The sequence below is a fragment of the Phycisphaerales bacterium genome (assembly GCA_040217175.1).
GTDB lineage: Bacteria > Planctomycetota > Phycisphaerae > Phycisphaerales > UBA1924 > JAHCJI01.
On record JAVJNT010000001.1, the window covers coordinates 1553590 to 1611260 of the forward strand.

The following is a 57671-nucleotide window of genomic DNA, read 5'->3' on the forward strand; positions in this document are numbered from 1 at the left end:
ACGGGGCACGCCCGGCAGGTCGTTGAATTCGGGCGTCCGGTCATCGTCGAGCTCGGCAGCGACGACGCCACGCTGGCCACGCCCCAGGCCTTCGGCGTGCACACGACGGTCGCGCGGGCCGCGTGGACGCTTTGGCGCACGTCCGGCGACGACGCGCAGCGCCGCGAGATGCTCGATCTCGTCGTGGCGATCGACGGCCGGCTCAAGGCCGCCGACGTCGCCGACGCGTTCTCGCTGACACGGTTCGCCTACGCCAGCGAGTTGTCCGGTCGTCCCGGCGACGCACTCGATGCCTGGCGACGGCTGCTCGCCGGGGCGCCCGAGGGCTCGGCCGGGGCGCTCCGCGCCCGGTACGAGTCGGCCCGGTTGCTGGGCGCCAGCGACGCGCCGCGCGCCATCGATGCGCTGCGCCAGCACCTGCTGCTGTATCCGGGCACGCCCGAGCCCTGGGCCTCGCGCCTCAGCGAACTCCTCGAAGCGCTCGAAGGCGGCCGCGATCTTCCCGGTCCCGCGTTGGAGGATGCGCCATGACCGCGCCTCCCCCGCCGCCACCGAGGCCCCAGCCCACACCGCGCGAGGCGGCCATCGCCGGCATCCTGGGGCTCGACCCCGAGACCGACTCGGCCGGGCTGCTGGGCGTCGACCCCGAGCGCACTGATGACGGTGAGATCGTCGCCGCGCTCAACGAGCGGCTGGCCCGCGTGAATGCGCATCGCTACGGCGGCACGCCCCTGGGCGACGAGGCCCGGCTCGCGCTCCACGCCGCGGCGGCGCAGCTCCTGGGCAACCGGCGTCGCGGCGGTGGGTTCGCCATCGCAGAAGACTCGCGGGCCGATCTGCCCGCACGATGGGATCGACCGAAGCAACTCCCGCCGGCCCACCTCGCCTTGCAGCAGGACGCCGTGCTCGCGCTGGGCGCGCACGGTGGCTGGAACGCCACCACCATGCGCCACCTCTCCATGCTGGCACATGCCCGCGGGCTGACCGGAGACGACCTGGCCGTCGCGCTCTCGCGCCTTGCTCGGCAGAGCGGACCTGCATTCACGAACTCGACCAACGGCGCGAGCGGGGGCGATGACGGCGTCACCGACCCGGGCCGCTTCACGCCCGCCGACGCCGGCCCGTCGCACGCCGAGAGCAACGACCTGGCGCTGCTTGGCGCCATGGCCGTAGCCGTCGTGCTGACGCTGATGGCCGCCGCGGCGGTGCTCATCGCCATCCCCGTCATGCGGACCACGGGCCAGGCGGCGCAGCAGGCCGCCCAGGCCGAGGCCCAGGCGGGCGCGGTAACGGCGGAGGGCGCGTCGCCCGAGGGCCCGACGGCCGAGCAGCGGGCCCGCGCCGTTGCCGAAGCCGAGCGCCAGGCCGAGGCCGAGAGAGCCGAAGCGGCCGCGACGCCCGACACGCGGATCGACACGATCGTGACCGACCTGCGGCTGGCCGCCGAGCGGCGGCGGAAGGGCGAGGCCTCGGCCCAGCCGGTGTTCGAGCGGGCGGTCGTCACGCTGGCCAACAACTGGCCGCGCGTCCGGCCCGACCAGCGGCAGGCCGCGCTCGGGCTGGTCATCGACCACCTGTACGTCGTGCGTGACGACGACTTGGCCACCCGGCGGGTCGTCGCGTTCCTGGCCGGCCCGCTCTCGGAAGAGGGAGCGCCGACGCTGGCCGCCCGCGCCTGGCAGGTCGGCGCCATCGTCCGGCTCAACAAGGAGCAGGACCTGCCCACCGCCGCGGTCGAGGGCCTGCGCGGCTTCCTGCTGACCGAAGCACCCATCGAGGCCCGGGCCGTGGGCGACTTCTCGGCGGGCGTGACGGTGTCGCTGCGGGCCGAGCTCGCGGCGCTGGTCGGCGCCGAGGGCTTCAACGCCGACCCCGACGCGTGGACGGCATGGCTCGAAGCGGTCGAAGGACTCGTCGCCAGCGAGCCGCAGCTCGGCCACCGCCTCCTGCTAGCGGGACTCGAGGCCATCCTGATGCGCGGCCCCGAGCCGACCGACGAGCGCGTGTTCCAGATCGTCCGCCGGTTCGTCGTCGCGCTGCCCTGGCGGCCCGAGGACGAGTCGCGCTCGCGTCTGCTGGCGTGGTTCGACGACCCGGCCGTCACCATCGCCGACCTACACGCCGTGACCAACGTGCTCGCGACGGCCTCCGGCGCGCCGGGCGTCGACCCGACCATGGTGCTGCCCGTGCTGGCAAGCTCGGCCCAGCGCTCGCAGGTTCGCGACCGCTTCGCGGCAGCGTGGAACGTGCAATCCGCCATGGCGCACGGCGAGGTCACCAGCCGCTGGCTGAACGAGGCCCGTCGACACCTAGAGTCGCAGCCCGAGAACACGCAGGTCGCCCACGCCGTCGACGCGGCCGTCTCGGCCAGGCTGAACACCGCGGCCGAGCTGCTCTGGCAGGGCCTGGCCAACGAGGCCGACGTCGTGCTGCTGAACCTGCGCGACGGCCTCAACGCCAAGGCGACGCCAACCACGGCCGGCACGCGCTCGATCTACATGGCAAGCCACAGCGACCCGAGCCCGTGGGCGTTGCGGTACCTCGAGCAACGCCGCCCGGAGTTGCAGGCCGACCTTCTCGACGAGTTGATGCGGAGCGGCCCGCAACATGCCGTCGACGCCGAGATCGTCACGCTCGCCTTCCTCCGCGGTTCGACCGCCACCGTCCGTGAGAAGGCCAGCGCCATCCTGACCGGTCATGCGAGCAAGCCGGTCGTCATCGCCGCCGTGCTCGAGGCCTTCCCGCTGCCGGGCGGAGACGTGCGCCGGCGCCAGCTCGTCGAGATGGTCACCGGCGTGCGCCTGCCGGCGGGCGAATCCTGGGAGCGGGTCGCCCGCCGCACGCTGGTCGAGCGCCTGCTCCAGTTGCTGGCGGCCGAGGGCGAACTGGCCCGGATCGATCGGGCCGCCGACGCCATCGCCCAGGCCTACACGCAGAGCCTCTCCATCGCTTCAACAACGTCGGCGCAGGCCGACAACCCACCCGAGCTCTCCGCCGAGCTGATGTGGAACCGCGCCCGCCAGCGCGCCGACCGCGTCGTCCCGCCGGCGATCTGGCCGCTGAGCCCGGGCGAGGTCGATCGGCGTCTGGCGGGGCGAACGCGGCTGGCCCAGGGGCGCGTGCAGTGGTTCGCGGCGTACCAGTCGGCCCTGGTGGAGATTGCGCTGTACAACGCGGCCGCGGAGCGCCCGTCGTTGGCGATGCGTCTGGCCGACGTACTGGCCAAGCTGCAGGAAGACCGCCGCGATGCGCGCGGCGTGCTCCAGCAGGTCTCGATCGTCGAGCGTGCCCGCCTCGAAGCGTGGCGACTGAAGCTGGCAGATGCTGCGAGCGGAGGGACGCAATGAGACTCACCTGGATCTTGGCAACCATGCTCATCATCGCGTGCGCCGCCCACGCACAGTTCGCGCCGCCCGCCGGCCAGCCCGAGGAGCCGGCCGAGACGCCGACGCCCGAGCCAGAGGGTGAACCAGAAGCGCAGCCCACGCCGATGCGCACCGCCATGCAGCGCGTCCATCGCTTGGAGGAGCGCCTGCGTGCGCTCGACGCCAGCGAGGCCCTCGCGTACCTGGAACTCGCCGAAGAAGTCAGCTCCGAGACTGGCTCACCGGAAGACCGCGACCTGGCGCGCCACCTGTACTCGGTGGCGTACGACCTCGAACGGCGGACCCGCGGCCGGCCCGAGGTCATGGCCGGCGCGTGCCTGGGCCTCGCGTCGCTCGAGGCGTCCGACGAGGGATCGGCCTGGCTCTACGCCGTCGCTGGGCTGGTCGACCCCAGGGCCACGCGCGGCGCGGGCGCCGGCATCACGGGCCTGATGGTCTCGCCCGACGTGGCGCTCGCGGCCGCCAATGCGTTGGGCCTGGCTCGCTCGGGGGAGGGACGCCGGGCCGGGCGGATGTACGAGGACGAGGCCGTGCGAGAGGTCTTCGATCGGTACGGACGGCTGCTCGGCGGTCGCGGCGGGCTCAGCGGCGTGAGCCGGTTCGAGCGTGCCTTACGAGACTGGCCCGACCTCGAGTGCGGCGGGTCGCGCGTCATCACGCGCCGGGGCGAGGACGGCATCGAGACGCTCATCTGCCCGACGTGCCGCGGCAATCCCGGCCCGCCCATGAGCGAGGAGGAGTTCCTCAACCAGCTCCGCTTCGAGAGCCGGCTGCTTCGGGGCATCCACCAGAGCTGGGGCGCCCAGATCGCCGCCGACGGCGGGGCGCCGCTGCTCGACCCGGACCCCGACCGCGTGCCCGAATTGCTCGCCGCGCGATACGGCATCCTGGTCGAGCGGACGCTGTGGCGCGACGGGCAATGGATCGAGCCGCCTTCGGCGACCGCAGCGCCCGCGAGCGACGAACCGGCGGAAGACCCGGCCCCGCAGCCGTAGACTGGCCCCTGCACCAAGGAGCCGCCGCATGTCCGAATCGCCCCAGGCCGCCGAAGCCGCTAAGCCCGACGCCGCCGAGACCGAGTCGCCGTTCAAGCCCGAGATCGTGTTCGAGGACTTCGCCCGCGTCGACCTACGGGTGGCGAAGATCCTGGAAGCCGTCGACCACCCCAAGGCCGACCGGCTGCTGAAGCTCACGCTCGACGACGGCAGCGGGACGCCCCGCCAGATCTGCGCGGGCATCAAGGGCCACTACGACCCGGCCGACCTGGTCGGCAAGAGCATCGTCGTCGTCGCCAACCTCGCGCCGCGCCAGCTTCGCGGCGAGGAGAGCCGCGGCATGCTGCTGGCTGGCAGCGACGCGGCCAAGGGCCAGGAAGAGCGCACGGTGGTGCTGCTCAGCCCGATGGCCGACCTGCCGCCCGGCTCGATCGTGAGCTAGAACGAATCAACGGGTCAGCGTGGGCGGCGACGCTCTCGGCCTGCTTCACGCCGCTCTTGCGGATCGCGCTGGTTCGTGGCGCGGTCGAGCATCGCCTGCACCTCAGCCTCGATGCGCTGCGACCGCTCGGCCTGCTCGCGCTCGAGCTTCTCGCGCGCGCCGCGGAGGCGTTCGCTCGTTCGTTCGAGCCACTTGGCACGGGCCGCGAGCTGGGCGTCGAACTGCGTTGCGACCAACTCGGTCAGGTCGCGGCGGAGGTCGCGGAGCTTCTCTGCCGTCAGCGTGCCGGCCTGGGCTTCGGCCCGCACCTTGCCCAGGACGTCGGCGATGCGCATGCCGTTCCGCAGGCGCACCAGCGCGGGCTCGAATTCCTCGGAGCCCTGCTCGCGCAGCTCGATCAGGCGTTCGACCTCGCGTCGCAATCGCAACACGGCGCGGCGGGCCTCTTCGGAGTCTCCCTCGGCCCGCAGTCGCTCGGCGAGCTCCGGCGCATGACGCTCGAAGAACGCCATGACGCGGTTGCGCACGAGGACGTAGTCCTGCGGATCGGCGTCACCGGCTCGGGGCGGTTCGGCGTCCCGGAGCCTCCGCTGGCCCGGTCGCTCGGGTCCGCGGGTCATCTCGCCAAGTACGCCCATCTCGCCGCGTTCACGGAGGTCGGCGAGGATCGCCATCGCCGACTCGCCGGCCGCGAGCCGCCGCTTGATCTCCTGCAGGCGGGCCTGCTGGCGCTCGGTCTGTTCGAGGCGGCGTTCGACCAGTGCCTCGAGCCGACCCGACTCGGCCTGCGCGCGATCGTCGCCCGACGCGGCCTGCTGTTGCTCTTGCGGTTGCGTTTGTGCAATGGCGCCCGGGCCCGAGATCGCCAGGCAGACGCCCGCCGAGAGCAAGCTCGCCAGCGTCGCAGTTCGCCTTGCCATCAGCCTGCCCCCATCTCGCCGTCCAGCGGCCACGACTCCACGGTCGGCTCCCACGCATCGTCGAGCGACTCGGCGTCTTCGGCCAGCGTCTCGGTCCAGGCCACGTCGGCGAAGAGGTCCGCGTACTCGAGCGCGGCGTCGACGTGCTCGTCGAGGGCGACGGTGCTCACGACGTTCGGCTGATCGGTCGGCGTCGTCGCCGGAGACATCCACGACGCACCCGCCCAGGCGAGCAGGCCGACGGCGGCCGCGGCCGCGATCGGCGCCATCCATCTCACCGGGCCGATCCTGGCCAACACGCCGGTCCGCCGCGAACGACCGTCGCGTAGCGCCTGAACGGAGGCCTGGTAGACCCGATCCTCGAGTCCATCCGGCGCGTCGACGGGGAGTGCGCGTAGCTGATCGGCCACGCCGCGAACGTCCTCGGGCAGGCGCTCGGAATCGTGCTCGTGATGGTGTTGGTTGAAAGACGCCATGGAAACCCCTCCGATTCAATCCGACCAACGCCGCCGACGCCACTTTAATGCACGCTCGGGCGTCCGAAAACGCTCTACGCGGTCGATTCCTCTGCCTCGGCCGCCTCCAACACGGCCCGCAACTTCCGCAGCGCCCGGTGGTGACGGGCCAGGACCGTTCCCAGCGGCTGCCCGAGCATCTCGGCGATCTGCTTGAAGCTCATGTCGGCCCGATGACGCAGCTCGATGACCTCTCGGTCTGCCGGGGGCAGGCCCGCCAGGGCGACCCGAAGGCCATCGGTTTCTTCGTGTTCGGTCGGGGCGCCGGCTTGCAGGCCCTCGGCGGCGTCTCCGAGGTCGTGGGTCGCGTGCCGCTTGCGGGCCCGGGCGTCGTCGCGCAGGCGGTTCATGGCGATGCGGAAGAGCCAAGCCTCGAACCTGCCCTGCTCCTGGTAGCGGCCCTGGCCCAGCACGCGGGCGACCGTCACGAACACGCTCTGGGTGATCTCTTCGGCCCGGGCCGGGTCGCACCCGCGGCTGCGGAGCAGGCCGAAGACGCGGCGGGCGTACTCGGCCACGATCTCGCGCCAGGCGTCTTCATCGCCGTCGGCAGCGCGCAGCACGAGCTCGCGGGCGTGCGCCTCGCGTTCGTCCGGCGCGTCCTGTCGTTCTCGGTCCTCGCTGGGCATGCCCGCTCGATTCCCCGCGTCGGGAGCAACGCCCGCCGCGTCCGCCCGATTGCATCGGCCGCCGGCTAGCCTGAGCATCATGCTGGCCTACACCGTCACCGCGACCACCACCGACCCCGCCGAGGCCGAGCGATTCATCGACTGGCTGGCCGGCGACCCCGACGCCGGCCGCACCGGGCACGCCGCCGACGTCGTCGAGGCCGGCGGCATCAGCGCCCAGATCGTTCGTGTCGAAGGCGGGCCGGGCGAGCCCATCCGCGTCGAGTGCCGGTACGTGTTCGAATCCGCCGAGGAGTTCGCCCGGTACGAGCAGGGCCCGGCCGTGCCGCTGCGGGCCGAGGGCAAGGAACTCTTCCCGCCCGACGGCCCCCTGAAGCTCGGCCGGAGCGTGGGCGAGGTGGTGATCGAGGCTGGCCTCGCCCGATAGGCTGGACTGCGGGACGCCCTGATCCTGCCGAAGGGCGAACGCCGGACGCCCCGGGTCCGTAGTCAGGCGTCAAGCGTGCCCGGCGCCGCATCGATGCGGCCGCCGCTACCTCCGGAGCCCCGACTTGCCAGAACCCGACGAGCGGCTATTCGAGCAGTATCGTGCGGGCGACCTCGACGCGTTCCGGCGGCTCGTCGAGCGTTATCGGAACGATCTCGTCCGGTTCCTTTACCGCCTCACCGGCTCGGCCCACGCCGCCGAGGACGTGTTCCAGGACACGTTTTTGCAGGTTCACACGTCGGCGGCCAGCTTCGATACTTCTCGGAGGTTCAAGCCGTGGTTATTCACGATCGCGGCGAACAAGGGGCGGGACTACCTGCGTAAGAAGGGCCGGCGGCCGGCGAGTGAACTCAACGCGCCGATCGCCAGCGACGGCGAGGGGGCCACCTTCATCGACCTGCTCGAGGTCGAGATTCCCCCTCCCGACGCGGGACTGGAGCGTGCGGAGCTGGAGCGCCTCGTGCAGGACGCGGTGCAGCGGCTCTCGCCCACGCTCAGGGAGATTTTGCTCTTGGCCTACTTCCAGCGGCTCAGCTACGCCCAGATCGCCGACGACCTGGAGATCCCCCTGGGGACGGTCAAGAGCAGGCTGCACGCGGCCGTGGCGTCGTTCGCCAAGCACTGGAAGGCCGTGATGCACGAGAACAACCTGACCGAGCAGGGCCACGACCTCAAGCGGGCCGGCGGCGAAGCGGGGGGCACGGCCCGATGACACGCGAGGACGACGCACCGATCAATCCCGAGCTTGCCGGCGAGGCCCGGTTGGGCGAGGCCGACGTTCGTGCGGTCGATCGCTGGATCGACGGCGAGTCGCCTGCCGACGCCCGCGAGCACCGGCTGGACGCGTTGCTCGCACTCCTGAACGCCGAGAGCGCGATCTCGGCCGACTCGACCCTGACCGACCTGACCATGCTGCGTGTGCTTCGGGCCAGCGGCTCGGGCGTGTCGAGCGATGCGGCCGAGGCCCAGCCCGAGCTGAACCCGATGGACGGCGAGGCCCTCGACGCCTGGATGCTGGCCGGCGGCGCGGTCGATCGCGTGCCGGCCCCACTGCGCGAGCGGGCCGAGCGGTTGCACGGCATGGCGACCCTGGTGAGCCAGGGGTCGCAGCCCGAGGCGTCGAGCGACCTCGTCGACAAGCTCATGACCCGCGTGGCGGCGACGCCTGCGCAGCAGCGGCCCGACCCGCAGCCCGAGATTGCCGGCCGCATCCGCCTGGCCGACCTGATGTCGATCGCGGCGGTGCTGGTAGTGGGCGTGTCGGTCATCTGGCCCATGCTCAGCTCGATGCGCGAGGCCCACTACCGCACCGTGAGCTCGGCCCGCATGGCGGCCGTGGGCAACGGCATGGCCGCGTACGCGGGCAACTACGGCGCGCTGCCGCAGGCCTCGGCCTCGCTGGCGGGCAACCCGTGGTGGGAGGTGGGCGAGAACCCGGCCCACTCGAACTCGGCCAACCTGTTCACGCTGGCCCGCGACCGGTTCGTGGAGCTCGCCCAGCTCGCCAGCCCGACCAACCCGCAGGCGCCCACGAGCGTGACGGGCGAGGACGCCACCGACTGGGGCTCGCTCGACGAGGTGTCGTACAGCTACCTGAACATGTTCGGCCGCGGTGGCCGGGACGGCGGGGCCTCGCTGCTGACGCCCCGCAGCGCGGTGCTGGCGGATCGCTCGCCCATCGTGCCGCCCAGCAAGCGCGGGGAGGCGGCCCGGGCCGACGCCAACTCGACCAACTTCGGCGGCCGGGGCCAGCACGTGCTCTTCGGCGACGGCCGGGTCGTGTGGCTGACCAGCCCCGTGTTGGAGAACGGCGACAACATCTGGCTGCCCGGCACGATCGAGCGCGACCTGGCCCGCGACGGCCGGGCCACCCTGCGCGGCCGGGAGACGGCCGACGGGCCCGAGGATGCGTTCCTGGTGCCGTGAGGGCCGGTTTCGCCCCTCCGGCTGGCTTTTCCACGCACGTGACGGCGCCTAGCATCTCCGCTCTCGCAGGGCCCTGGCTCTGCGGGGCTGGAAAGGGTTGATTGCCATGCCGAAGACCAAGCCCCACAAGGGCACGCTCAAGCGAATCCGGATCTCCAAGACGGGCAAGGTCCGCCACCGCTCGGCGAACCACAAGCACTTGAGCTCGCACAAGTCGGCCAAGCGCCTGCGCCACCTGCGCAAGGACCCGATCATGGCCAACCCGGATGCGAAGCGGCTGGAGAAGCTGCTGTTCCGCCGCCTGCGCGGTCGCAACCAGCCCAGGAGCACCATGAAGCGGAGCCCCAGCCCCGAGCAGCGTCGCGCCGAGCGCGAGGCCGCCGCGAAGGACAGCTGAGCCCGCCCGTTGGAGGGCTTCGGCCCGACTCGTCTTGACAATCGTGTAGGCCCTCGGCCCGGGCCATAAGCCGGCTGGATGCACCAGCCGCCCCTCGCCGAGGCAGGAGATTCTGATCATGCCCCGCGTTCGCATCGGCTCTGCCCGCAACCGCTCCCGCAAGCGCATCCTCAAGCAGGCCCGTGGCTACTACGGCGCCCGCAAGAACCACCGCTACCTGGCCAAGGACGCCATCATCCGCGGTGGTGCGTTCGCCTACGCCCACCGCCGGCTCCGCAAGCGCGACATGCGCAAGCTCTGGATCACGCGCATTACGGCGGCGTGCAAGATGCGCGGCACGCGGTACAGCGTGGTCATCAGCGGCCTGAAGGTCGCCGGCATCTCGCTGAACCGCAAGATGCTCAGCCAGATCGCCATCGAGGATCCCAAGCTCTTCGATTCGCTGGTCGAGACGGCGATCAAGAACACCCGCGCGGGCAACCCGGGCGAGTTCAAGCCGGCCGCAGCCTGATTTCATCGAGAACCACGACACAAGAGGCCCGAGCGCAAGCCCGGGCCTTGTTGCTTTGGTCGGTCGCTCAGTCTTCGCGGAGGAACTTGCGGAGCTGGGCCTGGGCCTTGTTCAGGTCGGTCTGGAGCTTGCGGACGCGGAGCAGCGAGCGGACGCGGGTGAGCAGTTCGAGCTTGTTGACGGGCTTGGTGAGGAAGTCGTCGGCGCCGCAGTCGACGGCGCGCTCGACGTCGCCGACCTCGCCCAGAGCGGTCACCATGATGATGGGGATGTCTCGCGTCGCCGGATCGCTCTTGAGCCGCTCCGTGGCCTGGTAGCCGCTCATCCGCGGCATCATGATGTCCATGAGGATGAGGTCGGGGGCGTCCGCAGCGACGACGTCGAGGGCGGCCTGCCCGTCATGGGCCACTTGGACGGTGATGCCCAGGTCGTCGAGGTAGGCCTCGAGCAACTCGGCATTCTGCGCGTTGTCGTCGACCACGAGCACGGTGCCGGTCAGCGGCTCGTCGGCACCGGTCTGGGCCTGCGGGTCTGGCTGCGTGGTCATGTGGCCTCCGGAGATTCGTGCTGGCCGGCGTGGGCCGGATAATCGGGGGGATGGCCCGGAATACGCTGACTTATACGCCCACCGCTCACACCGGGCCGGCTGGCAAGCCGATGGTGGGCTGGAACGGTACACCCCAGCGGCACGGAGGCGTGGATGGCATCGGTTGTTGTTCGGCGGGGGCAGAGCGGCGGCGTGGCGGATCGAACTCGGGCGATGCTGGCGATGCTGGTGGTGCTGCTTGCGGCGCTGCCGGCGACGGCCGGCATGCAGCGAGACCTCCAGCGCGACCTGGAGCGGGCCGTCGCCCAGGCGGGCCTTGACGGGCTCGACGTGGGCGTCAGCGTGGTCGACCTCCGGACGGGCCGGCGGATCGTGGACATCGACGCCTACGACCCGTTGATCCCCGCCTCGAACATGAAGGTGCTGACGAGCGCGACGGCGCTCATGACGCTCGGCGACTCGTTCATGTTCGACACGCGGTTCCTGCTGGTCGACGACGCGCTGGTCATCGTGGGCTCGGGCGACCCGGGCCTGGGCGACCCCGCGCTGCTCGCCGACATGCCCGAGCCCATGGACGTCGACGCGCTGCTCGACTTCGTTGCCGACGCGATCATGCGGGCCGATCCGGGAGCCATCCGAGAGATCGTGATCGACGACCGGGTGTTCGACCGCGACACGGTGCACGAGGATTGGCCCGAGAACCAGCTCCAGTACTACTACTGCGCCGAGGTGGGCGGGCTGAACTTCCACCTGAACATCGTCAACGTGTTCGCACGCGACACGTCGCTGAACCAGCCCGCGCGGATCGTGCTCGAGCCCGACGCCAGCAGCATCGAAATCGAGAACAAGACCCGGACGGCCGCACGGCGCACGCCCGCGGGCCGACCGCACCAGAGCGCGATCTCGATCGCTCGCGACGAGGCCGGCAACCGCTGGCGTGTTTCGGGCGAGGTGTCTCGGTCGGTGGGCGCCCCCACCGCGGTGCGCGACACGGCGATCGTCTTTGGCGAGCTGCTCGCCGAGCGGCTGGAGCACCGCGGGGTCGAGATCGGTGACGCCCACGCCTTGCCGGGCGAAGCGGTTCGGCGGGCCGAGGCGGACGAGCGGTTCGAGGGCGAGCCCTTGCTGGTGATCAAGACGCCCATCGCCGAGGTGCTCAAGCGCTGCAACAGGGATAGCTACAACCTGCACGCCGAAGCGTTGTTCAAGCGGATCGGGCACGAGATTACGCGGCAACCAGGCAGCTGGGTGCTGGGTGCGGCGGGCATGCGCCAGAAGCTGACCGACGCGCTTGGTCCGACCGCGCTCGACGGGCTGCGCGTGGCCGACGGGAGTGGCATGAGCCGCGACAACAAGATCTCGCCCGCCACGCTGACCTCGCTGCTCGCGCACATGCACGTCACGAGCGACGAGTCGGCTCGCGTCCTCTTCCGCGACTCGCTCGCCCGTTCGGGAGAGGGCACGCTGCGGCGTGGGTTCTTGTCGCCTGCTTCGCTCCAGCACGACGTGCTGGCCAAGACGGGCTATCTGAACCACGTCCGCACGATTTCCGGCTACGTCGTGCCCAAGGGCAGCAGCGAGCCGATCGCGGCGTTCTCGATCCTCATGAACGGCTTCAACACGAGCGACGGCTTGCGAAGCCGAGAGCTGCGCAACGAGATGGTTCGCCTCATCGATCGCAAGGCGGCAGAACTGGGCCGCGTGGTCGTGCGGCCCGGCACACCGTAGGACCTAGCCCGGCCCCACCACTTCGCGAGCGTCGGTGAAGCGGCTCGCGATCGAGTCGGTTCGTGCCGCCGCGTCGTCATCACTACGGATGACCGGAGGCCAGGCACGAACGGCCTGGCCGCGCAGCGAGCCGGTCGTCTTCGGCGTGGCATCCCACGCGCGGACGCGGTGCTCGGGCGCGGTCGGGAGCGCATCGCGACCGGGATCGCTGTTGGCCAGGAAGTGGAACATTGCCTCGTCGATGTTCGTGACGTCGACGTCTTCGCCAAGGAAGACGACGAAGGGGACGGCGCTGCCGATAGCCGAAGCGACGCGCCGCCAGAGTTCCTCGACGGCCGTGCCGCGCGATGCGGTGGCGATGAACAGCCAGCCCGGCACCGGCATGGCCGCGCCGTCGACGCCCGAGACGACGGCTGGATCGGGCAGCGTGCGGCCGGGCGGATCGTCGTTCAGTCGGTCGCCGGGCATCTTCTTCGTGCAATCGAAGCCGATCTTGGTGCCCGCGCCCAGGGCCGGGGCGGCGTGGTCGAGGATGTCGAGCGGGCCTTGCGTGAGCACGACGTCGGCCAGCGGGTCGCATCGCTCGGCGGCGAGCCTCAGGACGGCTTCGGCGTCGTGGACGTCGGCGTCGGCGTCGACGACGAAGAGGCACTTGGTCCAGGCCATCTGCCCCGCGCCCCAGATGCTGGCCATCACGCGGCGGCCCTGCATGGCGTAGGCCTTGTTGATCTTGATCATCGCGCAGTTGTGGAAGGCGCCGAAGAGCGGCAGGTCGTAGTCCTCGATGTCGTGCACGATGGTCTTGAGCAGTGGGAGGAACAGGCGCTCGGTGGCCTTGCCAAGGAAGTAGTCTTCCTGCGGGGGCAGGCCAACGACGGTCGTCGGGTAGATCGCGTTCTTGCGATGCGTCAGGGCCGTGACCTTCACGATCGGATAGCGGTCGGGCATGCTGTAGAAGCCGGTGTGATCGCCGAATGGGCCCTCGAATACGGCGCCCGGACCCAGCGGCTCGTCGGTTTCCCGCGGGTCCCAGCCCGGGTAGCCGGCCTCGGTGCTGACCTCGCCCTCGATGACCATCTCGGCATCGGCCGGCACCCAGACCGGCACGGTCTTGCCGCGGCACATGCGGATGCCCTTGCCGTTGAGGAAGCCGGCCATCAGCAATTCGCTGATGCCCGGCGGCAGCGGGGCCGTGGCGGCGTACGGCAGCACGCTCGGCCCGCCGAGCACGATGGCGACGGGCATGGGCTTGCCCAGCTTGCGCCAGCTTCGCCAGTGGCTCGCGCCGTCGTGGTGCAGGTGCCAGTGCATGGCGACGCGGTCCTTGCCGAGCAGCTGCACGCGGTACATGCCGATGTTGTGGCTCGCTGGTCGCTTTTCGTTGACGTCGTCGGCATGGATGGTGTGGATGCCCGCCAGGGTGATGTAGCGGCCGCGATACCTGGCGTTCCACTCGTCGTCGGAGACGTCGGGGTGACCAAGATCGGCGATGCCGTCATTGATGCCTGCCGGGTAACCGACGGCCTCGAAGTCGCCGTCGAGCGGCCAGCAGCGGAGGATCGGCAGCTTCGTGAGGTCGATGTCGTTTCCGGTGTGCACGACCTGCTGAACGGGGCCGGCCTTCTTGCTCCGCTTCGGCGGGATGCGCAGCAGAGGGGCGAACTGCTTGGCCTTCGAGACCACCTCGCCCAGCGAACGCGGCGGTTGAGGCTTGGTGAGCTCGCCGATGAGCGCGGCGATGGTCTCGAGGCCCTCGTCGCCCGTGTGGTGGCCGAGTGCCATCTCCATGCGGCGGTAGCTGCCGAAGGCGTTGATGAGCACCGGGAAGTCGCTGCCCTCGACGTTGGTGAAGAGCAACGCGGGACCGCCGCGATCGTGGAAGCGCGGGTCGTTGCGTTGGGTCGCGGTCGCGCAGGGGCTCGGGGCCGCGGCCTTGCTGGCGCGGCTGGCCAGGTCGGCGATGTCGCCCACCGCCGAGACTGGCTCGGCGATTTCGAGCAGCTCTCCGGCGGCTTTCAGGGCTTCGACGAAACGACGCAGGTCACCGTACATACCCTCAACCGTATGTCGACCACGCCCGAAGACCTTCGCGATGGCGGGGAGCCCCGCGTGCTCCATCCGTGGGACGAGCTGAGCAGGATGAGCGATCCGCCATCGGCCTTCGCGTGCGCAACGATGCGGGACTGGCCCGGTTACTTCAGGGCCGTCGCGGGCAAGGAACCCCGCGAGACCCTGCTGAAAGCCCTGGAGCTGTTCGAGAGGCCCGGGCTCGCGATCGATCTGGGCTGCGGCGAGGGCCGAGACACGGTCGAGCTCTTGGCCCGCGGCTGGCGTGTGCTGGCGATCGACGGGCACGAGATGGCCGTCGATCTGGTCGTCCACCATCCGAGGCTGCCCGCCGACGCTCGTGAGCGGCTGGAGATCCGCCACGCCGAGATGGAGTCGGTGGAGCTCCCGCCGTGCGACCTACTCAACGCGAGCTTCAGCCTGCCGTTCTGCCGGCCCGAGCAGTTCGACGTTCTCTGGGACCGCATCCATGCGTCGATCCGGCCCGGCGGGGTATTCGCCGGCCAACTCTTCGGCGATCGCGACACCTGGGCGACGTTTCCAGATCGCAGCCACCAGTCGCGGCGAAAGGTTGGCCAGATGCTCCGCGGTCGCTTCAATCTCGAGCACTTCGAGGAAGCCGAGCGCGACGGCGAGGATGCCCGTGGCAACTCGAAGCACTGGCACGTGTTCCACGTCGTGGCCCGTCGCTGCCCCGACGGCTCGTGGGATTGCGCCGAGTAGCTAGCGGCGGTAGATGTCCGGAACCAGGAACTCCCAGTCCGGATGTGCGTGCGGCCGCGTCTCGCCGGGCTTCTGGGGCACGAACGGGTCGGGCGTGAGGTCGGTGCGGTTGTGCCACCGGCAATCGGGGTTGCCGGTGTCGAGGAAGCGCAGGACCTCGACATGCCCGTCCTGGAAGCCGTACACGCCCTTGCCGGCGTGCCAGTAGCTGTATGGGCCGGGGTTGTCGCCGTAGTAGTTGGCGACCAGCGGCGGGCTGACACGCAGGTGGCAGAAGGCGCGGTTGGTTTCGGCCACCAGGATGGTGTGGCTCGGGCGATCGATGACCGTGTCGATGATCCGGGCGTCGTCGTCGATGACCCGGCGGCGCCAGAGCAGGTGGCCGTTGAGCGCGTAACTCGAGTTAACGTCGCCGACGCATCGGAGCCCGCCGCTCTCGTAGCCGAACTCGCTGCGGGGTCCGGGGTCGGGATGGAGCGGGCAGCACCAGACCTTGGAGTCGTCGAGGTAGCCCTGATCGATCAGGAGTTGACGCCAGGTGACGTATTCGCCGGCACTCTCACGCACGCGGTTTTCTGGGAGCCGAGAGCCATTCGATGCCGAGAACGCGTTGATGCCCACGAGCATCTGACGCACATTGCTGAGGCATCGCGACTCGCGGGCGGCGTCCCGGGCTTGCAGGATGATGGGCGTGCCAATCGAGAACAGCACGAGGGCGATGATGACGACCACGACCATCTCGGTGACAGTGAACGCACGACGATTGGGTGGGGTGTTCGTACGCACTTAGCCACCACTTCCGAGCTTCACCAGGCGGATCGGGTTGTCGAGTGCGTACTCGAACGACCGGGGCCAGCGGTTGCTCCGGCCCGTCGAGGGCGGGTAGTACGCGATCTCGTAGCCGCCCTCGACCTCGCGGATGAGTAGCTTGAAGCGGGTGCCGATGAGTCGCGGGTCTCGCCCGCCGGCCTGGATGCTCTGGACGCGGGAGTAGCCGTCCATCTGCGTCCACTCGATGACGCGGTAGCGGCCGGCGTTCCAGCTATCGGGGCCGAAGCGGATCTCTTCGCCCGAGATCCGGACGATGATGCGTTCGGACTCGGTCCACGGACCGAGGATGCCGAGCGGGCCGGCGTCTTCGGGGATCTCGTCGCGCTGGTCCCACCCCGGCGGCGGCCGCACGCCGTACCAGTCGGGCTCGTTCTTGCCGATCTGGACGAGGCCGTCCTTCTCGCGGATGACGAGCCGATCGAACTCGTCGAAGCCGACTTGGAGCGTGAGGTTCTGGCCTCGGCGGAACCTGGCCCACTCGTCGCTCTCGGGCAGCACGCGCGCGGTGCGCACGTCGAGCTCGGCGACTTCCCGCAGGTCGGTCTTCGGATCGTCTTCGACTTGGCGGGATCGGCTGATGTCCAGCCGGATGCGACGCGGCTTGCCGCTCTCGGGCTCCATGCCGCGGCGGATCGCGATGCCGTCGTCGGTGATGAAGGTGCCGCTGGCGTTGAAGTCCTCGTCGTAGGCCGAGATCATCTGGAACTGGCCGAGCCGCCCCCTCGGCCGCGCGGGACCGGTGGCGACTTGCGAGGTCGCGCCCGCCAGCACGGGCATCGGGGCGTTGTTGCCCGGCTGGCCCGCACCCCCGCTGGGGGTGAGCAGCAGCGATCCGATGGTGGCCGCGGCGCCGGCGGCCACGGTGAGGGCGGCCGTTCCCAGGACGGCCGTGCCTTTCGACTGTTGGACGCCGATGCCGGCGATAGCGATCTTGCCCACGTGCGCGGGCGCCGCGCCGATTGACAGGCCGGACGTCGCGTGCTGGAGCGCCGCGGCGAGCGTGGCGCCTCCGGCGACGACCAGCCCGCTCTTGCCGAGCCGACCGCGCAGGCGATCGAGTGCCTTGGAGAGCCGACGCGAAACGGCGCCCTCGCTCAGGCCCATGTCTGCTGCAAGCTCGACCTGCGGCCGGCCGGCGAGATAGCGCGCGACGATGAGCTGGCGATCTTCGTCGGCAAGCTCGGCGAGGGCTTGATCGATGAGCGGCTCGAGCTCGGACCAGAGGCCTTGCGCCGGATCGTCGAGCGCGAGCCCCTGGCGGTGGCTGGCGGCGGCGCCCTCGGCCCGCGAGCGGGCGCTCGACCGGCGGATCAAGTCGATCGACGCGCCCACCGCACATGCGTGCAGCCAGGCCGCGACGTTGCTGCGGATGCGGTGAGCCCCGCGGGCGAGCCTCAGGAAGGTCTCCTGGGCCGCGTCTTCGGCGTCGGCCTCGCTGCCCAGGGTCCGCCGGCACGTCGCCAGCACCATGGCGTGGTAGCGGTGACTGAGCACCTCAAACGCCCGCGGATCGCCCGTGCGGACGTAGGAACGCAGCGCCGCGGCGTCGTCGAGGCCGGCGAGGGTTGCGTCGGCGTGGCTGGGCATCGTGAACATGGTTGGGCTCCTCTGCCCCACAGTCGCACGCCGGTGGTCCGTCTTGCGCGCGGCGATACCCTCACGTGCCTGACCGAAGGCGGTCTTCAGCGAACCGCGGGACTCGTCCTGGAATGCGGGGCGGGCGATCCCGAATCAGGACTTGCGAGGAGCATGCGATGGCCGAAGCGGTCGTGTCCGTCCAGGACATCCACAAGAAGTACGGCGGACTGGGCCGGAAGGTCCATGCGCTCCGCGGCGTCACGATGGACGTACCGCGTGGGTCGATCTTCGGCCTTCTCGGACCCAACGGCGCGGGCAAGAGCACGCTGGTCAAGATCCTGATCACGGCCGTCAAGCGAACGGGCGGCGGCGGATCGCTGCTGGGCAAGCCCATCGGCAACAAGGACGTGCTCTCGCGCGTCGGCTACCTGCCCGAGCACCACAACATGCCCAAGCACCTGACCGGGCGGCAGGTGATCGAGTTCTTCGGCGCCATGACGAAGATGTCGCGAGCCGACCGCAAGCGGCGCGCGGGCGAACTGCTCGAGCTCGTGCGCATGAGCGACTGGCACGACAAGAAGGTCGGCGGCTACTCGAAGGGCATGCGGCAGCGGATCGGCATCGCCCAGGCACTCGTGGCCGACCCCGACCTGGTGATCCTCGACGAGCCGACCGACGGCGTGGACCCGGTCGGTCGGCGTGACATCCGCCGCGTGCTGCAATCGATGCGAGACGATGGCCGCACGGTGTTCATCAACAGCCACTTGCTGGGCGAGCTCGAGATGGTGTGCGACACGGTCGCCATCATGCACAAGGGCCAGGTCGTCTCGACGGGCTCCATCGACGCGTTGACGGCCGGCATGCTTCGGTACGAGATCGAGGTCGACCAATCCGATCCGATGTCGCTCGTCCGCGGCCTGCTGAACGACAAGGGCACCCTGGCGGGCGGCGAGACCATCGAGGCGGACAAGAGCCGCCTGTGGATCGGCACGACCGAAGCAGCGACCATCCAGCCCGTCATCGACGCGATCCGTGCGCAGGGCGGCATGATCAAGGAAGTGCGCACGCACCGGCCCTCGCTCGAAGACCTCTTCATGCAAGCCGTGGCCGAAGACGACAGCCCGGGCGCCGCCCCGCAGGCCAAGAGGGGGAGCCCGTCATGATGACCCAGACGATGGCATTGCTGGTCGATGCGTATCGCGAGCTGTGTGCGAAGAAGCTGTTCTGGATCACGATGATCCTGAGCGTGCTCGTGGTCGCCGCGTTCGCGATGGTCGGCATCAACGAGAAGGGGCTGACGTTCCTGTGGTTTCAGATGCCTGCTGACGCGTTCGGCGTGCCTCTGACCAACGAGACGCTCCCGCCCGGGCTGCTCTATCGCACGATGTTCGCCAGCCTTGCCGTCCCGTTCTGGCTGAGCTGGGTCGCGGTGATCCTGGGCCTGATCTCGACCGCGGGCATGATCCCTGATCTCATCCAGAGCGGCACGATCGAGGCGGTGCTGAGCCGTCCGATCGGACGCATCCGCCTGCTGCTGACCAAGTTCGCCGGCGGGCTCCTGTTCATGACGCTTCAAGTGGGCGTGTTCAGCCTCCTCGCGTTCCTGGTCATCGGCATCCGCGGTGGGTCGTGGGCGTTCGAGGTGTTCCTGGCCGTCCCCATCGTCGTGCTGATGTTCAGCTATCTGTTCGCGATCTGCGTGCTGCTCGGCATGCTAACACGATCGACCATCGCGGCGCTCCTGCTGACCATGCTCATCTGGATGGCAATCTTCATCGTGAACATGGGTGATGGCATCGCCGTGAGCATCCACGAGAACATCAAGGCCCAGGAGCGCGTCCAGGTCGCCCGCGTCGAGCGGATGGAGCGCAACGCCACGCAGGTGCTGCTCGAGGAACGCAACGCCGAGCGGGCCGACCAGGGCCTGGAGCCGCTCGAGACGCTCGAAGTACCACCGACGGCCGAGGATCTCGAGGGCAAGGACGTTCGGCTCGCATCGAACAAGCTCGAACTCGAGGAATTGCGATCGGGCGAGCGACTGGCAAACCGCTGGCGCCAGGGCATCTACGCCGTCAAGACGGTCTTGCCGAAGACCCAGGAGACGATCAACCTACTCGAACGCTGGACGGTCGATCGCGAGGCGCTCCAGGAGATCAGCGGCGGACCTTCGGAAGACGAAGACGAGCGTGCGATGGAAGAAGGCCAACAGGCCACCGCCGACGAGCTCGGCAACCGCCCGCTGTGGTGGATCCTCGGAACGAGCCTGTTGTTCGAAGCGATCGTGCTCGGCTTGGCCGCTTTGATGTTCAAGCGACGCGACTTCTAGGGGCGACGAAGGGTCAGGCGAGCCACGAATCGTCGAACGCCATGCCGGGCGCGACCACGGCCGCATCGCCACGCTCAAGCATGCCGGCGACCGGGTACGCGCAGTAGTCCAGCGCGAAGGCGCCGGCGGGGCGATGGTTGCCGCTGGTGCCCAGGCCGCCGAAGGGCAGCTTGCTGCTGGCGCCCGCGGTCGCGCAGTTGAGGTTCACGCAGCCAGCGCGGGCGTCGGCCATGAAGTCGGCGATGGTGTCCTCGTCGTGCGTGAAGATGCTGGCGGCCAGGCCGTAGCGCGTGGCGTTGACCTGCTCGATGCCTTCTTCGTACGAACCAACGGTGGTGACACGCAGCATCGGGCCAAACACTTCGACGTCGCAGCCGGCGTCGTCGCCGTCGTCTGCACTGAACTTGTCGACGCGGATCACGCCCGGGCTGACGTAGGAGCCGTCTTCGAGCGATGCCGGCGCGGTGGCCTGCATCAGGATCTCGCCGCCGTTCTTGGCCGCTCGCGTCTGGAAGTCGAGCACGGCGTCGCGGGCATTGTCGTCGATGATCGGTCCCATGAAGACCGGGGCCTCGCTGCGCGGTGGGCCGATGACCATGGCGCCGGCGGCCTTGAGGATCGCGGGGATGAGCCTATCGGCGACCTGCTCATGCACGATGAGGCGACGACCGCAGGTGCATCGCTGGCCGGTCGTGACGAACGCGCCGCGGGCGATCTCGATGGCGGCTTGCTTGAGGTCGGCGTCGGGCATGACGAGCACGCCGTTGTTGCCGCCCATCTCGAGCGCGACGATCCGCCCCGGCGAGTCGAGGTTGCTCTCGAGGATCTTGCGGCCGACGGGCCACGAGCCGGTGAACAGGATGCCGTCGACGCCGTCGTGGTTCACGAGCTTCTGTGCCACGTCGGCCTTGCCCTGCACGAGGTTCACGACGCCCTTGGGCGCACCGCTGTCGTCGAGCGCCTGCTGGAAGAGCTCGATGATGAACTGCCCCACCGCCGGCACCTTGTCGCTGGGCTTGAGCACGACCGTGTTGCCCATGAGCAGCGCGGGCACGATGTGGCCGTTGGGCAGGTGGGCCGGGAAGTTGAACGGCCCAACCACTGCCATCACGCCGTGGGGGCGGAACCAGCAGCGGCCTTCCTTGGTCTCGCCGAGGTTCAGCGAGAAGCCCGCGACGCGCTGTCGGCCTGCATGAGCGCCCTGCTCGAGCGTGATGTCGACCTTGCCTGCGAGCGCGGCGGCCTCGCCCTTGCAGTCCCACATGGCCTTGCCGGTCTCTTGCGCGATCAGATCGGCGATGTCGCCCGCACGCTCTTGCACCAGCGCCTTGTACCGCAGCAGCACGCCCGCGCGCTGCTCGACGTCCCAGCGGCTCCAGGTTCGCAGCGCGTCGCGCGCGGCGGCGACGGCCTGGTCGACGTGCTCGACCGAGGGCGCGCCCGACCAGATCACGCGGCCGCGCTGCGCCGGGTCGTACGACACGAGCGCGTCGCCCTCGATGGCGTGATAGGTACCGCCGATGAGGTTGCTGGGCGGGTTCGACAGGGCTGCGGGTGCGGTCGTGGGGGTCGCGGTCATCCGGTCTTCTTCCTCCGTGGCGTCTTGGTCGTCTTCTTCTTGTGGGTGCTGCGCTTCTTGGCCGACTCGACCGATTCGGCCGTCCCGTCGAGCGTGGGCATCGGGCTGATCACGGTGCACGCGACCTCGTCGCCCTCGTCGGCGTGCAGGGCGGCCATCGCGTCCTTGGGCAGGCACAGGGCGCCGTTCTTTCGCGCGAAGGCCGACTGGATCGCGACGTACTCGCCCTCGCTATCGAGCGTGCTGACGATCGCCAGGCCCTTGCAGCTCGAGGGCGACGCGGCCTTGCCCAGCTTGATCGTCTCGGTCGCGCGGACGAGCGGGATGTCGTCGGTCCTGGCCTGCAGGTGCGGGCCGCCGTCGAAGGGGTCGATGACGCCCTGGTAGGCAAAGCCGAGCTTCTCGAGCATCTTGCGGGCGGGGATCGTGTCCTTGCCCACCTGGCCCACGCCCTGGCGGGCCTTCGGTGGCAGCAGGCTCAGGTAGATGTCCTCGCGCGGAAGCAGGCTGAACATGAACTCGCGGCTGTACTGGCAGAAGCGGTCGGCCTCGTCGTAGCTCAGGTTGATGAACCGCCGGCCCAGGGCGTCCCAGAACAGGTTCTCGCCCGCGTCGCTGATGGGCGCCATCATCTCGGCCAGCACGTGGTCGGCGAAGTTGTCGCGGTACACGCCCATGAAGTGGAAGCGGACGAAGCTGAGCAGGCGACCGAGCTTGGCCTTGTGGGCTCGGTAGGCCGGCTGGACGATCAGCCCGCCGATCTCGGTCGGGCTGCTCTCGTCGAGGTGCAGCGTGGCGACGGTGTGGGTCATGCCCGTGTGCAGGCTCTCGCTGAAGAATCGCCGCTCGCTGATCTTGAACCCGACGTTGGGGTTGCCCGGACCGCCCATCGAACTGACGAGCTGGCTCGAGCCGACGAGCGATCCGGTCTCGGTGTCCTCGAGCACGAAGACGAAGAGCTCGCTCTCGCTGAGGCTCTGCTGCAGGCCCGTGCCGGCACCGCTGCTTCCGCGGTTTCGGCGGAGCGTCTTGGGATCGTCCTCGAGCGGCTCGCCGCGGGCGACGTGCTTGAAGCACTCGCGGCTGCGGAGGATCTTCTCCATGATGATGTCGCGATCGGGCGGCAGGTTGATGAAGTGGACCATCCTGGCCAGCTTCAGCAGCGTGTCGACGTCTTCGATCTTGGCGCGGCGGATGACGTGCATACGGCCCCTTGCTTCCAATCAGACAAACAGACCGAATCAGCCCGCGACCTTCGCCAGCGCCCGCTCCACCACCTCGAACACGCGCGGCCAGTCCTCGAGCTTCATGACGCCCAGCGGCGGCAGCATGCGGACGTGGTAGGGACCATGCCCGCACCAAAAGAGGATGACGCCTTCTTCGAAGCAGGCCTTGCAGGCCGCGGCGACCTTGGCCTTGTCGCCGCCGAAGGGCGTGAAGCGCATCATGCCGCCCTCGCCCGCGACCAGGTCCTCGACGAACAGCGCGGGCGGGAACCAGTCGGGGTGCTTCTTGATGAGCGCCTCGGCCTGCTCGCGGAAGGCCTTGTGGTGCTTGGCGATCAGGCCGTCGTCGCCGTAGTAGGGCGTGCCGTCCAGCCCCTCGTCGAGCATCTCGAGCATGCGGGTGCCGACGGTGAAGTCGGTCGCGCTGCCGGTAAAGGTGCCGCTCAGGAGGCCCGGGCGGGGCTTGTATTCGTCGGTCCACAGCGTCGCGCAGGCCTGGGTCATCTTCCCAACACAGAACACGTCGACGTAGTCGCCCAGATCCATGCTCTCGTAGGCGAACATCTCCTTCGTGCGGCCGAAGCTCTGGATCTCGTCGTCCCAGATGGCGATGCCCTTGTCGCGGCACACGTCCATGAGGGCCGTGAAGAACTCGCGCGGAGCCGTGTTGAATCCGCCCTCGCCCTGGACCAGCTCGAAGATGAAGCACGCGTGCTGCTTGGGGTAGCGCTCGATGAACTGGTTCAGGCGCCACACGCAGTGGTCGATGAATCGGGTCTTCCCGCCGACCTCTTCCGCGGCCCGCTCGTTCCAGAAGGGCATGTAGTCGACCTGGGTCGTCAGCGGGATGCCGTCGCGCCCGGCGTGCGAGTCGCCGATCTGGGCCATGGTGACGCTGCGGCCCATGAAGCAGTGCTTGAACGCCAGCACGCGGCCGGCGGGGTAGTTCTTCTGGTAGCACACCTTCAGGGCGCTCTCGTTGGCCATCGCGCCCGAGGTGGTGATGAACGCCTCGCTGAGCCGGCTGTTGCGGCCGGCGAGCTCGAGCAGCTTCTCGCCGAAGCGGTAGGCCTCGAAGTTGCTCATCAGGTTGCCGCTCTTGGCGACGTCCTCGATCGACGCCCGGGCCTGGGCCCGCACGAGCTCGGGGTGGCTGTGGCCGAAGAAGTGGACGCCGATGCCGATGATCATGTCCCACTTGACGCTGCCATCGGCCAGCTCGACCAACGCCCCATTGCCGATGCCGCTGCCGATGTACTTGTACAGCAGCGGCCGGCCCTTCATGGCCTCGGCCCGCTCGACCATCGCCTCGAAGCTCGCGGCGGCCTCGCCCTGGGCGGGCCGCACGTCGGTGAGGGCCTTGCTGTGCTCGGCGACCCTGGACACGATGGTGTCGATGGCGCCCTCGACGGCGGGGTCGGTGGCGAGCGCGTGGCCCGCCAGGCCGGGGGCGAGGGCGGGCGTGGAGGTCTTGGAAGGCTGCGATTCGAGGCGGGTCATTCGGGTCTCCCTGGATAGCGGCTCTCCGGCCGATAGAGGGTAGGGGCCGCGCAGACAGCGCAATAGCAGATGTATCGGCCCCATTCAGCCCCGTCCAAAGTCCTTCACCGGCTTCGCCTCGCTACTTTCAAGCGGAATCGCATGCCATGGACCCCGACCTCCTCCACCTGCTGCTCATCACCCTCGTCGCGGCCGTCATCGCCGACCTTTCGATGGCCTTCGGCGTGCTGCCGTTCTTCTTCGTCAAGAACATGTCGAAGCGGCTCACCGGCATGTTCTCGGCGGCCGCCGGCGGCATGATGGCGGCGGCCAGCCTCGTGCAGCTCGTCGGCGAGGGGCTCGACCGGGCCCCGGGCTGGCAGGCCTGGGAGGTCGCCGCGGGGCTGGCCTCGGGGGCGGCGTTCTATTGGATGGCCGTCAAGTGGGTCAGCAGCAACGGCGACTTCGACATCGCCAACCTGCGAAAGTCCGGCGGCAAGCGGGCGCTGCTCATCGTCGCCGCCATGACCGTGCACAGCCTTCCCGAGGGCGTGGCCATCGGCGTCGCGTTCGGCGCCGACTTTCGTGGTGACGGAACGCTCCCGACGCTGGGCGTGAGCATCGCCAGCGCGCTCGCCGTGCACAACATCCCCGAGGCCATCGCCATCACCCTCGCGCTCATGTCCGCCGGGCTGAGCGTGCGGGCCTGCCTCTTCTGGGCGCTCTTCACCAGCCTGCCCCAGCCGCTGGCCGCCCCGTTCGCGGCGTGGTTCGTGTGGCTGTTCGAGCCCTTGCTTCCCTTCGGCATGGGCCTGGCCGCGGGCGCGATGGTGTTCCTCGTCGTCGACGACCTCATTCCCGAGGCGCTCGAGCGTGCCAACAGCACACTGGTCTCGATCGCGTTCGTGGGCGGCGTGACGGCGATGATCGTGCTGGGGCGGCTGGTGGGGTTGTAGGCCATACGCTCCCGCGTGCCCGCGACTTTCGCCCAACGCTCCACTCCCGGCATCGCCTCGGCCGTCGCCGTGTTCGAGGTGGTCGGTGATATCGACGCGGCGTGCGAGGCCGTCGGCTTTGGTGCACCAGCGGTCGGCAGGGCCGCGCTGCGCACGGTGCCGGGGGTCGACACGCTGCTGGCGATCCGCCCCGATGCGCGCACGCTGTTGTTTACGCCCCACGGCGGCGTGCAGGTGTGCCGATCGCTTGCAAGAGCGCTGCTCGAAGCAGGCATCGCACGCTCCGACGCCGATCCCGCGTGGCCGGAAGCCTCCGAAGAGATCGAGGCACGCATGCTCTCCGCGCTCGGCCGCGTGCGCGGCGACCGTGCGGTTGCGCACCTGCTGAGCCAGCCGGCCCGATGGACGTCCGAGCTCGATGAAGTCCCGGATGACATTGCACGCGAGTTAGATCGCCTCCTCCACCCGCCCCTGGTCGTCGCCACCGGCCCGGCCAACGTCGGCAAGTCGAGCCTGGCCAACGCGCTCGCGGGTCGAACGGTCGCACGTGTTGCCGACCGGCCGGGCGTGACGCGCGACGCCGTGGCGGTGGACTTGGAACTCGACGGCCTCGTCGTGCGATGGCTGGACGCCCCGGGGGTGGACCTCGCCGAAGATCAAGTCCTCGCCGAGGCCCAGGCGTTGGCACGACAAGCCATCGACGCGGCCGATCTGGTTTTGTGGTGCGCCGACGCCAGATCCGGGGCTCCAGCAGCGGATGGCCTCCGGGTCGCGATGCGATCCGACCTGCTCGAAGGCCCGCCTCCGGCTTGGGCGGATGCCGCCGTCTCCGCCACGATCGGGTCGGGCCTGGCGGACCTCACCCGCTTGGTCCGCCAGAGGCTGGTGTCCGACGAGGCCCTCGCCCACCCGGGCCGCTGGGCATTCTGGAAGCCGCCCTCCTAACCTTCCCCCATGGACGAACGCCAGGGACAGATCAAGGACCGCGCCGGGCTCGACGAGTCGCGGATCAACGAGGAATTCCGGGACTTCCTGGTCAAGTGGGGGCCCAGGGCCCTCATCGTGATCGCCCTGATCGCCCTGGCCTTCAGCGGCCGGCGGTACCTCAACCAGCAGGCCGACGAGCGCACCGACGAGGCGTTCGTCCAGCTCGCCCTGGCGACCGGCAGCCAGAGCACCAGCCCCGACACCCTGCTGAGCCTGGCCCGCCAGTACGAGGACGTCGGCGCCGTCCCCCACGTCGCCCGCCTGACCGCCGGCGAGGCCTACCTCTCGGCCGTACGTCGCGGCGTGGTCATCGGAGCCCAGGCCGGGCCGACGGGCGAGTTCCCGGCCGAGGAACTGCTCGACGAGGAGCTCCGCACGAGCTACCTGGGCCAGGCGCGCCAGGCCTTCGAGCAGGTCGTCGACGCCGAGCCGGCCGACGTCCACCTCGTGCGAGCGCACATGGGCCTGGCCGCCGTCGCCGAGGCGCTGGGCGAGATCGATGAGGCGCGCACGCACTACCAGCGCGCCGCGACGATCGACCGCGACGCCGGCTACGGCGCGATGGCCCAGCTCGCCGAGGCGCGGCTGAACAGCCTCGACGCGCTGGCGGCACGCACGAGCCTTCCCTCGACCGCGCAGCTCCCGCAGCCCGAGGTTCCCTCGGCCGAGGAGCGCGACGAGGCCGACCCGTTCGGCCTGGGCGGGCTCGATCTGGAGGGCCTGGGCATCGGCGGAGAGGGCGACGGGACGGGCGCCATGGACACGCCGCTGGGCGGTGGCCTGTTCGATCCGCCGGCCGACGAGCCCGCGTCCGAGCCCACCCCCGACCCCGAGCCGACTCCTGACCCCACCCAAGACCCGGGCCAGTGAGTCAGCTTCCCGAACTTCCCTCTCTGATCGACCCCGGCGGCAAGATCGACCAGGACGCGTTGCGCGCGGCCGTCGAGCGCTTCGGGCCCGACGACGCCGAGGCGCGCCGCGTCGAGCTTACCCTGCAGCGCGACGTCAAGGACAGGCTCGACAAGTACCTCACCAGCCGCATCCCGTTCATGAGCCGAAGCCAGATCCAGCGGATGATCGACGACGGGGCGGCGATTGTGAACGGCCAGCCCGCGCGGGCGTCGACCAAACTGCGTCTCAACGACACCGTCGAGCTCGTGCTGCCGCCCCCGCCGAGCGGGCACATCGAGGCCGAGGACATCCCCATCGACGTGCTCTACGAGGACGAGCACCTGATCGTGCTCAACAAGCGGCCGGACATCATCGTGCACCCGGCGCGCAGCCACAACACGGGCACGATGCTGGGCGCCCTCGCCTGGCACTTCCAGCATGCGAGCGACGGCGGCTTGTCTCCGGTCGGCGCCGACCTCGCACGACCCGGCGTCGTGCACCGCCTCGACCGCGACACCACCGGCGTCATCGTCTTCGCCAAGACCGAAGAGGCCCACTGGAAGCTCGGCCAGCAGTTCGAGAAGCGGACGACCGACAAGCGTTACCTCGCCATCGTGCAAGGTGATCCGAAGGGCGCGCTCGACCCCGACGTCGAGGCCATCGACGAGCCCATCGGCCCCCACCCCAGCAAGGAGAAGGGGTACCGGGAGAAGCAGGTCGTGCGCCACGATCAACTGGGCAAGCCCAGCCTGACCATCGCGAGAGTGCGGGAGCGCTACCGCCTGCACGACCGGCCCGTGGGCGACCAGCACTTCGCGCTCTTAGAGCTCGAGCTCAAGACCGGCCGGACCCACCAGATCCGCGTGCATTGCAGCCATCGAGGCTGGCCCATCGTCGGCGACGACATGTACGGCGGGCGCGCGTTCGAGCTCCCCTCGGGCGAGACGATCCAAAGGCAGATGCTCCACGCCGCCCTGCTCGCCCTCGAGCACCCGATCAGCGGCGAGCCGCTCGTGCTGACCGCCCCACCGCGCGAAGACATGCTCTCCCTCATCGCGCACTTGAGGGCGCACGCGACGGGCACGAGCAATCCGGACGGGTGCGTGCCCCTCGCTCGGTTGGGCGTCGAGGCCTGATCCCTACGGACACCCGGCCGCGAACGCGTTCTGGAATGCCAGGAAGTCGAACAGCGTCAGGCTGCCATCGCCGTCGATGTCGGCGCGGCAGGTCACCTGCCTGGCGATCACGCCCGGCTCGCTGGTCACGCTGCCCGCGGCGTTGGTAACGACGACGTCGTAGGCGCCCACGTCCTCGAGGCCGACGTCCACCATGAGCGTGGGCGAGTCGGCGCCGGACACGCCGCCGCCGTCGGCGATCGGCTCGCCGTCGCGCCGCCACTGGTAGGTGAGATCGGGGCCGGCCGCGACGACGCCCAGCTCGGCGACGCCGCCCGCCGCGGGCACGAGCACCACGACGTCGGGCTGCGTGACGATCTCGGGCGTGAAGCAGCGGTTGAGCAAGACGCTCACGCTGTCGTTGCTCTGATTCGACACGACCACGTCGAGGTGGGCCTGGCCGTCGAGGTCGCCTATGACGGCGGCGTTGGGCCGGCGACCCACGTCGTACGCCGCCGGGGTGCCGAACGTGCCGTCGCCGTTGTTCAGCAGCACGCTGATCGAGTCTTCGTTCCGGCTCGTCGCGGCCAGGTCCGCGGCGCCATCGCCGTTCAGGTCGCCGATCGCCACGCCACGGGGCAGGTCGTCCACGGCGTAGACGACCTGGGGCGCGAAGGTCCCGTCGCCGTTATTCAGCAGCACGCTCACGTCGTCCGTGTTGGTGTTGGCCACGGCGAGGTCGGTGCTGCCGTTCCCGTCCAGGTCGCCCGCCGCGACGGTCCACGGGGCGTCGCCGACGGCGTACGACACCGGCGCCGCGAACGTGCCGTCGCCGTCGCTCAGCCACACGGTCACGCTGTCGTCGCCAAGATTCGCCACGGCCACGTCGGCATTGCCGTCGCCGTCGAGATCGCTCGTGACGACGGAGAACGGCGCGTTGCTCGCGGCGAGGACGATGTGGGGCGCGAACGTGCCGTCGCCGTTGTTGAGCAGCACGCTCACGCTGTCGTCGTCCCGATTGGCCGCGGTCAGGTCGGCGTCGCCGTCGCCGTCCAGGTCGCCGATGGCTACCGATCGCGGGCCGCGGCCCACGCTCTGGCGCACCTGCGGGGCGTAGGTCCCGTCGCCATTGTTCAGCAGCACGCTCACGTCGTTGGTGTTCTGGTTCGCCACGACCAGGTCGCCATCGCCGTCGCCGTCGAGGTCGCCGATGGCCACGACTCTCGGCGTGTCTCCCACGCCGTAGGACGCCGGCGGCGCGAAGGTGCCATCGCCGTTGTTCAGCAGCACGGTGACGTCATCGCTCACGCGGTTGGCGATAGCCACGTCGTTGTCGCCGTCGCCATCGAGGTCGCCGATGGCCGCGAACTCGGGGGACCTGCCCGCGTCGTAGCGCACCTCGGCATCGAGGACCTCGGAGGCCGCGCAGCCCTGGCCGTGGGCGAGGTGCGTGAGCGCCAGCACGGCCGCGATCGCCGCGGGGGCCAGCACGCCGAGGACTGTGTTGTGCGTGTACATCATCAATCTCCTCGTGCGTTCGTGCTACGGGCAGCCCGCGTCGAAGGCGTTCTGGAAGGCCAGGAAGTCGAAGATCGTCAGGCCGTCGTCGCCGTCGAAGTCGGCGACGCAGTCAGTCCGCACGGCGATCACGCTGGGGTCGCTCGTCACGCTGCCATCGACGGTCGAGACGACCACGTCGTAGCGGTCCATGTCGTCGACGGTCGCATCGATGGTCAGCGTGGGCGTCGTCGCGCCCGAGACGCCGCCACCCTCGACCAGGTCCACGCCGTCGCGTCGCCACTGGTAGGACAGCGGCTCGCTGGCGGTCGCCACCACCCGCAGTTCGACGACGCCGCCACCCGACGAGAGCAGCACGACGGCCGGCGGCTGGGTGGTGATCATCGGCGGCACGGGCCGCCGGTTCAGCAGCACGCTCACGTCGTCGCTCGTGATGTTCGTCACGGCGAGGTCGCCGGCGCCATCGCCGAGGAAGTCGCCGATCGCCACGGACACGGGCCCGCTGCCGACGCCGTAGTCCTCGCTGAGCCCGAAGCTGCCATCGCCCTCGTTCAGCAGCACGCTCGCGATGCTGCCGAACTGGTTGGCCAGCGCCACGTCGGCGTCCCCGTCGCGGTCGAGGTCGCCGATGGCGATGCCGCGGGGTACGCGGCCGGCGTCGTAGCGCACGGGCGCTCCGAGCGTCCCGTCGCCCTGGTTCATCAGCACGCTGATCGCGTCCTCGCTGGAGTTCGCAACGACCACGTCGGCGTCGCCGTCGCCGTCGAGGTCGGCGATGGCCAGCCCCCGGCACGATGCGCCCACCGCGTAGCGCACCTGCGCCGCGAACGTTCCGTCGCCGTTGTTGAGCAGCACGCCGACCTCGCGGTCGTCGCCGTTGCAGACGGCCAGGTCCTGGTCGCCGTCGCCGTCCAGGTCGGCCAGCGCCAGGCCCGCGGGATTCGTGCCCACCGGGTAGCTCGTGAGGGGCGCAAAGGTCGCGTCGCCGTTGTTGAGGCGGACGCTCACGTCGTCGCCGTCGGAGTTCTGCGTCGCGACGTCGAGGTCGCCGTCGCCGTCGAGGTCGCCCAGCACGATGCCGATCGGATTCCTGCCGACGCCGACCCGCCTCGAGGCCCCGAACGTCCCGTCGCCGTTGTTGAGCAGCACGCTGACGGCCATGAAGGTCCCGCCGGAGACCGCAAGGTCGTTGTCGCCGTCGCCGTCCAGGTCGCCGATCGCCACCCGGCCCGCCCGCCGCCCGACGTCATACGGCACGTCGGGGGCGAAGGTCCCGTCGCCACCATTGAGCAGCACGCTCACGGTGTCGCTGCTGCCGTTGCTGGTGACCACGTCGGCGTCGCCGTCGCCGTCCAGATCGCCGATGGCGACGCCCAGCGGCGTCTCGCCGACCGGGTAGAACACGGCGGGGTCGAACAGGTCGCCTTGCCCCAGTGCCGCGGCGGGCGCGAGCGCGAGCGTGGCGAGCGGCCCGTACAGGGGCGTGCCGGCCAAGAGGCGTCGGATCCGGTGCATGCGCGTCTCCTCTCGGCGAGCAGCATACCAGAAACCGACCGGGCGTGCAAGGCAGAATCGCAGCCGCGGCGGAGGGGGCCCTACGGGCAGCCGGCGTCGAAGGCGTTCTGGAACGCGAGGAAGTCGAAGATGGTCAATTCGCCGTCGCCGTCGAAGTCGGCGCGCGGGTCCATGCGGTCGAAGAGGTTCTGGAACGTGAGAAAGTCGAAGATCGTCAGCTCGCCATCGCGGTCGAGGTCGGCGGCGCAGGGTTCGATGAACGCGTCGCAGGCGTTGAGCAGCACGGCGATGGCGTCGTCGGCGCGGTTGGCGACTACAAGGTCGGGACCGTTGCGCCCGTCGAGGTCGCCCAGCGCGAGGCCGATCGGTTCGTTGCCAACTTCAAGAGTCGCCGGGAACGAGAGCCCGCCGGTGCCATCGCCGAGGTACACGCCGGCCGTGGTCCGGGACGAGTTCGTCGCGACGACGTCAAGGATCGCGTCGCCGTCCACGTCTGCCGAAGCCAGGAGCGCGGTCCCGAAGCTCGCCGGCAACGACTGGACGGACGAGTAACGCCCGCTGCCGTCGTTGTGGAGAACGTCGAGCGATGCCCCGGTGTTGATGGTCACGATCGCATCCAGATCGCCATCGAGATCCAGGTCGTGGAGCAGCACGCCAGCGGGGCCATCGCCCACATCGAAGCTTGCACCGGGCGCCAGCCCACCCGCGCCATCGCCGAAGTAGACACCAACGTCGTCGTCCTCGTGGTGCGCCACCACGGCATCGAGGGCGCCATCGCCGTTGGCATCGCCCAGACGCACGCCGTAGGGCGCCGCTCCTGTAGGCACGGTGATTCCAGGCTCGAAGGATCCATCGCCGCGTCCGAGCAGGATGCGAAGGTCGCGACCGTTGAACGAGGTCACCACCGCATCGAGATGGCTATCGCCATTCAGATCGCCCAGATCGAAGCTCGCGGGATTGGTCCCGACCGATGCGTGAGCGCCGGGGCCGAAGCCGCCAAGGCCGTCGCCGGCGTAGACGCTGAGTACGTCATCGCCGAACGCAATCAGCACGACGTCCAGCACGCCGTCGCCGGTGAGGTCGGCCAACTCGATCGAGATGGGTTGGTCGGCGGTGGAGACGGTGGCGGACCGCACCAGGGCCCCGCTGCCGTCATTGCGGAGGAGCACGAACGAGTCCTCGTCCACGTTAATAACAGCGACGTCGAGATCGCCATCGCCGTCGACGTCTCCCAGCCGGGGCATGTACGCGCCGCTCCCGATCGGCTGCGCCCGGGCGGCATCGAAGATCGATCCGGGATCGCAGGATTGCGCGGAAGCGACGCCAGCCATCGAGAGCGTGCTGGCAATCGCGTATCCGGCGACGAAGCGCTTCGACATCGTTTGCACGCTCCTGTGGGTTCCATCACGGTAGTGCGTTTGGTACCGACGTGTCGGACCACCCGTCCACCCCGACAGATGGACCGTCTTTCGCGTCGGACGCATCAACCATCGCGTCAAGCAGACTGTCCATCGCGTCAAGCAGACTGTCCACCGCGTCAGGCAGGCCGGCTACCGCGTCAGGAAGGCTTGTCACCGCGCTCGGAAGGCCGTCCACCGCGTCAGATGGAGCATCCACCGCGATGGATGGAGCATCGGCGCTGGGTTTTCGGACGCGATGCGCGGGCGGACGGGGCGTGTCGTTAGGCGAGGCGTACCCCCGCGCCGGGCGCAGCCCGCGCATGGCCCCGCCGGCGAGGCGACAAGCTACACCCTCTTCAGCTTCCCAGCCTCGGGCGTCAGCCCGGCCCGCATCGCGTACCGGGCCATCTGTACGCGGTTGCTCGTGCCCAGCTTCTTGTGGATCGCGTCGCAATGCCGCTCGACCGTGCGGGGCGAGCGGCCGAGGGCGCCGGCGATCTCGCGCGTTGCCATACCCTGGCCGATGAGCGCCAGCACCTCGAGCTCGCGGGCCGTCAACGCCTCGAGCTCGCCCAGCTCGGCGAGCATGGGAGCGAGCGTGGTGAAGCGGTCTTCGCCGGGGTGCTCGTGGCCGGAAGCGTGGGGGCTGGCGTGGGGGCTCGTGTGGGGGTGGGCGTGGCGTGCGGGCGTGGTCCGCTTGGGCTCGCACTGCGAGTCGGGCCCGGGATCGAAGCGGCCCTGCACGGCGACGACCAGGCACGTGGGGCCCTCGGCGACGCTCGGGTCCTGGTGCACGAGCGGCCACACGTCGCACTGGACCTGCGCGCCCTCGTGGATGAAGTGCAGCACGGTCGGGTTGCCGCTGGTGCGCGCGGTGCGCACGGCGTCGGGGCCGACGCGGGCCCACACGCCGCGGCGGCCGGTCGACGTCGCGCGGTGGTGCAAGTGTTGAGGGTCGTGCTGGCTGGCGGTGGCGCCCTCGGCCGCGCCCTTGGGCACGGTGAGCGTCAGAAAGCGGCGGTTGCTGGCGATGGTCATGCCCTCGGCGTCGACGAGCGCGAGGCCCAGGGCCGGCTCGTCGCGCAGCATGTTGATAAGCGCGGCGATGGCGGCGGGACCGAGATCGCCCGGGCCCTCGGCTAGCGGGCCGAGGTGGGCGGCGTGGCCGTGCGATCCCTCGTCGCCGCGGTGGATGGGCCTGGCGGCCTGGCGGGCCGGCTGGTGGGCCTGTTGGCGGGTTGTCTGCGTGTGGGGCGACCCCCCGGGGCCGGTCGGTCCCGTGCGTGCCCTGTGATCCCCGCCTGATCCGCTTCCCGTTGGGGCGGATCCCCTCGAGCCCGGGGATCCGCTCGAACCGGGGGTCGAGGGCGGGGTATCGGACGGACGGTCGGCCATGCGTGGCCTCCAGCGCCGGTCGTGGACCCGGGTATCCCGAGTGTACCATGATCAGGGAACCCCTGCAAGAGCGTTTTCCCAGCTTGGCCGCAAATGGGTGGAAGCGCCCAGCGAACGGAATGCGAGCAGGATCGTGCTAGCCGGCGAACTTCCGGCCCAGAATCGACAAGAGCTCGGCGAAGACGGCCTCGGGCTGCTGGGTCGCGTCGATCCGGGCGTAGCGGTCGCTCCCGGCCCCGCCGTGGTCGGCCATGGCGCCCTCGACCTGGGCCAGGTAGCCCGCACGCACGCGGGCGTGGAAGGCGGCGCCCTTGGCCTCCATCCGGTCCAGCAGCAGCCCCAGGCGGGCGGCGGCGGTCGCCTCATCGACGTCGAAGATGAGATTCAGGTCGGGCTCGGCGTGCGGCTCGGCCCCGTGCGTGACGACGCGGGCGACGGCCAGGATGTCGTCGATGCTCAGCCCGCCTGCGGCCCCCTGGTAGGCCAGCGTGCTGGCAACGAAGCGGTCGGCCAGGACGACCTTGCCCTTGGCCAGCGCCGGCGCGATGCGCTCGGCGACGAGCTGGGCCCGGCTTGCCATGTACAGCAGCATCTCGCACCGCACGTCCATCGCGGCCTGGCGGTGGTCGAGCAGCACGTCGCGGATGGCCTCGCCCGCCGCCGTGCCGCCGGGCTCGCGCACGGTGACGACGGGGATGGCGGCGTCCTTGAGCATGGCCTCGAGCATGCGCAGCTGCGTGCTCTTGCCCGAGCCGTCGGGGCCCTCGAAGACGAGGAACCTGCCCTTGAGCGTGGGCAGCCAGGATGGGGCGCTGGGCCGGGGGTCCGCCATGGGGGCCAGTGTAGACGGCCCGATTCCGCTCATGGAGTGCCGCCGAATTCACGCAACATCAGTTGTATCTGCCGCTCCATGCGCGTCTCCTCGTCGGGCACGTCGATCGCTTCGAGAAGCGCTCGCAAGTCCGCATCGAAGCGTTCCAGCGGCGTGTCGACCTGCTGCCCTGGGTCGAAATTCCACCAGCCTTAGTCGAGTATTGCCGCTGCGTCGTCGTTCACAACGGGCACGTAGCGCGTGTCTCCCAAGTATGAATTCTCGCGTCGAATCAGGAGGCTTTCGGCGTCGATCCATAGCGTCGTGTGACCACCGATCCCGTCGGCTCCCTCGAGCCTGTAGACCAAGCGGCCGTGGAGTATCTCCTCGCCAACCAGAGTCGGCTCCGCGAGGCGTGCGAGGGGCGAACTCCATTCCTCGCGCGGCAACAACGCTCCGGTCATCCCAAAGTGGATCGCGGCGAGAGCCGTTCCAAGGCTCGAAGCCTGCTGTGGCACACCTCCCGTAATGGTCCACCACTCCCAGATGATCCCGGCATCGCCCCTCCATGCCACATGGCGATGCCAAGGCGAATGTTCGAACGGATGATTGTCGCGACTCTCAAGCCTGAATCGGTGCGGCCGCTGCATGCCTGTGGCGAAGAACGCGTATGGATGTGGGCCGGCACCATTCGTGACGTTGATGCCATAGTCCACGTACGCATCGAGCGATGCATAGACCGACGCAGATCTGGCCATGATTGCGTATCCCTCGGCACCAGCAGGGACGTTGGCCTCGTCGTCTAGAGCGACGAGTACCTGGGCCGCGGTGTGGCGATAACGGCCGTCCGTGTCTTGCGCAAGCAAAGTGCGTGCACGATGAAGAAGCAACCATTGCTCCCAAGGCCAAAGCCCGCCGTTGGTCCAATGGGGCTCGCCAACGTCGGGCGTGTTTGAATATTGCATACGAGGTCGGCTACGCCATCGGAACTCGCTGTGCAAGTCATTGGCGGTGATGTCGACGGCCGGGGCAATCCCCTGTGCCGGATAGTGGACGTGGTAGTCGAAGCGTTCTATCTGCGGCAACATCGCGATCAGCACCACATCGGGTGCAAGCCGCCACCACCCGTGGTCTCGCACGATCGGTCCGGCGTAGCTCGCATATGAACCCAGTAACAAGATTGCAGCGAGCGTGGCGAACCCCCACCGCCGCCGCGTGCGAAAGAGCTTCCGATCCTTCACAACTGCTCTGCCGCACTCGGGGCAAGTCCACCCGCCCATCTCGGACGCGGGCACACCATCCATGCCGTACCAGCACTTTGGGCACCGCCGCCGGCCGCGCGAGCGATCCCACAGCAGCGACCACACCAACAGCGAGAGCCCTACAGCGAGCAATGACCACGCAAGGACGACGAAGATCCAGTCCATGCCAGCCAATATACCACATCGCTCGTCTTCTCAGGCACCAATTGGTGCAACGAGCGATAGGGCTGCACCTGCCGCTCACGCCCCCAGCGGCGGCGGGCCCATCGGCTCCATCTCATCACCGACCGCCTGCTCGCCCTCTTCGGGCGGCAACGGATTCAGCAGCACGTAGAGCACGCCGAAGGCGCAGGCGTAGAAGGGCAGGGCGTAGAAGATGAACGGCAGGATAAGCAGGACGAGGCACACCAGGCCGATGATGCCCATGACGAGGCCCACGAGCCAGACCTTGAACGCGCGGCCCGAGGTGAGGTACCAGCTGATCTTGATCGAGTCGATCGGGCCGGGCTTCGCGCCTCGCGGATCGATGCACACCAGGTACGCGAACCACAGACGCACGGCGAGGTAGATCAGCAGCACCAGGAACGCGATGCCGAGCACCACGCCTACGGCGATGGCGGCAGGCGGCGACACGGTGAGCAGGACGCCGACCACGAGTGCGCCGCCGGCGAATCCGGCGAGCGTGAGCACCATGTAGCCCACGGTCATCAGGAAGCCGATGGCGACGACCGGCCAGTATCGCGAGAAGCCCAGGAAGATGTCCTCGAACGAGCCTTCGCCGTCGCGGTATCGCCGGGCGGCGAGCATGCCAAGTCCAACGCCGAGCGGCGTCTGGACGAGGAACTGGGCGGCCGTCGACACGGGGTTGAAGAGGGCATCGGGCCCGACGAGGACGGCATCGATCAGGCCGGCCACCATCATCGCGGCGAAGGTAAGGAGCGCGACGACGATGGCCGCGCCGAGCATGAGGCCGTAGTTGGCCATCAGCAGCTTGTGGCCCTCGCCGATGGCCTCGCCCACGGTAAAGTCGCTCGCGGGCGGATACGGATCGTCGTGCATGATGCCCCCCCGGGTCGATTCGTTGGTCTGCGAGCCGGACCTTCGCGCTAGACGACCTGCAGCACTTCCTTCACCGATTCGACCAGGTCCTCGGCCGTCAGGTTGCACTGCTTGAGCAGCTCGTCGGCGGTGCGGGCGCTGCTGGGGATGTGGGTGACGTGCATCTGCTTGAGGGTGAAGCCGTCGCCGCTGTGGGAGATGGCTTCCGCGATGGCGCTTCCAAGGGCGCCGCCGTAGTTGTCCTCCATCGAGATCACGAACCCGCCGTTGGCGCCGATGATGTCCAGCAGCTTCTCCTCGTCGAAGGGCAGGCTGTACATGTCGACCAGCGTCGCCTGGATGGCGGCCTTGTCGAGCAGCTCGACGGCCTTGTTGGCCTCGTGCACCATGTAACCCGAGGCGCAGATGACGATGTCGCGGCCCTCGTTCAAGACCTCGAAGCCGCCGAGGTTGAACACGTCGTCGTCGCTGTACAGGAACTCGACGTCGGGGCGGTGCGTCCGCATGTAACACGTGCCCTCGTACTCGGCCATGACCTGCGTCAGGGCGTAGGCGCTGTAGGCATCGCTTGGCTGGAGCACGTAGCAGCCGGGGTTGCCGCGGTGGTCCTTCATGGTGGTGAAGCTGCGGAACCAGCTCACGTCTGGAAGGCCCATCTGGCTGGGGCCGTCGGCGGCGAGCGTGACGCCGCTGTGGCTGCCGACGATCTTGATGCCGGCGCCGCTGTTGATGGCCATTTCGATCTGGTCGTACGCGCGGGTTAGGAACTTCGCGAAGCTGCTGGCGAAGGGGATCTTGCCCGCGGCGCTCAGGCCGACGGCCATCGAGATCATGTGCTGTTCGGCGATCTTGCATTCGAAGAAGCGCGACGCGAGGGCCGAGTCCTTGGCAAAGGTTTCGGCGAACGTCGAGTTGCTGACGTCGGCGTCGAGCACGACCACCTGGGGCATGGGCTTGCCCATCGCCCGCAGGGCCAGGCCGTAGGCGCGCCGGGTCGCGAGGCTGGCGGTCTGGCGGAGGCTCTCCATGTCGAGCTGCTTCATGGCCTGGTCCATGCTGGGCACCTCGCCCTCGCCCTGGGGCGCCGGCGCTGGCTCGGGCGGGGGCTGGATGGCAAAGCTGTCGGCGCTGCTGAGCGCGCTGGTGAGCTCGCCGCGGCGCTCGTCGAGCTCGGCCTTGGCTCGCTCCATGGCCTGGTTCTTGGCGGGCTTGCCATGCCAGCCGTTGCCCTGCATGGACGGCGCGCCCCAGCCCTTGACCGTCTTGGCGATGATGGCAACGGGCTTCGTGTCGGAGTTCAGGTCGTTGTCGTCGGCCACGCCGTGGGCGCGCTCGAAGGCGTTGCGGATGTCGCTGGGGTCGTGCCCGTCGATCGTGATGGCCTCGAAGCCGTAGGCCTCAAGCTTCTTGGCGAGCCGCTCGGGGCCCTGCTGCTCGCTCACGCGGCCGGCCTGGCCGTAGCCGTTGCAGTTGAAGATCGGAACGACCTTGCGCAGCTTGCGGTCGGCCAGGTAGTCGAGCGCCTCGGCGATCTGGCCCTCGCGGCTCTCGCCGTCGCCGATGATGCAGTAGACCACGCGGTCGCGGCCGTCGAGGCGGTCGGCCTCGGCCAGGCCGCAGGCGACGCTCAGGCCCTGGCCCAGCGAGCCGGTGGCGGCGTCGAAGAAGGGGAAGCCTTCCATCGGGTTGGGATGGCCGTCGAGCTCGCTGTCCTGCTGGCGGAGGGTCATCGCGTCGTCGAGCGTCAGCGGGCGGCGGTTCTCGGGGTCGCGGCCCACCATCATGCCCAGCTTGCACGCCGCGGCATAAACCACCGGCACGGCGTGGCCGGCCGAGAGGACCAGGCGGTCGCTCGTGGGGTAGTCGGGGTACTCGGGGCTCCACCGCATGGTGTGGAAGAGCAGCACCGTGGTGATGTGCGAGAGGCTCATCGCCGTGGTCGGGTGCCCGCTGCCGGCGGCCTCGGTCATCTCGAGGGACATCTTGCAGAGGTCGATCGCCTGGGCGTGGACGGCGGCTTCGAAGGACATGGCTCTTCCTTTCTGTCGCGGCGGGGCCCCAAGGCCGGCGGCGGTCGCCGCGACCGTGGGACGAGCCGGACCAGACGGGAAGGCCGTCGTCGCCGCTGCGTCTCCCTGAGGAGCGCCGGACCGCCCTGGGGGCAGGTGCCGAGGGTCTCTTGTCGTGCGGCGTCGGTCGCCCGCCCCGCGCCGGGGCCGCGGTCGCACGCCGCACGGCAGAGTATCTGCCGGCTGCCCCAGAATGGCAACCCCCAAGCGGCGCGAAGTGGGTGCTAGAAGAGTCCCTTGCCGAAGTCCGGGCCCACAGGGGCGGGTTCAGAACCTTCCGTAGCTTCGGATGCTCCCGGATTGGCACCGTCGGGATCGATGAGTTCGGCGAACGACTCGATGGCCGCCCTGCGGGCTGCGCGGATGGTGTCCCCGTCGGTATACCAGCGGATGTGGTCGGCGATGAGTTCGCCCGCCGGCCGATTGCCCATGATGCCCACGTCCAGCGTCAGGTCGGTCATGGTGGGCGTAAGGCGGACGAGGCGGAGAATCGCCAGATCGCCGCGCTCGCTGCGGATCTGGTAGACCCGTACGCGGACTTCGCCCTTGCGCTTCAATTCGCTCGTGAGCTCGACCTGGAGATCGAGGCCGATCAGCGCCCGCTCGGCGGCCATCGTGACTCGATCGAAGCCCGCGTCCTCGACGAACCGCAGCCGCGAGCCGGTCCATGCGGCGTATCCAAAGTTCGCGACCGAAGCGATCGGCGCGAACCCGAGGGCCGCGCAGCCGGTGCTCAGGTACGCCGCGATGCACAGCGCCAGGATCCGCGACAGGATGGCCACGCCTTGACGCATGCCATCGACCCTATGCGCAATTCGCACAGGTGCCATACAGCACGATCTCGTGTCGGGAAACCTGGAAGCCGTCGGGGGCCAGCCCGGCCGGGTTGCTCACGCAGCCCTGGACCTCGTAGACCCGTCCGCACGCATCGCACTTGAAGAAGTGGTGGTGGCTGTCGGTCCGATCGGCCGGCTCGTAGCGGGCGGGCTCTCCGGGCAACTCGACGGCGGTCAGCTCCTGGTCGTCGAGCATCAGCTTGATGGTGCGATAGATCGTCGCCAGGCCGATGCCGGGCACTTCTTGCTGGGCGCGGTCGAGGACCTCCTGGGGGCCCAAGGGGCCGTCGGCATCATCGAACACCGAGCGGATGGCCCGTCGCTGGCGAGTGTCTCTGGTCATCTGGACATTTTACTCTGTTCGGGGCGACGGGGCTTTCGAGAGCGTATCGGGCGGCTCGGCGAATCGGTACATGAAGTGGAAGCAGGCGTTGAGCAGGAGCACCGCGAGCAACGAGCCACCGAGCGTGGCCCAGGTGAGGCCAACGTTGGTGAGAGCCCAGACATACTGGGCAAGACAGAGCAAGGAGACGGTGACGAGCGTGACGCCGCGAGGAATGAGCCGCATCATGAGGACGCCCAGCGGCGCCCCGAGCAGCACGATCGGTGCGGCGGCCACCCACTTGCTCAGCACCGGGACATCGATCTGCCCCAGCGTCGCGGCGTTGAGGGCCCCCACCAGTGACGTGAAGGCCATGACCACGACGCTCGTGGCGACGGCCGTCCTGAGATCAGCGCGGTAGAGCAGCACCAGGATGCAGTAGAGCACCATGTCGATGCCCACCCCGGTCGCCGAGGCCGCGAGCCCACCGACGAGCCCCGCCGCGATGCCCGCGCCCGCATCGAAGCCGGCCGATCGGGCGATCCTGGGGTGCGGCGTCAGGATCTGCTTGAGCTTCACCAGGGTCATGATGCCAAAGCCCGCCCAGATCACCGCGAAGACGAGCTTGACCACCGCGTCGGGCAGCACGGGCACGATCGTCCTCGAAGCGATCGGCAGGACGACGGCCGCGACCGCCATCGACCAGAGGAGCGGACGCACGGCAAGCGGCAGCCGTCCGCAGAGGATCAGGATCGTCGCCGAGCTCATCCCCACGCTCTGGATGAGGAAGCTGAAGTTCCGGCCAAGGCCCACCGGCTCGCCGAAGAGCAGAACGAGGATGGGAAAGCCCACGGTGCCCCCGCCCATGGGCGTGCTGCCGGCCACGTAGCTTCCGAGCGCCATGGCGACGGCGATCGGCCACTCTCGCGCGACCGTCGGTCCAAGCCCGAGGCAGACCACGGCCGTGGTCCACGCCACGAGGAACCACGCCGCCCACGCGACGAAGGGCGCGTATTGCATGACGCGACCCTGCAACACCTGCGATGACGTGCTCACGCGTCGGCCCCTCTCACGCCAAGGGCCGTCGGGGCCCAGAAAACCCCGGTTTTTCGCGGGCGGATGGTACGCGAGAATCCCGAACAGTGTGGCTCGTGCCGACCAGTCGCGACGTCGGTCATAGACTCATTCGATGCCCGAGAAGATCCGTGAACGTCTCTACCTCGACAACGCAGCCACGAGCTTTCCCAAGGCCCCGGGCGTCTACGAGGCCATCGCCCACTACGGCAACGAGATCGGGGCTTCGCCCGGACGGGGTGGCTATCAGGAAGCGCGGCAGGGCTCTGGCGTGCTGGGCGAGTGCCGCCGGCTGATCGCCCGCCTGATCAACGCCACAGACCCGGATCGCGTGGTCTTCACGCTCAACACCAGCGATGCGCTCAACATGGCCATCAAGGGGCTGGTGTTCAACAGGCTTCGCACCGACCCGGACGCGCGCATCCACGTCGTCACGACGGCGATGGACCACAACTCGGTGCTGCGGCCGCTCAACGCGCTCCGTGCGATGCTGCCGGGCCTGTTCCGCTGGACGCGCGTGCCCGTCGACGAATTGGGCATCGTGGATCCGACCGACGTCGCGGAGGCGATCACGAGCGAGACGGCGCTGGTAGCCGTTGTCCATGCGAGCAACGCGACGGGCGCCATCCAGCCCGTCAGCGAGATCGGTGCCCAGTGCAGGAAGCGGGGCGTGCCATTCCTGGTCGACGCGGCCCAGAGCGTGGGGCACCTGCCGGTCGACGTCGAGCGCGACGCGATCGATTTTTTGGCCTTTCCCGGGCACAAGGGCCTGCTCGGGCCGCTCGGTACCGGCGGGCTGTACGTCGGCCCGGGCATGGAAGAACGCCTCGACACGATGCGTGAGGGAGGCACGGGCTCTCGCAGCGAAGAGGACACCCAGCCGACCGAACTCCCCGATCGTTACGAGTCTGGCTCGCACAACACGGTGGGTATCGCGGGGCTGATCCCCGGCGTGCGATACGTGCTCGATCGCGGCATCGACGCACTCCGCGCGCACGAGGTTGCGCTCATCGAGCGATTCGTGGCCGGCCTCGACGAGGTCCCGGGCGTGCGACTGGTCGGGCCTCGAAACGCCACTCAGCGGGCTGCGGTCTTCGGCCTGGTGTTCGACGGCATCGATCCGCAAGAGGCAGCGGGCTTGCTCGAGCGTGATCACGGGCTGCTCACGCGGGCCGGACTGCACTGCGCGCCGGGGGCCCACGAGTCGATGGGCACCACGCCGCTGGGAGGCACCGTGCGCATCAGCTTCGGGCCGTTCACGACGGCCGCGGACGTGGAGCGCACGCTCGCGGGTGTTGCCCAGATCGCGCCGATCGCGGCGTCGAGCTAGTCAGGGACGGACGGCCGGCCGGCGGCGGAGCAGCCAGACCGAGGCGAGCCAGTGCAGGCTCCAGCCCAGGCGGTGCAGCCTGAGCTGGACGTCAAGGCGCCGCAGCGACGCGTCCTCGGGCTCGATGGACAGGCCCTGCTTGATCCAGTAGCGCGCCCGCGACCACTGGCCCTCGCGGAGGAGTGCCAGCGCGATATTGTGCATCGCCGGCACGAAGCGCGGATCGAGCCGGACGGCCTCACGCGTTGCTTCGATGCCCGACGCACGGTCGCCCGCGTGGAAGTGGGCCAAGCCGAGCCAGTGCCACAGGCGGGCGTCGTGCGGACGCATGCGAACGGCGCGGCTGAGCACGCGGATGGCCTGGGCCTGCGCGCCGGCGTCGATGAGGAGTTCGCCGAGCTCGGCGAGCGCCGCGCCGTCTGCCGATCGCTCGTCGTCGTCCTGCCCCTCGGCGGCGCGGCGGAGCCGTTCGACCTCGGCTTCGAGCAGCTCGATAGTGCGCTGGCGGTCTTCGGCCTTGGGCGAGGCCAGGAGCAGTCGCGAGAGCCGGCGTGTCACGCGGCCGTTGTCGGGCTCGAGCCGTCGCGCGACGTCGAGGTGGACGACGGCCTTGGCGGGTTCGCCGCGCTTCTCGTGCAGGAAGCCCAGCTCCGCGTGCGCTTCGGCGTGGTCGGGCTCGAGCTCGAGCACGCGGCCGAACTTCTCGCGGGCCTCGTCCAAGCGGCGCATCTCGACGAGCAGGCGTCCGAGGTTCATGAGCACGCCGACGTCGCCGGGATCTTCGCGGAGTTCGATGAGGAAGAGCTGGCGGGCGCGCTCGTGGCGGCCGGTCTGCCAGTACGCCTCGGCCAGCTTGGCCTGCACGCCGGGGAGGTCGGCGTCGAGGCGGGCAGCCTCACGCAGGCACCAGACGGCGCGGTCGTGCAGCCCGCGCGCGAGCAGGCTGGCGGCGATGGCGGAGTAGGCCTCGGCGCACTCGGGCTTGCGCTGCTGGAGCATGTAGAAGGCGAGTTCGGCCTCGTCGTGGTCGCCGAGTTCGGCGTGGGCCTCGATGCGGGCGATGGCGGGATACGTCTCGCCGGGCTCGGCGGTCTCGGCCTTGTCGAACCAGCCGAGCGCCTGTCGGACCTTGCCGGCGCGCACGAGGTTGACACCGGCGGCCATGGCGGCGTTGAAGTCCCCCGAGCGGAGCTGATAGCTCTCGCCAAAGGCCGAGGCGGCCTCTTCGTAGCGGCCGTCGGCCTCGAGGGCGACGCCCAGGTTGAAGAGCCAGTCGGGCTGGTATGGATTAAGGGCGATGGCCTCGCGGAGCGCGGCGGCGGCTTCGGCCCATCGGCCGGCTTCGTATAGATCGTGGGCCCGCTCGACATGGGCCTCGGCGTCGATCCAATCGCTCATGGTCGCCCTGGTTTCCTCCGCGGGCGACGGCCATCCCGCCCGCGACACCATTGTATCGTCGGCCGCCCCCGCTTCTCTCCGCAAAGCAAGAGGAAAGGGGCCCGCAGCCCCCGTTCTCGGGCCCGGACCCCTCCAAGTCGCGCAAACGACAAGGTTTGCGGTCTCTGTCGGATCAGCGGCGAGCCTCGTAGACGGGCGTCTCGACCTCAAAGACGACGAACATCCGCTCGCGGTTCGATCGGTCGCGGAGTTCGGCCGGATCCTCGGGGAGCACCTCGGCGCCGCCCAGCATGCCCTTGGAAGCGTCGAGCGTCACCGCGTCGGCACCGATGCGGGCGATGTCGAACGGAATGCCGCGAAGGCCCACTTCCTGGCCCCACCACTCGCCGTTGATGTCGACGGCCAGCACCGCCACGTGACCGGTGGAGAGTTCGAGGTACGCGTCGGAGATCTCGCCGACCTCTTCGTCGCTGCGGCTCCAGATGACGTTCTCGTCGAGGACGTTGGTCAGCAGCACCATCGGGCCAGAGTTCCGCTCGCTGTCGGAGCGCATCCGGCGGTCGGTCCACGAGGGCGCCAGGTCGTCGGTGCGATAGCGGACTTGGTCGCCGTCGAAGGTCGCGGTCTTGGCGAACATCTTGCCGTCGTAGCCCTTGAAGGCCTCGACCTCGACGCGTTGGCCGCGTACCGGTGCCGTCTCGCCGCCGGTCGAGAACCACGCCGGGCCGAGCACGACCCAATCACCCTTGTCCTTGGACTCGGTGCGCTCGCCGCGGTTGTTGGCGTTGCCCGATTCCGACCCGATGCGGACCTGCATCCAGTGGCGGCCCTCGCCCAGATCGACGCGCTCGACCTCTGTTATCGTGCCCGACATGGTCTTGATCTCGGCGTCCTTGTCTGCGGCGGGCAGCTTCTGGCGCAGGACCTCCTGCGACTCGGCCAACGAGGCGAGGTCACGCTCCCAGCCGTCGTTCAGGCGATGCCAGCCCTTGGGCAGGACCTTGTCCTCGCCCTCGAGCATGTCCTGGCCCGCGTTGAGCGAAAGGGTCATGGCGCGCGCGTCCACGAAGAACGCCTCGAAGGGAATCGACACGTGCGTACCGCCGAAGCCCAGGAACCCGCCCTCGCGGATCACGATGGCCTCGATGCGTCCGGTGCCGCGGTCGACGATCATGTCATCGACGGTGCCGAGCTCGTCGCCCATGCGGTTGGTGAGCGGCTCGCCCAGGATCTTGTCGGCCGACTGGAAGACGAGTGTGCCCTCCTGCTGACGCTCCTGGCTTTGCTGGTAGCCGCGGTTGCGCGCGTCCTGGTTCGTCGCGGCGGTCAGGGTGGTCGCCGAGAGGGCCATGCCAGCTGCGGCGGCGATGGCGAGGACGGCGTGGTGTTGCTTGTTGTTCTTGGTGTTCTGAAACTTCATGGTGTGGCACTCCTTGGTCGTGCTGGTGCACTTCGCCCGTGCCGAGCCCCACACAGGCCCGACGCACGAGGCGACGGTTCACGCAATAGCTTCTCGTGCGCCGCTGAACCTGTGGTGACGACGTAGTGAATCGCGCCTCATTCTGACGGCAACCCGGAGGTGGCCGTCAGGAGGGTCGATTGCGGCATGAAGAAATAGGGAATGACCCCACCGGGATTCGAACCCGGGTCGCCGCCGTGAAAGGGCGGTGTCCTAAACCACTAGACGATGGGGCCGCCGTGGACGAGGCTGAGGATAGGTCAAAGCCGCCCGCGGGCCAAGCGATGCCGGTGTTGACCCCCAACAATCGCCGATGGCTAGCACGCTCCCAGATACAAGCGCCGGCACGGTAGAAGCCAACTTCGACAGCCTCGTCGGGCCGACGCACAACTACGCCGGGCTCGCCCACGGCAACCTGCTGAGCACGGAGCACGCCGGGCTGGTCGCCCACCCCAAGCGTGCCGCCCTGCAGGGACTCGAGAAGATGCGGACGCTGCGGTCGCTTGGCCTGACCCAGGGCGTGCTGCCGCCGCAGGTCCGCCCCGACGTGGGCTTCCTGCAGACCCTGGGCGTGGCCGGCGAAGACAACGCCGCGATCATCACGCGAGCCGCGCGCGAGGCCCCGCGGCTGCTGGCATCGGCGAGCAGTTCGAGCAGCATGTGGGCGGCCAACGCCGCGACGGTCTCGCCCGCTCCGGACACGGCCGATGGCCGCGTGCACCTGACGACGGCCAACCTGGTGACCAACGCCCACCGCGCTATCGAGGGGCCGCAGACGACCCGAACCCTGCGCAAGATCTTCGAGGACGAGGGTCGGTTCGCGGTGCACGACGCGCTGCCGCACACGCCGGACTTCGCCGACGAGGGCGCCGCCAACCACACGAGGCTGGCGCGCACGCACGGCGATGCGGGCGTAGAGCTCTTCGTGTATGGCAGGCGGGGCGGGGGCGAGGCGGCCGACGGGCTGCCCCAGAAGTTTCCCGCCCGGCAGACGCTCGAGGCGTGCCAGGCCATCGCCCGGCTGCACGGGCTGGACGGCGACCGCGTGGTCTTTGCGCAACAGCACCCGCAGGCGATCGACGCAGGGGTCTTCCACAACGACGTGATCGCGGTGGGCAATGGGCCGGTGCTGCTGGCCCATGAGCTGGCGTTCGCCGATACGCAGGGAACCTATGACGGCATCCGTCGGGCGTGCGCGGGGCTGGGCTTCGAGCCGGTGTTCGTTGAGGTGGGCGCCGACGAGGTACCGATCGAGCTGGCCGTAAAGCGGTACTTGTTCAACAGCCAGCTCGTGACGCTACCGGACGGTTCGATGGCGATCATCGCGCCCACCGACTGCCAGGACGAGCCTCGCGTCGTCGCCGCCATCGATCGGATCGTCGCCGATGGGTCGAACCCCATCGGGGCGGTCCACTACGTCGACGTTCGCCAGAGCATGCAGAACGGCGGCGGACCGGCGTGCCTGCGCCTTCGCGTCGTCCTCGGGCCCGCCGACGTCGCGGCGATGCGGCGGGGCGTGCTGCTGACCGACGAACTGGCCGCCAAGCTCGAGGGCTGGATCGAGCGGCACTATCGCGAGACGCTGGCGCCTGCAGATCTTGCCGATCCGAGGCTGCTCGAAGAGTGCCGCTGGGCGTTGGACGAGCTGACGGGCATCCTGGGCTTGGGGTCGATCTACCCGTTCCAGAAGGACGCCGTCACCGTCTGGTGAGCGCCTGGTCGGGGCCTGTAAGAACCGGCCTCGGAATCCAAACTTTTTCTGTCGATGTCGCGTGAGCGACGGGAGCGGTTTCCGCTCTCGTGCGAGGAGGACATGACGCCCCGCGGCTGCTCCGGCCGCGTGGCGGCCGCATTCGCGATCCGAGGGAGAGCGGGGCGGCCGGCCGACGGACACCGTCGGTCGGTCGTCCCCGTGCATTAGTACTCAACGATGAAGTAGAAGCGGTCGCCGGCGAGCTGCTGGAAGCCGCCGGTTGCGAGATCGCCGTCGTCGAAGATGGCATCGACTTGGGTCATGTAGGCGGCGTCCTTCTGGCCGTCGGCGTCGTTGAAGTGGACGCCGATGCCGAGCGTGAGGTCGTAGTCGGGCCGGGTCTCGGTATCCCACACGCCATCGATGGGCGTGCCGTTCTCGTAGGACTCGGGATCAATGAAGTCCTCGAAGCCGTCAGGAATGACGCCCGAGCTGCCATCGCCGATCCAGGTACCGGTCTGCGAACGATGGATGACGGCGGCATCGGTGAAGAGCTGGATCTCGCGCACGAAGGCCGTCTGGCGCGTATTGCCCATCGCGTTCGCGGCTTGCGGCATGACGATGGCCGCGAGGATGCCGAGGATGACGACGACGATGAGGATCTCGACGAGCGTGAACGCACGTCTCGCCCGGCTCGTTGCGAGGGCGGTGCTGGAAAGCATGGCGGCTCCTTCGCGTTCAGCTTCGATTGGAACGCGCAGGCATGCCACAACTCGGTCGCCCAGACGGGCCACGTGCGAGGGTGGCGCCGCCTGGGCATAGCCGTGTAGGTTCTCGGGCGAAGGCCGGGGCCGATTACTCGCAGCCGATGTCGAACTCGTTCTGGAAAGCCAGGAAGTCGAAGATGGTCAGGCTGCCGTCGCCGTCGAAGTCGGCCAGCAGATCGCCGTCGTCGAAGAGGTTCTGGAAGGCGAGGAAGTCGAAGATGGTGAGGCTGCCGTCCATGTCGAGATCGACCCGGCAGCCCGGAGCCCCTTCGAGCACGAGGTTCATCATGTTGGCCCACACGGCCTCGGCCTCGGTGCTGCCGTCCCACACGTCCATGAGGAACGTTGCGATGGTGCGACCCTCGTTGGCGAGGATCTTGACCGGGCCGGTCGCATCGCTCACCGTTGCCAATGCCTCGGTCTCTGGCAGGATGTCGAACGCCACGCCGTCGCTGGCCCAGGCGGTGAGCCAGTCGAACCACGGCATGGTCACGCCATCGAACACGCTGTCGGCCGCGGGGGTGCCGGTGGTGTCGACGAAGTTCGAACCCAGCGAGATGCTGACGCCGCCGGTGGCCCCGAACGCCTCGAACAGCCCGGGCGTGCCGGTGTAGATCGAGAACCACGTCGACAGGATGACCAGGCCGCCGTCGTTGACGTAGTCGACGAGGACGCCGGCGCCCGAGTCGGGCCTGGTGCTCGGAAAGTCCATGACCACGAGTTCCCAGTCCTGGCTGTCGAGCAGAACGCCGAAATCGGTGGCCGTCGCACGGACGACCTCGCCGGGGCGAACGACCTCGGCCGCGGCCAGGGCGTAGCTGTTGCGTGAGTTTTCGTCGTAGACGAGGATCTGTGCGTGGACGGGCATGGCAGCAGCCAGCGCGAGCGATCCGACGAACACGGTTGGGCGAATCATGACAATCTCCTCTCAAGAAGCGACCGCCCCGCAACGTCTGTAGGGTACTCGGACTGACCGAGAATCGGCGCGCGATTTCGCGGACGGGCTCCGAAGGAGCGGATCGTGAGCGAAGGGCCGACCAGATCGGCTTCGGAGAATCCAGCGTCGCCGTTATACTGGCGGCGTGACACCGAAGAAGTACCGTCGTCGCCGAGCGTTCACGCTGATCGAACTGTTGGTGGTCATCGCGATCATCGCGGTGCTGATCGGCATCCTCATCCCGAGCCTTGCCGGAGCCCGCGATCTTGCCCACACGACGATCTGCGCCCAGAACCTGCGGCAGATGGGCGTCGCCATGACGGTGTACGCCACCGATTACAAGGAGCAGCTCTGGCCGGCCGAGGACTGGGCGTTCGGGCGCGACGATCGGGGCGCGATCGACCGATCAGATCCGGGCGTGATCTTCGACTACGTGGACGATGCCCACGAGATCTGCGGCTGCCCAAAGAATAAGCGCCGGTCGGGCGACGGACGCTCCAGCGGCACGCTGTACGGCTCGTTCACCGATCTCAACTTCGACTACACCATGTTCGACGAGGTCCAGGGCTATCGATTGGGCCAGGAGGTGCAGGTCGCGCGGCTGACCGACGTGCGGACGAGCAAGCCGATCCGCATGACGTCGGCTTCGGGCGAGGCAAGGCTGACCGCGATGCGGGCCGTGCCGGTGTACATCGAAGAGAGCGTTTGGTTCTACAACCAGCAGTTCACCGAGGGCTACTGGGGCAATCTGGATCAGATCACCGACCGACACGACAAGGGCGGACACGTGCTGTACTCGGACGGCGTGGTCGAGATCGCCAAGTTCGAGAAAGGGCCGCGCGGCGAACGCGTCGAGGAGCGCGACGACTTTACGGCCAACTGCATCTATGCCCGGGTGAACAACGGCAAGGCAGATTGGTGGAAGATCTCCGACCGGGGCCAGGACTACGGCTGGATCAACGCGCCCGATCGATGATCCGACGCGGTACCATGCCGCATGCGACACGATCTCGATGGCGTGCGGGTACGACTTGCGGCTGGTCTGGCCGTTTCGGTTGCCAGTGCCATGGCGCATGCGCAGCTTCGATTCGTTGACGCGACGGCGCGGGTCGGCCTTGAAGACGAGGGATCGCCAATCAGCGCCGCCCACGTGTGCGCGGCCGACTTAGACGGCGATGGATTCGATGACCTGATCATCGGCCGCACGCGCGTGTTCATGAATCGTGCGACCGAGGACGGCGCGCGGACGTTCGTCGAGGTGGATCGCGCCGGACTGCCCGAGCACCGCCGCGGCGACGTCGTGGTGTTCGCCGATCTCGACAACGACGGGCGGAGCGACGCCATCGTGGCCCGCTCGCTGGACGTCGACAACGACTCCTACCAACCGCCCAAGGCGGGCACGCCCCAGAAGCTCGCGTGGCTGCGGGGCAACGGCGATGGGACCTTCGGCTCGCCGCGCGGGGCGTTCACCGAGATCGAGGCGGCGACTGCGGGCACGACGGCGTCGGTGGCCGTGGGCGACGTCGACCTCGACGGCCGGCTCGACCTCGTGCTGGGCCAGTGGTACACCAAGTATGGCGCGGGCCTTGAGGGCTTTGCGAACGACGTGCTGCTGCAACAAGAAAACGGGTCGTTCGCGCGCATGGCCCTGCCGGTGGACGGCGTGGCGTTTGACTCGCAGGCGGACGGGGGCGGCCGTCCGACCTACGGCGTACTCGTCGCCCACGTGCTGGGCGACGGTGCGCCGGGCAACTGGCCCCAGGTAGTTGAACTCAACTACGGGCGGCGCTGGAACCGGCTGTGGGCGCGAGGCGATGACGGTGCGTGGAAGGACCTGGCACCTCAGACGAAGCTCGACGGCGACACAATCCGACACGGCCGGCATCCGGACTGGCTCAAGGAGCGGGCCAAGACCGACCCTCGGTTCGACCGCCCCGACGAGTTGCCATTTCGTGCGAACGGCAACACGTTCGACGCGGCGATCGGCGATGTCGATGGCGACGGCGCCTTCGACGTGCTCCTGACCGAGATCACGCACGGCTGGGCGGGCGAGAGCAGCGATCCGTCGCGGGTGCTGCTGCGCCGCGATGGCATCGCGGGGCCGCTCTTCGTGACCGACGACGCCAAGTCGCTCGATCGTGCGCCGACCGATCCGAGCATCCGCAGTTGGAACCAGGGCGACATCTACGGCGAGCTCGCCGACTTCGATCTCGATGGTCGCCTCGACGTGCTCGTGTGCTCGAGCGATTACCCGGATAACCAGCGTTTGCGCATCTGGCGGCAGCAGGAAGATGGCTCGCTCGTCGATATCACGAGTTGGGTCGGCATCGACCACATCGGTGCCGGGCAGCCGGCACTGCTGGACTTCGACGGCGACGGCGACCTGGACATCGCCGTAGGCCAGGGCTTCAACCGGCTGAATGCGGCCCTGCGTGCCGGTCGAACGCCGCGGGTGCGGCTCTTCGAGAACCGTGCAGCGGACACGCTCGGGCGGACGGCGGTGGTGCTGCGGCTCGATGGCGGCGAGGGCGTGAACCGCGACGCGCTCGGGGCCGTGGTGCGAGCGATCACGATCATCGACGGACGGCCGCGGACGATCGTCGCCCAAGTCGTCGGCGCCGGGGGGCACCAGGGCAAGCAAGGCACGCTGGCGATCCACGTGCCGACCGGGCCCGAGGGAGCGAGCCGGATCGAGATCACCTGGCCCGACGAGCGCGGCTCGACGACCGTGCTCGAGGATCTCGCGCCGGGCGTGCACCGCGTGCCGTACTCGCCCGCGCGCTAACCAAACCTCACGGCAAAGAAAAACCGCCGAGCGGCCCAGAGGGCAACGCTCGGCGGGGCGGGATGGGCTTGGTTGGGCCCGATCGGCCGGACGCTCAGATCCGGCTGAGGATCGAGTCGAGCAGCGATGCCGAGTTCTGCTGGCCCAGGAAGAACTGGGTGTCGTCCAGCGGGTCGAAGCGGCTCGACAACGGGCGGGCAAACGCCGGAACGATGTAGTCGCCGCTGGGCAGGTTGCCCGGGCTGTTGGCGCCGAAGACGTCGACGGCAGCGCCCGGACCGGTGAGGAAGGTCGTGCGCAGGCCGAGCAGTTCGCCCACCCGTCGGCCGACCGCCGCCGCGAGGGCATCGGTCAGGTCGCGGACGTCGCCCTCGGAGGGGTTGAAGCCCAGGGCGGTGAGCTGGGGCACGAACACGACGGCCTCGTCGTTGCGATCGGCGTTGAATGGGTCGGAGCGTTCGGCGTAGCCGTAGATCTCCTCGAACGCCAGGCCAAAGCCACCGATGCCGAAGGTGAACGGGTTGAAGAAGAGGCTCGTCGGATCGGCCGAGAAGGTGAAGTTGATCGGGTCGCTCGAGTCGGTGACGAACACCGTCGAGAAGTCGTCGCCCTGGAAGTCGCTGGGGTTGGCCGAGAAGGTCACGTCGTAGCCAGCACCCTGGAAGATGTCGTTCAGGTTGCCGACCAGCTCGCGCTCGATGAAGGTGTCGACGGGCAAGCCATCGATGTTGCCGCTGAAGCCGAGTGCCGCGCTGGTGAATGGCAGCAGATCGGTGAGCTGATCACCGACCTGGAGCCAGTCGATGCTGCCGCCGTTGAACTCGAGCAGCACGTTCTGGCTCTGGGTGTCGATCTGGCTGATCACCATGTCGTCGCCCGTGCCACGGATGCCGTCGTCGCCCGCGTCGAGCGTGTAGCGGAAGCGTCCCTCGATGATCCGCTGGGGATCATCGAACGTGCCGAAGGCGCCATCCGGACCGGCGAATGCCGCGACGCCCGGGCCACGCTGGACACGCTCGATCTCGACCACGTAGTCGGCATTGAACACGCCCTGGATGTAGAAGGCATACGTGCCCGTGCTGGGCGCCTGGGCGACGATGAAGAAGTCGCCGTTCTCGTCGGTGCCGTAGCGGAGCAGGTCGTCTTCGGCAAAGATCTCCGCACCAGCGCCCGACACCGTGCCGAACTCGCTGGGCGAGAAGACGATCTGGCCGTCACCGACGCCCGACGAGTTGGTGGTGTTGAACAGGCCGAACTGCACGGCCCCGGAGAAGTCCTGGATGATGGTGTCCAGGGCGCCCACCGACTGGCGGCCGCCGAGGTCGGCACCGGTCTCGGACAGCTTGACCGTGAGGCGAAGCTCGTCGCCGGCGCGGATGGTCTGGCGGTTGTTGAGATGGAAGACGTCGACGTCGGCGGCGATCTCGCCCGACCGGCCGCGGGCGCCGGACCCGCCGATGGACGAGGAAATCTCCGTGACGCTGGTGCCGTTGCTCAGGCGGGTGGACACGACGCCGTTGCCGTCGGTGCCCTCGATGATCCCGGTCTCAGGGTTGCGCGTGAAGGTGTACGCGCCGATGGTCACCTGGGCCCGGTCGTCTTCGGTGCCGACGATGCCGTCGGGGCCCGAGAAGGACGAGGCGAACGGCGCCTCGACCAGGTTGCGGCCGTTGCCCGAGTTGGTGGAGGCGCTGAAGCCCGAGTCGCCGTCGTCGAACACTTCGACGGTCAGCGAGTAGCTGCCCACCAGGCCCGCGGAGGGCTCGATGTTTTCGATCGCGTCCACGTCGAACGGCGTCGACGGGTCGGTGGTGTTCGAGATGGCGATGTAGAACGTACCGGTCTGCGTAATCAGGAACGTCTCGCCGAAAGTCACCACGCCTTCGCGGAGCTGGCTCGTCTCCGACGGCAGCGTGATGCTCGCGTTGTCGACGCCCAACTGGAACGAGAAGTCCGGGCCGAACAAGTCGACGTTCGCGTTGAACGCCGAGCCGGTGTTCGGGCCGAGTCGGAGGATCTGGCCGGCCTGCAGCGTGATGGCGTACAGGTCGACGTCGCTGGCCAGCGAGAACGACTGGGCATCGACGTCGGGGTGGTCGCCGACGAAGCCGCGGAGCGTGAACGGCGTGTTCACGTCGGGCAGCGCATCGGGCTGGAACTTGTCGTCGAGGGCCGTGTCGAGGCTGCCGGGGCCGTAGAAGTCGATGCGGGCCGGGCCAAGGAAGCCGCGGTCCACGATCAGCGTGTTGGGAGAGATCTTGTCGCCCACGTCGCCCACGAAGGCATCGCCGGCGAAGAACAGGTCGTCGTCGGCGAATCCGTCGCCGTCGGCGTCCAGGCGCGCCGCCGCGTTCTGGCCTCGCACCACGTTGGGGTCGAGCTCGAAGCGGTAGAGGCCCGGACCGGCCACGCCGGGAAGCTGCGGCAAGTCGCGACGCGTGACCGAATCGAAGAACGTGATGACGGCGGCGTTCTGGGCCGCGTCGTACTCGAACAGGTAGTCCTCGCCCTGGTCCAGGCGGATCTTCACCAGCCCGCCCTCGCGGACCTCGCTGATGATCAGCCCATCGCGGAGGGTCTGGGCGTTCATATCCTGGTTGAAGAAGACACGCGCGGTGTAGATGCCGCCGTCGAAGACGACCTCGATGTCGTTCACCTGCACGACCAGCGGCAGGGTATCGAGGACGGCCACGCTGAAGTTGCGTTGCTCGGTGACTGCCTGGCCGTTGACCGTGACCGGACCGATGTCGCCCGTCGCGAAGACGCCGAACGTCTCCGAGCCGCGGTTGGAGCCCACCAGGGTCCCGCCGATGCTGACCGAGCCGATGCTCGACCGGCCACCCGACACGACGTCGTCGGTGGTGCCCAGGAAGCCGTCGGCGCCGCGAAGGACGCCGGCCGTGGCCGAGCTTTGGACGAAGTTGCCGCCCACGCTCACGGTGCCAAGGTTGCCGCCGTTGGTCCGGTCGGCGTTCACACCCGTTCCGCCGAAGGCCGCGTCGCGACCGATGTCGGCTCCGGCCAGGATGTTGCTGGCAAAGACGTCGCCCGTGATGTTGACCGCGTCGATGGCGTTGGCCGTCGACACGATCGTGCCGGACATGTCGAACGCGGTGATGCTCTGGATGTCGGCGCCAGAGCGGATGACGCTGTTGATGATCGAGCCGTTGACGAACAGGGCGCCGCGGATGCCGTTATCCACGCTGATGTTGGCACGCATTGAGCCCTGGACGGTGATGGCCTCGGTGCCGAAGATGCGCAGCGTGGGCGTCACGAATTCGCCCGGAAGCTGCGGGAGCGAGCCGCCCAGATCGCCGTTGACGGTGAGCTGGCGGAGCAGCGTGGCGCTGACGGTGCCGCTGGTGAGCAGCGAGCCGGTCTCGAGCAGCTGCACGTCGTTGCCGACGAGGATGTTGCCCGAGCCCTGGAAGCCACCGAGCACGATCTCGCGGGCGTATCCGTCGATGACGATGTTCGAGTTGCCGAACATCACGGCCTGGACGTCGATGCGTCCCATCGAAGCATCGTCGTTGCTGAGGATGCTGAAGTCCTCGAGGGCGCCGGTGTCGCTCGTCACGGTGACGCTGCTGTCGATGCCGGTGCTGATGAGGATCAGCCGGCCGCCGGCCTCGTCCCACACGGCCGTGCCAGGCCCGCTGAAGCTGATGGTGCCCGAGGCTGAGCCGCGGGTGAAGTCGATCGACGTGCCCGAGGCGATGACCTCGCCAAGCGTCGAGAAGTCGAAGCTCGACTGGTCGGCCACGAACGGCAGCATGAACAGGTTGCCGCCGACGACCGGGGTCGCCTGGCCGCCGGTGGTGATGCCCGCGGTGCGGTTGGGCTGGCCCGTGTCGGTGAAGGCGCTGACGTTGTCGATCGCTCCTCCCACCGATACGTTGCCGATGACCGAGACGCCCAGCGTGTGCAGGTCGTCCTCGGTGTTGTACAGCCCGTCTTCGCCGGCCACCATGCCCGCGGCGACGGCGACGTTGGTCGCGTCGCCGGCGATGATGACTTCGCGGACGCGGCCCGCCTTGTTGACGTCGGTTGCGTCGCCGACGCCGCCTGCGCGTCCGTCGGTGCCCAGGTGGAACAGGCCGCCAGCAACCAGCAGGTTCGACGCCGAGCCCGACACGTTGACCGAGCCCACCGAGTTGCCCGCCACGATCTGCGTGCCGAAGCCGGTCGTGTTGGCGTCGTTGGCGATGTTGCCTTCGCCCTGGACGTTGATCTGCCCGATGGCGTTGCGGGCGTGGAAGACGGCCTCGAAGATCGAGCCGTTGGTCACGGTGACCACGCCGATGTCTCGGCCGGCGGTGATGCTGGGGCCATCGAAGCCCGAGGTCACGCCCACGCCGGGAGGAAGCTGGTTACGCAGCGTCGCGGCGCTGATGAAGCTGGACAGCGCCGGGTTGACGCCGATGTCGCCGAAGATGCCGTCCTCGGACGCATTGACGGTAATGCTGAAGATGGTGTTGTCGGCGTGCACGTCGCCCAACAGGTGGCCGCTGTTGATGACCAGGCTGCCGATATCGCCGTTGAAGGCCGCCACCGAGCCGCTGGGCAGCAGCGAGCCGTTGTTGATCGTCACGTTGCCGATGCCACCGGAGAAGCTCATGATGCTTCCGGCGTAGTCGCCATTGGCCACGACCGAGTTGATCCGGCCGTAAGCCTCGATCGATCCGGTGGGGATGCGGTTGTTGCCCGGGAAGCCCGGTTGGGCACCGATCACCACGGTGCCGGTGATGGCGTTGGCCACGCGGATGTCCGAGTAGAGCCCGCCGTTGGTAATGTCGATGCCGGCAAGGTCGCCGCGGACGAGCACGACGCTCGGGTCGTTGATGTCGCCGAGGTTTCGGCCCACGACCAGGTTGGTGAGCGTGCCACTGATGTCGGTGCTCAGCAGCATGTCACGCGCGGCGATGAGGTTGGTGACGTCGCCGCGATCGGTGCGGGTCTCGAGCGAGCCACGCAGGTCGCCGTCGGTCGCCTCGATGCGGGTGATCGGACCGGTCGCCAGGATGCCGCCGTCGAAGAGCGTCTCGACGACGAGGCTGTCCAATCGGCCGTCGGGGCCGGTCACGTTGATGTTGGTGGCGGTGATCTCCTGGGCCATCAGGCTGATGAGCGGGCCCGAGACGCTGATCTCCGAAGCGCGGATCGCCTCGGCGACCATCATCTGCGTCAGCTGGCCCGTGATGACCTGCGTCGAGCGGAGGTTGTCCGCGTCGAACGAACGGATCGTGCCGGCCACGCGGATGTCCGACCGCTGGAACAAGCGGCCCTCGATGAACTCGCGGACCTCGCCGTTGACCTCGAGGAAGGTATCGGCAAAGACGCCGTCGGTTGATCCGGCGCCCGAGCCGCGGCCCACCGTCAGGTTGTCAAGGTCGCCGCCCACGCTGATGAACGAGCGGAACAACTCGCGAGGCGTACCGCCGCCGGTGCTGTTGACGATGTTTGCCGCGTCGATATCGAGCACCGAGTCGTTGAACGACATCTGGACGGCGTCGATGTTGCCATCCATGCGGATCGAATCGGCCGAGAGCGCTGCAATGCGCGTCCGGAACACGGTCGAGTCCTCGTCGCCCGTGAGCACGCGGATCTCGCCGGTGCGAACGAACGCATCGCCGTAGTTCACGCCCACCCAGAACTCGTCGAGCAGCGTCGCGCCAACGTAGGCGTCGACGATGCTGCTGTTGCGCAGGCTCAGGTTGTCGATGCCGTTCAGCGCACCACCGCCGCCCTCACCGACGTTGTTGGCCGCCACGATGCTGCCAAAGAGCGTTGCGTCCTCGGC

Annotated in this window: 47 protein-coding genes and 1 tRNA gene (2 of these 48 only partly in view); 21 read left to right on the plus strand and 27 right to left on the minus strand. The window is 69.0% G+C overall.

Annotated features, from left to right (window positions below):
• The 4 genes in view from RIA68_06705 to metG are tightly spaced (at most 28 nt apart) and all read left to right on the plus strand, a layout consistent with a single transcriptional unit that may run on beyond the window.
• On the plus strand, nucleotides 1-531 hold the final stretch of the coding sequence (locus RIA68_06705) for a hypothetical protein (GenBank protein MEQ8317129.1). It extends 2160 nt beyond the left edge of the window; 531 of the gene's 2691 nt are visible here — the last part of the coding sequence; the start codon falls outside the window, past its left edge; it ends in the stop codon at nucleotides 529-531.
• Entirely contained in the window at nucleotides 528-3347 is a 2820-nt protein-coding gene (locus RIA68_06710) for a hypothetical protein (GenBank protein MEQ8317130.1), read from the plus strand. The genes RIA68_06705 and RIA68_06710 overlap by 4 nt, the downstream gene beginning before the upstream one ends.
• On the plus strand, nucleotides 3344-4381 hold the full coding sequence (locus tag RIA68_06715) for a hypothetical protein (protein ID MEQ8317131.1): 1038 nt from the start codon (nucleotides 3344-3346) through the stop codon (nucleotides 4379-4381). Before RIA68_06710 ends, RIA68_06715 begins: the two co-directional genes overlap by 4 nt.
• Nucleotides 4382-4409: 28 nt before the next feature.
• Nucleotides 4410-4823 (plus strand): methionine--tRNA ligase subunit beta, encoded by a 414-nt coding sequence (gene metG, locus RIA68_06720; protein MEQ8317132.1) that lies wholly within the window; start codon nucleotides 4410-4412, stop codon nucleotides 4821-4823.
• A 14-nt stretch (nucleotides 4824-4837) separates the two neighbouring features.
• Here the strand turns inward: metG and RIA68_06725 are convergent, their stop codons facing one another.
• The 3 genes from RIA68_06725 to RIA68_06735 form a co-directional block, all read right to left on the minus strand.
• The gene (locus RIA68_06725; GenBank protein ID MEQ8317133.1) at nucleotides 4838-5743 is read right to left on the minus strand and encodes a hypothetical protein; all 906 of its coding nucleotides are present in this window, start codon (nucleotides 5741-5743) and stop codon (nucleotides 4838-4840) included.
• Nucleotides 5743-6219, minus strand: coding sequence for a hypothetical protein (locus RIA68_06730; protein ID MEQ8317134.1), 477 nt, complete (start codon nucleotides 6217-6219; stop codon nucleotides 5743-5745). Before RIA68_06730 ends, RIA68_06725 begins: the two co-directional genes overlap by 1 nt.
• A 74-nt stretch (nucleotides 6220-6293) precedes the next feature.
• On the minus strand, nucleotides 6294-6887 hold the full coding sequence (locus tag RIA68_06735) for a sigma-70 family RNA polymerase sigma factor (GenBank protein MEQ8317135.1): 594 nt from the start codon (nucleotides 6885-6887) through the stop codon (nucleotides 6294-6296).
• A 79-nt stretch (nucleotides 6888-6966) separates the two neighbouring features.
• On the opposite strand from RIA68_06735, the gene RIA68_06740 reads away from it, so the two are divergent.
• The 5 genes from RIA68_06740 to rplT all read left to right on the plus strand — a co-directional run bounded on the left by RIA68_06740 (nucleotide 6967) and on the right by rplT (nucleotide 10208).
• The gene (locus RIA68_06740) at nucleotides 6967-7314 is read left to right on the plus strand and encodes a hypothetical protein (protein MEQ8317136.1); all 348 of its coding nucleotides are present in this window, start codon (nucleotides 6967-6969) and stop codon (nucleotides 7312-7314) included.
• A gap of 124 nt (nucleotides 7315-7438) precedes the next feature.
• Nucleotides 7439-8086: a sigma-70 family RNA polymerase sigma factor gene (locus RIA68_06745; protein MEQ8317137.1), complete on the plus strand. Its 648-nt coding sequence runs from the start codon at nucleotides 7439-7441 to the stop codon at nucleotides 8084-8086.
• On the plus strand, nucleotides 8083-9300 hold the full coding sequence (locus tag RIA68_06750) for a hypothetical protein (GenBank protein ID MEQ8317138.1): 1218 nt from the start codon (nucleotides 8083-8085) through the stop codon (nucleotides 9298-9300). The genes RIA68_06745 and RIA68_06750 overlap by 4 nt, the downstream gene beginning before the upstream one ends.
• A 106-nt stretch (nucleotides 9301-9406) precedes the next feature.
• Entirely contained in the window at nucleotides 9407-9697 is a 291-nt protein-coding gene (rpmI, locus tag RIA68_06755; protein MEQ8317139.1) for a 50S ribosomal protein L35, read from the plus strand.
• Between the two features lie 118 nt (nucleotides 9698-9815).
• Nucleotides 9816-10208: a 50S ribosomal protein L20 gene (gene rplT, locus RIA68_06760; GenBank protein ID MEQ8317140.1), complete on the plus strand. Its 393-nt coding sequence runs from the start codon at nucleotides 9816-9818 to the stop codon at nucleotides 10206-10208.
• A gap of 67 nt (nucleotides 10209-10275) precedes the next feature.
• Here rplT and RIA68_06765 read toward each other — a convergent pair whose 3' ends face one another.
• Nucleotides 10276-10755 carry a response regulator gene (locus RIA68_06765; protein MEQ8317141.1) on the minus strand — a complete coding sequence of 160 codons (480 nt, stop codon included), beginning with the start codon at nucleotides 10753-10755 and terminating at the stop codon, nucleotides 10276-10278.
• Nucleotides 10756-10908: 153 nt separating this feature from the next.
• Here RIA68_06765 and dacB point away from each other — a divergent pair, with 153 nt between their 5' ends.
• Nucleotides 10909-12483: a D-alanyl-D-alanine carboxypeptidase/D-alanyl-D-alanine-endopeptidase gene (dacB, locus tag RIA68_06770; GenBank protein ID MEQ8317142.1), complete on the plus strand. Its 1575-nt coding sequence runs from the start codon at nucleotides 10909-10911 to the stop codon at nucleotides 12481-12483.
• Between the two features lie 3 nt (nucleotides 12484-12486).
• Here dacB and RIA68_06775 read toward each other — a convergent pair whose 3' ends face one another.
• Entirely contained in the window at nucleotides 12487-14535 is a 2049-nt protein-coding gene (locus tag RIA68_06775; protein ID MEQ8317143.1) for a UbiD family decarboxylase, read from the minus strand.
• A 12-nt stretch (nucleotides 14536-14547) separates the two neighbouring features.
• On the opposite strand from RIA68_06775, the gene RIA68_06780 reads away from it, so the two are divergent.
• Nucleotides 14548-15273 carry a class I SAM-dependent methyltransferase gene (locus RIA68_06780; GenBank protein MEQ8317144.1) on the plus strand — a complete coding sequence of 242 codons (726 nt, stop codon included), beginning with the start codon at nucleotides 14548-14550 and terminating at the stop codon, nucleotides 15271-15273.
• On the opposite strand, the gene RIA68_06785 is transcribed toward RIA68_06780, so the two are convergent.
• Complete coding sequence (locus RIA68_06785) at nucleotides 15274-16059, minus strand: hypothetical protein (protein MEQ8317145.1); 786 nt, start codon at nucleotides 16057-16059, stop codon at nucleotides 15274-15276.
• Nucleotides 16060-17700, minus strand: coding sequence for an RNA polymerase sigma factor (locus RIA68_06790; protein MEQ8317146.1), 1641 nt, complete (start codon nucleotides 17698-17700; stop codon nucleotides 16060-16062).
• Between the two features lie 158 nt (nucleotides 17701-17858).
• Here RIA68_06790 and RIA68_06795 point away from each other — a divergent pair, with 158 nt between their 5' ends.
• Together RIA68_06795 and RIA68_06800 are read left to right on the plus strand one after the other, a co-directional pair.
• On the plus strand, nucleotides 17859-18845 hold the full coding sequence (locus RIA68_06795; GenBank protein MEQ8317147.1) for an ABC transporter ATP-binding protein: 987 nt from the start codon (nucleotides 17859-17861) through the stop codon (nucleotides 18843-18845).
• Complete coding sequence (locus tag RIA68_06800) at nucleotides 18845-20008, plus strand: ABC transporter permease (GenBank protein MEQ8317148.1); 1164 nt, start codon at nucleotides 18845-18847, stop codon at nucleotides 20006-20008. Before RIA68_06795 ends, RIA68_06800 begins: the two co-directional genes overlap by 1 nt.
• A 13-nt stretch (nucleotides 20009-20021) precedes the next feature.
• Here RIA68_06800 and RIA68_06805 read toward each other — a convergent pair whose 3' ends face one another.
• The 3 genes from RIA68_06805 to RIA68_06815 are packed head-to-tail and all read right to left on the minus strand — an operon-like array spanning nucleotide 20022 to nucleotide 24313.
• A complete protein-coding gene (locus RIA68_06805) occupies nucleotides 20022-21587 on the minus strand; it encodes an aldehyde dehydrogenase family protein (protein ID MEQ8317149.1) in 1566 nt (521 codons plus the stop codon).
• The gene (locus tag RIA68_06810) at nucleotides 21584-22792 is read right to left on the minus strand and encodes an arginine N-succinyltransferase (GenBank protein ID MEQ8317150.1); all 1209 of its coding nucleotides are present in this window, start codon (nucleotides 22790-22792) and stop codon (nucleotides 21584-21586) included. Before RIA68_06810 ends, RIA68_06805 begins: the two co-directional genes overlap by 4 nt.
• Before the next feature lie 36 nt (nucleotides 22793-22828).
• Entirely contained in the window at nucleotides 22829-24313 is a 1485-nt protein-coding gene (locus tag RIA68_06815; GenBank protein ID MEQ8317151.1) for an aminotransferase class III-fold pyridoxal phosphate-dependent enzyme, read from the minus strand.
• Between the two features lie 146 nt (nucleotides 24314-24459).
• Between RIA68_06815 and RIA68_06820 the strand changes: the two genes are divergently transcribed.
• From RIA68_06820 to RIA68_06835, 4 genes are read left to right on the plus strand one after another with little or no spacing between them, the layout of a single operon-like run.
• The gene (locus RIA68_06820) at nucleotides 24460-25248 is read left to right on the plus strand and encodes a ZIP family metal transporter (protein MEQ8317152.1); all 789 of its coding nucleotides are present in this window, start codon (nucleotides 24460-24462) and stop codon (nucleotides 25246-25248) included.
• A gap of 15 nt (nucleotides 25249-25263) precedes the next feature.
• Nucleotides 25264-26193, plus strand: a complete 930-nt coding sequence (locus tag RIA68_06825) for a GTPase (protein ID MEQ8317153.1) — start codon at nucleotides 25264-25266, stop codon at nucleotides 26191-26193.
• Nucleotides 26194-26202: 9 nt separating this feature from the next.
• A complete protein-coding gene (locus RIA68_06830) occupies nucleotides 26203-27105 on the plus strand; it encodes a hypothetical protein (protein ID MEQ8317154.1) in 903 nt (300 codons plus the stop codon).
• On the plus strand, nucleotides 27102-28262 hold the full coding sequence (locus RIA68_06835) for an RluA family pseudouridine synthase (protein ID MEQ8317155.1): 1161 nt from the start codon (nucleotides 27102-27104) through the stop codon (nucleotides 28260-28262). Before RIA68_06830 ends, RIA68_06835 begins: the two co-directional genes overlap by 4 nt.
• A gap of 3 nt (nucleotides 28263-28265) precedes the next feature.
• Here the strand turns inward: RIA68_06835 and RIA68_06840 are convergent, their stop codons facing one another.
• From RIA68_06840 to RIA68_06890, 11 genes are all read right to left on the minus strand, one after another.
• Nucleotides 28266-29759: an FG-GAP-like repeat-containing protein gene (locus tag RIA68_06840; protein ID MEQ8317156.1), complete on the minus strand. Its 1494-nt coding sequence runs from the start codon at nucleotides 29757-29759 to the stop codon at nucleotides 28266-28268.
• A 24-nt stretch (nucleotides 29760-29783) separates the two neighbouring features.
• Nucleotides 29784-31274 (minus strand): FG-GAP-like repeat-containing protein, encoded by a 1491-nt coding sequence (locus RIA68_06845; protein MEQ8317157.1) that lies wholly within the window; start codon nucleotides 31272-31274, stop codon nucleotides 29784-29786.
• 80 nt (nucleotides 31275-31354) lie between these two features.
• Nucleotides 31355-32653 (minus strand): VCBS repeat-containing protein, encoded by a 1299-nt coding sequence (locus RIA68_06850; GenBank protein ID MEQ8317158.1) that lies wholly within the window; start codon nucleotides 32651-32653, stop codon nucleotides 31355-31357.
• A gap of 366 nt (nucleotides 32654-33019) precedes the next feature.
• Nucleotides 33020-34069, minus strand: coding sequence for a helix-turn-helix transcriptional regulator (locus RIA68_06855; GenBank protein ID MEQ8317159.1), 1050 nt, complete (start codon nucleotides 34067-34069; stop codon nucleotides 33020-33022).
• Nucleotides 34070-34205: 136 nt separating this feature from the next.
• Entirely contained in the window at nucleotides 34206-34901 is a 696-nt protein-coding gene (gene tmk, locus RIA68_06860) for a dTMP kinase (GenBank protein MEQ8317160.1), read from the minus strand.
• Nucleotides 34902-35092: 191 nt separating this feature from the next.
• The gene (locus tag RIA68_06865; protein MEQ8317161.1) at nucleotides 35093-36307 is read right to left on the minus strand and encodes a hypothetical protein; all 1215 of its coding nucleotides are present in this window, start codon (nucleotides 36305-36307) and stop codon (nucleotides 35093-35095) included.
• Nucleotides 36308-36382: 75 nt separating this feature from the next.
• Nucleotides 36383-37201: a hypothetical protein gene (locus RIA68_06870; GenBank protein MEQ8317162.1), complete on the minus strand. Its 819-nt coding sequence runs from the start codon at nucleotides 37199-37201 to the stop codon at nucleotides 36383-36385.
• A gap of 47 nt (nucleotides 37202-37248) precedes the next feature.
• Nucleotides 37249-39231, minus strand: a complete 1983-nt coding sequence (locus tag RIA68_06875) for a transketolase (GenBank protein ID MEQ8317163.1) — start codon at nucleotides 39229-39231, stop codon at nucleotides 37249-37251.
• A gap of 263 nt (nucleotides 39232-39494) precedes the next feature.
• Nucleotides 39495-40064, minus strand: a complete 570-nt coding sequence (locus RIA68_06880) for a hypothetical protein (GenBank protein MEQ8317164.1) — start codon at nucleotides 40062-40064, stop codon at nucleotides 39495-39497.
• Between the two features lie 10 nt (nucleotides 40065-40074).
• On the minus strand, nucleotides 40075-40449 hold the full coding sequence (locus RIA68_06885) for a transcriptional repressor (protein ID MEQ8317165.1): 375 nt from the start codon (nucleotides 40447-40449) through the stop codon (nucleotides 40075-40077).
• Nucleotides 40450-40458: 9 nt separating this feature from the next.
• Nucleotides 40459-41484: a sulfite exporter TauE/SafE family protein gene (locus RIA68_06890; GenBank protein ID MEQ8317166.1), complete on the minus strand. Its 1026-nt coding sequence runs from the start codon at nucleotides 41482-41484 to the stop codon at nucleotides 40459-40461.
• Nucleotides 41485-41617: 133 nt separating this feature from the next.
• Here RIA68_06890 and RIA68_06895 point away from each other — a divergent pair, with 133 nt between their 5' ends.
• Nucleotides 41618-42832, plus strand: a complete 1215-nt coding sequence (locus RIA68_06895; protein MEQ8317167.1) for an aminotransferase class V-fold PLP-dependent enzyme — start codon at nucleotides 41618-41620, stop codon at nucleotides 42830-42832.
• Here RIA68_06895 and RIA68_06900 read toward each other — a convergent pair whose 3' ends face one another.
• From RIA68_06900 to RIA68_06910, 3 genes are all read right to left on the minus strand, one after another.
• Nucleotides 42833-44230 carry a tetratricopeptide repeat protein gene (locus tag RIA68_06900; GenBank protein ID MEQ8317168.1) on the minus strand — a complete coding sequence of 466 codons (1398 nt, stop codon included), beginning with the start codon at nucleotides 44228-44230 and terminating at the stop codon, nucleotides 42833-42835.
• A gap of 172 nt (nucleotides 44231-44402) precedes the next feature.
• Nucleotides 44403-45650, minus strand: coding sequence for a PRC-barrel domain-containing protein (locus tag RIA68_06905; protein MEQ8317169.1), 1248 nt, complete (start codon nucleotides 45648-45650; stop codon nucleotides 44403-44405).
• Nucleotides 45651-45852: 202 nt separating this feature from the next.
• A tRNA-Glu gene (locus tag RIA68_06910) sits at nucleotides 45853-45925 on the minus strand.
• A 77-nt stretch (nucleotides 45926-46002) separates the two neighbouring features.
• On the opposite strand from RIA68_06910, the gene astB reads away from it, so the two are divergent.
• Nucleotides 46003-47400, plus strand: coding sequence for an N-succinylarginine dihydrolase (astB, locus tag RIA68_06915; protein MEQ8317170.1), 1398 nt, complete (start codon nucleotides 46003-46005; stop codon nucleotides 47398-47400).
• Between the two features lie 206 nt (nucleotides 47401-47606).
• Here the strand turns inward: astB and RIA68_06920 are convergent, their stop codons facing one another.
• Nucleotides 47607-48104, minus strand: coding sequence for a type II secretion system protein (locus tag RIA68_06920; GenBank protein ID MEQ8317171.1), 498 nt, complete (start codon nucleotides 48102-48104; stop codon nucleotides 47607-47609).
• A gap of 133 nt (nucleotides 48105-48237) precedes the next feature.
• Nucleotides 48238-49065, minus strand: a complete 828-nt coding sequence (locus RIA68_06925) for a GC-type dockerin domain-anchored protein (GenBank protein ID MEQ8317172.1) — start codon at nucleotides 49063-49065, stop codon at nucleotides 48238-48240.
• A gap of 166 nt (nucleotides 49066-49231) precedes the next feature.
• Here RIA68_06925 and RIA68_06930 point away from each other — a divergent pair, with 166 nt between their 5' ends.
• Nucleotides 49232-50062 (plus strand): type II secretion system protein, encoded by an 831-nt coding sequence (locus tag RIA68_06930; protein ID MEQ8317173.1) that lies wholly within the window; start codon nucleotides 49232-49234, stop codon nucleotides 50060-50062.
• Nucleotides 50063-50083: 21 nt separating this feature from the next.
• Nucleotides 50084-51871 (plus strand): CRTAC1 family protein, encoded by a 1788-nt coding sequence (locus RIA68_06935; protein ID MEQ8317174.1) that lies wholly within the window; start codon nucleotides 50084-50086, stop codon nucleotides 51869-51871.
• Nucleotides 51872-51965: 94 nt separating this feature from the next.
• Here RIA68_06935 and RIA68_06940 read toward each other — a convergent pair whose 3' ends face one another.
• On the minus strand, nucleotides 51966-57671 hold the 3' portion of the coding sequence (locus tag RIA68_06940) for a hypothetical protein (GenBank protein ID MEQ8317175.1). It continues 4014 nt past the right edge of the window; 5706 of the gene's 9720 nt are visible here — the last part of the coding sequence; the start codon falls outside the window, past its right edge; its stop codon occupies nucleotides 51966-51968.

Excerpts from the sequence above, each read along its gene's own strand:
- RIA68_06790 (MEQ8317146.1), bottom strand. The coding sequence starts at position 17,700 with ATGTTCACGATGCCCAGCCACGCCGACGCAACCCTCGCCGGCCTCGAC.
- RIA68_06870 (MEQ8317162.1), bottom strand. The coding sequence starts at position 37,201 with ATGCACGACGATCCGTATCCGCCCGCGAGCGACTTTACCGTGGGCGAG.
- RIA68_06875 (MEQ8317163.1), bottom strand. The coding sequence starts at position 39,231 with ATGTCCTTCGAAGCCGCCGTCCACGCCCAGGCGATCGACCTCTGCAAG.
- RIA68_06735 (MEQ8317135.1), bottom strand. The coding sequence starts at position 6,887 with ATGCCCAGCGAGGACCGAGAACGACAGGACGCGCCGGACGAACGCGAG.
- RIA68_06925 (MEQ8317172.1), bottom strand. The coding sequence starts at position 49,065 with ATGATTCGCCCAACCGTGTTCGTCGGATCGCTCGCGCTGGCTGCTGCC.
- dacB (MEQ8317142.1), top strand. The coding sequence starts at position 10,909 with ATGGCATCGGTTGTTGTTCGGCGGGGGCAGAGCGGCGGCGTGGCGGAT.
- rplT (MEQ8317140.1), top strand. The coding sequence starts at position 9,816 with ATGCCCCGCGTTCGCATCGGCTCTGCCCGCAACCGCTCCCGCAAGCGC.
- RIA68_06920 (MEQ8317171.1), bottom strand. The coding sequence starts at position 48,104 with ATGCTTTCCAGCACCGCCCTCGCAACGAGCCGGGCGAGACGTGCGTTC.
- rpmI (MEQ8317139.1), top strand. The coding sequence starts at position 9,407 with ATGCCGAAGACCAAGCCCCACAAGGGCACGCTCAAGCGAATCCGGATC.
- RIA68_06795 (MEQ8317147.1), top strand. The coding sequence starts at position 17,859 with ATGGCCGAAGCGGTCGTGTCCGTCCAGGACATCCACAAGAAGTACGGC.
- RIA68_06765 (MEQ8317141.1), bottom strand. The coding sequence starts at position 10,755 with ATGACCACGCAGCCAGACCCGCAGGCCCAGACCGGTGCCGACGAGCCG.
- RIA68_06895 (MEQ8317167.1), top strand. The coding sequence starts at position 41,618 with ATGCCCGAGAAGATCCGTGAACGTCTCTACCTCGACAACGCAGCCACG.
- RIA68_06905 (MEQ8317169.1), bottom strand. The coding sequence starts at position 45,650 with ATGAAGTTTCAGAACACCAAGAACAACAAGCAACACCACGCCGTCCTC.
- RIA68_06800 (MEQ8317148.1), top strand. The coding sequence starts at position 18,845 with ATGACCCAGACGATGGCATTGCTGGTCGATGCGTATCGCGAGCTGTGT.
- RIA68_06715 (MEQ8317131.1), top strand. The coding sequence starts at position 3,344 with ATGAGACTCACCTGGATCTTGGCAACCATGCTCATCATCGCGTGCGCC.
- RIA68_06865 (MEQ8317161.1), bottom strand. The coding sequence starts at position 36,307 with ATGGACTGGATCTTCGTCGTCCTTGCGTGGTCATTGCTCGCTGTAGGG.
- tmk (MEQ8317160.1), bottom strand. The coding sequence starts at position 34,901 with ATGGCGGACCCCCGGCCCAGCGCCCCATCCTGGCTGCCCACGCTCAAG.
- RIA68_06830 (MEQ8317154.1), top strand. The coding sequence starts at position 26,203 with ATGGACGAACGCCAGGGACAGATCAAGGACCGCGCCGGGCTCGACGAG.
- RIA68_06815 (MEQ8317151.1), bottom strand. The coding sequence starts at position 24,313 with ATGACCCGCCTCGAATCGCAGCCTTCCAAGACCTCCACGCCCGCCCTC.
- RIA68_06710 (MEQ8317130.1), top strand. The coding sequence starts at position 528 with ATGACCGCGCCTCCCCCGCCGCCACCGAGGCCCCAGCCCACACCGCGC.
- RIA68_06840 (MEQ8317156.1), bottom strand. The coding sequence starts at position 29,759 with ATGTACACGCACAACACAGTCCTCGGCGTGCTGGCCCCCGCGGCGATC.
- RIA68_06935 (MEQ8317174.1), top strand. The coding sequence starts at position 50,084 with ATGCGACACGATCTCGATGGCGTGCGGGTACGACTTGCGGCTGGTCTG.
- RIA68_06740 (MEQ8317136.1), top strand. The coding sequence starts at position 6,967 with ATGCTGGCCTACACCGTCACCGCGACCACCACCGACCCCGCCGAGGCC.
- RIA68_06805 (MEQ8317149.1), bottom strand. The coding sequence starts at position 21,587 with ATGACCGCGACCCCCACGACCGCACCCGCAGCCCTGTCGAACCCGCCC.
- RIA68_06775 (MEQ8317143.1), bottom strand. The coding sequence starts at position 14,535 with ATGTACGGTGACCTGCGTCGTTTCGTCGAAGCCCTGAAAGCCGCCGGA.
- RIA68_06725 (MEQ8317133.1), bottom strand. The coding sequence starts at position 5,743 with ATGGCAAGGCGAACTGCGACGCTGGCGAGCTTGCTCTCGGCGGGCGTC.
- RIA68_06900 (MEQ8317168.1), bottom strand. The coding sequence starts at position 44,230 with ATGAGCGATTGGATCGACGCCGAGGCCCATGTCGAGCGGGCCCACGAT.
- RIA68_06850 (MEQ8317158.1), bottom strand. The coding sequence starts at position 32,653 with ATGTCGAAGCGCTTCGTCGCCGGATACGCGATTGCCAGCACGCTCTCG.
- RIA68_06730 (MEQ8317134.1), bottom strand. The coding sequence starts at position 6,219 with ATGGCGTCTTTCAACCAACACCATCACGAGCACGATTCCGAGCGCCTG.
- RIA68_06810 (MEQ8317150.1), bottom strand. The coding sequence starts at position 22,792 with ATGCACGTCATCCGCCGCGCCAAGATCGAAGACGTCGACACGCTGCTG.
- astB (MEQ8317170.1), top strand. The coding sequence starts at position 46,003 with ATGGCTAGCACGCTCCCAGATACAAGCGCCGGCACGGTAGAAGCCAAC.
- metG (MEQ8317132.1), top strand. The coding sequence starts at position 4,410 with ATGTCCGAATCGCCCCAGGCCGCCGAAGCCGCTAAGCCCGACGCCGCC.
- RIA68_06820 (MEQ8317152.1), top strand. The coding sequence starts at position 24,460 with ATGGACCCCGACCTCCTCCACCTGCTGCTCATCACCCTCGTCGCGGCC.
- RIA68_06750 (MEQ8317138.1), top strand. The coding sequence starts at position 8,083 with ATGACACGCGAGGACGACGCACCGATCAATCCCGAGCTTGCCGGCGAG.
- RIA68_06855 (MEQ8317159.1), bottom strand. The coding sequence starts at position 34,069 with ATGGCCGACCGTCCGTCCGATACCCCGCCCTCGACCCCCGGTTCGAGC.
- RIA68_06880 (MEQ8317164.1), bottom strand. The coding sequence starts at position 40,064 with ATGCGTCAAGGCGTGGCCATCCTGTCGCGGATCCTGGCGCTGTGCATC.
- RIA68_06780 (MEQ8317144.1), top strand. The coding sequence starts at position 14,548 with ATGTCGACCACGCCCGAAGACCTTCGCGATGGCGGGGAGCCCCGCGTG.
- RIA68_06845 (MEQ8317157.1), bottom strand. The coding sequence starts at position 31,274 with ATGCACCGGATCCGACGCCTCTTGGCCGGCACGCCCCTGTACGGGCCG.
- RIA68_06885 (MEQ8317165.1), bottom strand. The coding sequence starts at position 40,449 with ATGACCAGAGACACTCGCCAGCGACGGGCCATCCGCTCGGTGTTCGAT.